This is a genomic window from Chryseobacterium sp. HNCC26DJ239 (assembly GCF_057180445.1).
Genome location: NZ_JBXUGJ010000007.1, coordinates 173,015 through 230,685, shown reverse-complemented (window position 1 = coordinate 230,685; position 57,671 = coordinate 173,015). Strand labels below are relative to the sequence as shown.

56 protein-coding genes and 4 tRNA genes (2 of these 60 running past the window's edge) are annotated in these 57,671 nt (G+C 33.6%); 10 read left to right on the top strand and 50 right to left on the bottom strand.

Annotated features, from left to right (window positions below; genetic code table 11):
• Positions 1 to 2,169, top strand: the 3' portion of a protein-coding gene (locus tag AC2A1D_RS16190) for an AsmA family protein (protein ID WP_484044613.1). 981 nt of this gene lie to the left of the window's left edge; only the last 2,169 of its 3,150 coding nucleotides appear in the window; its start codon lies beyond the left edge, outside the window; the stop codon is at positions 2,167 to 2,169.
• A gap of 36 nt (positions 2,170 to 2,205) precedes the next feature.
• Here the strand turns inward: AC2A1D_RS16190 and AC2A1D_RS16185 are convergent, their stop codons facing one another.
• Together AC2A1D_RS16185 and AC2A1D_RS16180 are read right to left on the bottom strand one after the other, a co-directional pair.
• Complete coding sequence (locus AC2A1D_RS16185; RefSeq protein ID WP_484044612.1) at positions 2,206 to 2,925, bottom strand: phytanoyl-CoA dioxygenase family protein; 720 nt, start codon at positions 2,923 to 2,925, stop codon at positions 2,206 to 2,208.
• A gap of 12 nt (positions 2,926 to 2,937) precedes the next feature.
• A complete protein-coding gene (locus AC2A1D_RS16180) occupies positions 2,938 to 3,495 on the bottom strand; it encodes an RNA polymerase sigma factor (protein ID WP_484044611.1) in 558 nt (185 codons plus the stop codon).
• A 209-nt stretch (positions 3,496 to 3,704) separates the two neighbouring features.
• On the opposite strand from AC2A1D_RS16180, the gene tyrS reads away from it, so the two are divergent.
• Positions 3,705 to 4,997 carry a tyrosine--tRNA ligase gene (gene tyrS / locus AC2A1D_RS16175; RefSeq protein WP_484044610.1) on the top strand — a complete coding sequence of 431 codons (1,293 nt, stop codon included), beginning with the start codon at positions 3,705 to 3,707 and terminating at the stop codon, positions 4,995 to 4,997.
• Between the two features lie 58 nt (positions 4,998 to 5,055).
• Here tyrS and AC2A1D_RS16170 read toward each other — a convergent pair whose 3' ends face one another.
• Positions 5,056 to 5,511 (bottom strand): hypothetical protein, encoded by a 456-nt coding sequence (locus AC2A1D_RS16170; RefSeq protein ID WP_484044609.1) that lies wholly within the window; start codon positions 5,509 to 5,511, stop codon positions 5,056 to 5,058.
• A 189-nt stretch (positions 5,512 to 5,700) separates the two neighbouring features.
• Here AC2A1D_RS16170 and AC2A1D_RS16165 point away from each other — a divergent pair, with 189 nt between their 5' ends.
• From AC2A1D_RS16165 to AC2A1D_RS16155, 3 genes are all read left to right on the top strand, one after another.
• Positions 5,701 to 6,339, top strand: a complete 639-nt coding sequence (locus AC2A1D_RS16165; protein WP_484044608.1) for an alpha/beta hydrolase — start codon at positions 5,701 to 5,703, stop codon at positions 6,337 to 6,339.
• A gap of 78 nt (positions 6,340 to 6,417) precedes the next feature.
• The gene (locus tag AC2A1D_RS16160; protein WP_484044607.1) at positions 6,418 to 7,740 is read left to right on the top strand and encodes a PDZ domain-containing protein; all 1,323 of its coding nucleotides are present in this window, start codon (positions 6,418 to 6,420) and stop codon (positions 7,738 to 7,740) included.
• 1 nt (position 7,741) lies between these two features.
• Entirely contained in the window at positions 7,742 to 8,284 is a 543-nt protein-coding gene (locus AC2A1D_RS16155; protein WP_484044606.1) for a hypothetical protein, read from the top strand.
• On the opposite strand, the gene AC2A1D_RS16150 is transcribed toward AC2A1D_RS16155, so the two are convergent.
• A complete protein-coding gene (locus AC2A1D_RS16150; protein WP_484044605.1) occupies positions 8,263 to 9,291 on the bottom strand; it encodes a L,D-transpeptidase in 1,029 nt (342 codons plus the stop codon). The genes AC2A1D_RS16155 and AC2A1D_RS16150 overlap by 22 nt on opposite strands.
• 820 nt (positions 9,292 to 10,111) lie before the next feature.
• Between AC2A1D_RS16150 and AC2A1D_RS16145 the strand changes: the two genes are divergently transcribed.
• Genes AC2A1D_RS16145 through AC2A1D_RS16130 form a run of 4 tightly spaced genes read left to right on the top strand, consistent with a single transcriptional unit; the run spans position 10,112 to position 11,728 of the window.
• Positions 10,112 to 10,867, top strand: a complete 756-nt coding sequence (locus AC2A1D_RS16145; RefSeq protein WP_484044604.1) for a hypothetical protein — start codon at positions 10,112 to 10,114, stop codon at positions 10,865 to 10,867.
• Positions 10,868 to 10,879: 12 nt separating this feature from the next.
• Positions 10,880 to 11,275 carry a DUF5675 family protein gene (locus AC2A1D_RS16140; protein ID WP_484044603.1) on the top strand — a complete coding sequence of 132 codons (396 nt, stop codon included), beginning with the start codon at positions 10,880 to 10,882 and terminating at the stop codon, positions 11,273 to 11,275.
• 3 nt (positions 11,276 to 11,278) lie between these two features.
• Complete coding sequence (locus AC2A1D_RS16135; RefSeq protein ID WP_484044602.1) at positions 11,279 to 11,491, top strand: hypothetical protein; 213 nt, start codon at positions 11,279 to 11,281, stop codon at positions 11,489 to 11,491.
• Positions 11,492 to 11,536: 45 nt separating this feature from the next.
• Positions 11,537 to 11,728: a hypothetical protein gene (locus AC2A1D_RS16130; protein WP_484044601.1), complete on the top strand. Its 192-nt coding sequence runs from the start codon at positions 11,537 to 11,539 to the stop codon at positions 11,726 to 11,728.
• Between the two features lie 71 nt (positions 11,729 to 11,799).
• On the opposite strand, the gene AC2A1D_RS16125 is transcribed toward AC2A1D_RS16130, so the two are convergent.
• Together AC2A1D_RS16125 and AC2A1D_RS16120 are read right to left on the bottom strand one after the other, a co-directional pair.
• Entirely contained in the window at positions 11,800 to 11,934 is a 135-nt protein-coding gene (locus AC2A1D_RS16125) for a hypothetical protein (RefSeq protein ID WP_484044600.1), read from the bottom strand.
• A gap of 124 nt (positions 11,935 to 12,058) precedes the next feature.
• Positions 12,059 to 12,484 (bottom strand): DUF6943 family protein, encoded by a 426-nt coding sequence (locus AC2A1D_RS16120; protein WP_484044599.1) that lies wholly within the window; start codon positions 12,482 to 12,484, stop codon positions 12,059 to 12,061.
• A 282-nt stretch (positions 12,485 to 12,766) separates the two neighbouring features.
• On the opposite strand from AC2A1D_RS16120, the gene AC2A1D_RS16115 reads away from it, so the two are divergent.
• Positions 12,767 to 13,411: a hypothetical protein gene (locus AC2A1D_RS16115; protein ID WP_484044598.1), complete on the top strand. Its 645-nt coding sequence runs from the start codon at positions 12,767 to 12,769 to the stop codon at positions 13,409 to 13,411.
• 452 nt (positions 13,412 to 13,863) lie between these two features.
• On the opposite strand, the gene AC2A1D_RS16110 is transcribed toward AC2A1D_RS16115, so the two are convergent.
• The 44 genes from AC2A1D_RS16110 to AC2A1D_RS15895 all read right to left on the bottom strand — a co-directional run.
• The gene (locus AC2A1D_RS16110) at positions 13,864 to 16,596 is read right to left on the bottom strand and encodes a hypothetical protein (RefSeq protein ID WP_484044597.1); all 2,733 of its coding nucleotides are present in this window, start codon (positions 16,594 to 16,596) and stop codon (positions 13,864 to 13,866) included.
• A gap of 2 nt (positions 16,597 to 16,598) precedes the next feature.
• On the bottom strand, positions 16,599 to 18,167 hold the full coding sequence (locus AC2A1D_RS16105) for an Eco57I restriction-modification methylase domain-containing protein (RefSeq protein ID WP_484044596.1): 1,569 nt from the start codon (positions 18,165 to 18,167) through the stop codon (positions 16,599 to 16,601).
• A complete protein-coding gene (locus tag AC2A1D_RS16100) occupies positions 18,167 to 18,811 on the bottom strand; it encodes an HNH endonuclease (protein ID WP_484044595.1) in 645 nt (214 codons plus the stop codon). Before AC2A1D_RS16100 ends, AC2A1D_RS16105 begins: the two co-directional genes overlap by 1 nt.
• The gene (locus AC2A1D_RS16095) at positions 18,792 to 19,469 is read right to left on the bottom strand and encodes a hypothetical protein (protein ID WP_484044594.1); all 678 of its coding nucleotides are present in this window, start codon (positions 19,467 to 19,469) and stop codon (positions 18,792 to 18,794) included. The genes AC2A1D_RS16100 and AC2A1D_RS16095 overlap by 20 nt, the downstream gene beginning before the upstream one ends.
• A 5-nt stretch (positions 19,470 to 19,474) precedes the next feature.
• The gene (locus tag AC2A1D_RS16090) at positions 19,475 to 21,652 is read right to left on the bottom strand and encodes an ATP-binding protein (RefSeq protein ID WP_484044593.1); all 2,178 of its coding nucleotides are present in this window, start codon (positions 21,650 to 21,652) and stop codon (positions 19,475 to 19,477) included.
• Positions 21,653 to 21,707: 55 nt separating this feature from the next.
• A complete protein-coding gene (locus tag AC2A1D_RS16085) occupies positions 21,708 to 22,349 on the bottom strand; it encodes a P-loop NTPase family protein (RefSeq protein WP_484044592.1) in 642 nt (213 codons plus the stop codon).
• Positions 22,312 to 23,199, bottom strand: coding sequence for a transcriptional regulator (locus tag AC2A1D_RS16080; RefSeq protein ID WP_484044591.1), 888 nt, complete (start codon positions 23,197 to 23,199; stop codon positions 22,312 to 22,314). Before AC2A1D_RS16080 ends, AC2A1D_RS16085 begins: the two co-directional genes overlap by 38 nt.
• A gap of 58 nt (positions 23,200 to 23,257) precedes the next feature.
• The gene (locus AC2A1D_RS16075) at positions 23,258 to 23,515 is read right to left on the bottom strand and encodes a helix-turn-helix domain-containing protein (RefSeq protein ID WP_050378347.1); all 258 of its coding nucleotides are present in this window, start codon (positions 23,513 to 23,515) and stop codon (positions 23,258 to 23,260) included.
• A gap of 112 nt (positions 23,516 to 23,627) precedes the next feature.
• The gene (locus tag AC2A1D_RS16070; protein WP_484044589.1) at positions 23,628 to 24,239 is read right to left on the bottom strand and encodes an RteC domain-containing protein; all 612 of its coding nucleotides are present in this window, start codon (positions 24,237 to 24,239) and stop codon (positions 23,628 to 23,630) included.
• A 423-nt stretch (positions 24,240 to 24,662) separates the two neighbouring features.
• A complete protein-coding gene (locus tag AC2A1D_RS16065) occupies positions 24,663 to 24,836 on the bottom strand; it encodes a hypothetical protein (RefSeq protein WP_484044588.1) in 174 nt (57 codons plus the stop codon).
• A complete protein-coding gene (locus AC2A1D_RS16060; RefSeq protein WP_484044587.1) occupies positions 24,829 to 25,260 on the bottom strand; it encodes a hypothetical protein in 432 nt (143 codons plus the stop codon). The genes AC2A1D_RS16065 and AC2A1D_RS16060 overlap by 8 nt, the downstream gene beginning before the upstream one ends.
• 6 nt (positions 25,261 to 25,266) lie before the next feature.
• Positions 25,267 to 25,692 carry a transposase gene (locus AC2A1D_RS16055; protein ID WP_484044586.1) on the bottom strand — a complete coding sequence of 142 codons (426 nt, stop codon included), beginning with the start codon at positions 25,690 to 25,692 and terminating at the stop codon, positions 25,267 to 25,269.
• Positions 25,693 to 25,786: 94 nt separating this feature from the next.
• Entirely contained in the window at positions 25,787 to 26,749 is a 963-nt protein-coding gene (locus tag AC2A1D_RS16050) for a hypothetical protein (protein WP_484044585.1), read from the bottom strand.
• Positions 26,750 to 26,806: 57 nt separating this feature from the next.
• Positions 26,807 to 27,424, bottom strand: coding sequence for a hypothetical protein (locus AC2A1D_RS16045; RefSeq protein WP_484044584.1), 618 nt, complete (start codon positions 27,422 to 27,424; stop codon positions 26,807 to 26,809).
• A 138-nt stretch (positions 27,425 to 27,562) separates the two neighbouring features.
• A complete protein-coding gene (locus tag AC2A1D_RS16040; RefSeq protein ID WP_484044583.1) occupies positions 27,563 to 29,137 on the bottom strand; it encodes a helix-turn-helix domain-containing protein in 1,575 nt (524 codons plus the stop codon).
• Positions 29,138 to 29,283: 146 nt separating this feature from the next.
• Positions 29,284 to 30,528 carry a site-specific integrase gene (locus AC2A1D_RS16035; RefSeq protein WP_484044582.1) on the bottom strand — a complete coding sequence of 415 codons (1,245 nt, stop codon included), beginning with the start codon at positions 30,526 to 30,528 and terminating at the stop codon, positions 29,284 to 29,286.
• Between the two features lie 363 nt (positions 30,529 to 30,891).
• Positions 30,892 to 30,965, bottom strand: a tRNA-Asp gene (locus tag AC2A1D_RS16030).
• 35 nt (positions 30,966 to 31,000) lie between these two features.
• A tRNA-Asp gene (locus AC2A1D_RS16025) sits at positions 31,001 to 31,074 on the bottom strand.
• Between the two features lie 36 nt (positions 31,075 to 31,110).
• A tRNA-Asp gene (locus AC2A1D_RS16020) sits at positions 31,111 to 31,184 on the bottom strand.
• A 35-nt stretch (positions 31,185 to 31,219) separates the two neighbouring features.
• Positions 31,220 to 31,293 (bottom strand) — tRNA-Asp (locus AC2A1D_RS16015).
• Positions 31,294 to 31,426: 133 nt separating this feature from the next.
• Positions 31,427 to 31,741: a thioredoxin gene (gene trxA, locus AC2A1D_RS16010; RefSeq protein WP_484044581.1), complete on the bottom strand. Its 315-nt coding sequence runs from the start codon at positions 31,739 to 31,741 to the stop codon at positions 31,427 to 31,429.
• A gap of 73 nt (positions 31,742 to 31,814) precedes the next feature.
• Complete coding sequence (locus AC2A1D_RS16005; RefSeq protein WP_484044580.1) at positions 31,815 to 32,993, bottom strand: cysteine desulfurase family protein; 1,179 nt, start codon at positions 32,991 to 32,993, stop codon at positions 31,815 to 31,817.
• A gap of 51 nt (positions 32,994 to 33,044) precedes the next feature.
• A complete protein-coding gene (locus tag AC2A1D_RS16000) occupies positions 33,045 to 33,632 on the bottom strand; it encodes an HAD family hydrolase (protein WP_484044579.1) in 588 nt (195 codons plus the stop codon).
• Positions 33,633 to 33,735: 103 nt separating this feature from the next.
• The gene (locus AC2A1D_RS15995; protein WP_484044578.1) at positions 33,736 to 34,461 is read right to left on the bottom strand and encodes an SDR family NAD(P)-dependent oxidoreductase; all 726 of its coding nucleotides are present in this window, start codon (positions 34,459 to 34,461) and stop codon (positions 33,736 to 33,738) included.
• Positions 34,458 to 35,780 carry an FAD-binding oxidoreductase gene (locus AC2A1D_RS15990; RefSeq protein ID WP_484044577.1) on the bottom strand — a complete coding sequence of 441 codons (1,323 nt, stop codon included), beginning with the start codon at positions 35,778 to 35,780 and terminating at the stop codon, positions 34,458 to 34,460. Before AC2A1D_RS15990 ends, AC2A1D_RS15995 begins: the two co-directional genes overlap by 4 nt.
• Positions 35,777 to 36,664 (bottom strand): decaprenyl-phosphate phosphoribosyltransferase, encoded by an 888-nt coding sequence (locus AC2A1D_RS15985; RefSeq protein WP_484044576.1) that lies wholly within the window; start codon positions 36,662 to 36,664, stop codon positions 35,777 to 35,779. The genes AC2A1D_RS15990 and AC2A1D_RS15985 overlap by 4 nt, the downstream gene beginning before the upstream one ends.
• An 85-nt stretch (positions 36,665 to 36,749) precedes the next feature.
• Positions 36,750 to 37,439: a YiaD family glycine zipper/OmpA-like lipoprotein gene (locus AC2A1D_RS15980; protein ID WP_484044575.1), complete on the bottom strand. Its 690-nt coding sequence runs from the start codon at positions 37,437 to 37,439 to the stop codon at positions 36,750 to 36,752.
• A gap of 33 nt (positions 37,440 to 37,472) precedes the next feature.
• Positions 37,473 to 37,955 carry a lipocalin-like domain-containing protein gene (locus AC2A1D_RS15975; protein ID WP_484044574.1) on the bottom strand — a complete coding sequence of 161 codons (483 nt, stop codon included), beginning with the start codon at positions 37,953 to 37,955 and terminating at the stop codon, positions 37,473 to 37,475.
• Between the two features lie 113 nt (positions 37,956 to 38,068).
• Positions 38,069 to 39,745 (bottom strand): S8 family serine peptidase, encoded by a 1,677-nt coding sequence (locus AC2A1D_RS15970; protein ID WP_484044573.1) that lies wholly within the window; start codon positions 39,743 to 39,745, stop codon positions 38,069 to 38,071.
• Positions 39,746 to 39,752: 7 nt separating this feature from the next.
• Positions 39,753 to 40,364 carry a WbqC family protein gene (locus AC2A1D_RS15965; RefSeq protein WP_484044572.1) on the bottom strand — a complete coding sequence of 204 codons (612 nt, stop codon included), beginning with the start codon at positions 40,362 to 40,364 and terminating at the stop codon, positions 39,753 to 39,755.
• 64 nt (positions 40,365 to 40,428) lie between these two features.
• Positions 40,429 to 42,075 carry a signal peptidase I gene (lepB, locus tag AC2A1D_RS15960; protein ID WP_484044571.1) on the bottom strand — a complete coding sequence of 549 codons (1,647 nt, stop codon included), beginning with the start codon at positions 42,073 to 42,075 and terminating at the stop codon, positions 40,429 to 40,431.
• Between the two features lie 87 nt (positions 42,076 to 42,162).
• On the bottom strand, positions 42,163 to 42,864 hold the full coding sequence (dapB, locus tag AC2A1D_RS15955; RefSeq protein ID WP_484044570.1) for a 4-hydroxy-tetrahydrodipicolinate reductase: 702 nt from the start codon (positions 42,862 to 42,864) through the stop codon (positions 42,163 to 42,165).
• Between the two features lie 88 nt (positions 42,865 to 42,952).
• Positions 42,953 to 43,591 carry a DUF5683 domain-containing protein gene (locus AC2A1D_RS15950; protein WP_484044569.1) on the bottom strand — a complete coding sequence of 213 codons (639 nt, stop codon included), beginning with the start codon at positions 43,589 to 43,591 and terminating at the stop codon, positions 42,953 to 42,955.
• Positions 43,592 to 44,482 carry a ParB/RepB/Spo0J family partition protein gene (locus AC2A1D_RS15945; protein WP_484044568.1) on the bottom strand — a complete coding sequence of 297 codons (891 nt, stop codon included), beginning with the start codon at positions 44,480 to 44,482 and terminating at the stop codon, positions 43,592 to 43,594.
• Positions 44,483 to 44,541: 59 nt separating this feature from the next.
• Positions 44,542 to 45,315 carry a ParA family protein gene (locus AC2A1D_RS15940; protein WP_484044567.1) on the bottom strand — a complete coding sequence of 258 codons (774 nt, stop codon included), beginning with the start codon at positions 45,313 to 45,315 and terminating at the stop codon, positions 44,542 to 44,544.
• 164 nt (positions 45,316 to 45,479) lie between these two features.
• The gene (locus AC2A1D_RS15935) at positions 45,480 to 46,328 is read right to left on the bottom strand and encodes an energy transducer TonB (protein ID WP_484044566.1); all 849 of its coding nucleotides are present in this window, start codon (positions 46,326 to 46,328) and stop codon (positions 45,480 to 45,482) included.
• A gap of 214 nt (positions 46,329 to 46,542) precedes the next feature.
• Entirely contained in the window at positions 46,543 to 48,390 is a 1,848-nt protein-coding gene (locus AC2A1D_RS15930) for a M1 family metallopeptidase (protein ID WP_484044565.1), read from the bottom strand.
• A 161-nt stretch (positions 48,391 to 48,551) separates the two neighbouring features.
• Entirely contained in the window at positions 48,552 to 50,018 is a 1,467-nt protein-coding gene (gene dacB, locus AC2A1D_RS15925; protein WP_484044564.1) for a D-alanyl-D-alanine carboxypeptidase/D-alanyl-D-alanine endopeptidase, read from the bottom strand.
• Positions 50,019 to 50,178: 160 nt separating this feature from the next.
• Positions 50,179 to 52,626 carry a replication restart helicase PriA gene (gene priA, locus AC2A1D_RS15920; protein ID WP_484044563.1) on the bottom strand — a complete coding sequence of 816 codons (2,448 nt, stop codon included), beginning with the start codon at positions 52,624 to 52,626 and terminating at the stop codon, positions 50,179 to 50,181.
• 177 nt (positions 52,627 to 52,803) lie between these two features.
• Entirely contained in the window at positions 52,804 to 53,421 is a 618-nt protein-coding gene (locus AC2A1D_RS15915; RefSeq protein ID WP_484044562.1) for a hypothetical protein, read from the bottom strand.
• Between the two features lie 15 nt (positions 53,422 to 53,436).
• On the bottom strand, positions 53,437 to 55,923 hold the full coding sequence (locus tag AC2A1D_RS15910; RefSeq protein WP_484044561.1) for a beta-mannosidase: 2,487 nt from the start codon (positions 55,921 to 55,923) through the stop codon (positions 53,437 to 53,439).
• A complete protein-coding gene (locus tag AC2A1D_RS15905) occupies positions 55,923 to 56,225 on the bottom strand; it encodes a GxxExxY protein (RefSeq protein WP_484044560.1) in 303 nt (100 codons plus the stop codon). The genes AC2A1D_RS15910 and AC2A1D_RS15905 overlap by 1 nt, the downstream gene beginning before the upstream one ends.
• Before the next feature lie 276 nt (positions 56,226 to 56,501).
• Complete coding sequence (locus tag AC2A1D_RS15900) at positions 56,502 to 57,164, bottom strand: copper homeostasis protein CutC (RefSeq protein WP_484044559.1); 663 nt, start codon at positions 57,162 to 57,164, stop codon at positions 56,502 to 56,504.
• 101 nt (positions 57,165 to 57,265) lie between these two features.
• Positions 57,266 to 57,671, bottom strand: partial view of an isoaspartyl peptidase/L-asparaginase family protein gene (locus tag AC2A1D_RS15895; protein WP_484044558.1) — the final stretch only. 590 nt of this gene lie beyond the right edge of the window; 406 of the gene's 996 nt are visible here — the last part of the coding sequence; its start codon lies beyond the right edge, outside the window — the gene reads right to left on this strand; its stop codon occupies positions 57,266 to 57,268.

Here is a 57,671-nt window from a genome sequence, read left to right as displayed (position 1 = left end):
AATAATGGTTCTTTTAATTATCAAAAATCTGCCACGCCAATTAACAGTTTGAATGTAATGTCGGTGATGGATATTCCTGGTTTGGACGGTAATAAATTGAAGCTAAAAGTTGATGAAATAGATTTCAGTTTATTAAACGGCTATACGAGAGCAAATTTTGTATTCGAAAACGGTTCTACCCTATTTTCTGAAGGAAAAATAGATTCAAACATCAATCTTGAAGCATTAAAAAATGCCACCGGTTACAAAAAAATTGATGCCAAAGGAAACCTTAAACTGAAAGGAAACTGGAAAGGTTTAATTTCGATGGATGCCAAAAATAATTTGCAAAAAGTTCCCCTTTTTGATGTAAAAGCAGATTTGAAAAATGGATATTTCAAAATGCAGGAAATGCCGGCTGCTTTAGAGCACATCAATTTGGATATGAATGTGAAAAACAGCGATGGAAACTTCAAAAACACCGCTATTTTGGTGCACGATATCGATGCAAAAGCGCTCGACAATTATGCGAAAGGGAAAATAGAGGTTAAAAATCTTCAGAACTACCTTATTGATGCAGATTTTACGGCGAAAATTCATCTTCAAGACATCTATAAAATTTATCCTTTAAAAGGAATTGTTTTACGAGGCGACCTTTTCGTAAAAACGAAAGCAAACGGAACATACGAACCCAAACTAAAGCGAGTTCCCGTGAGCAACAGTACGCTGAACCTCAAAAACGGTTACATTCAATTTGCCGATTATCCCGAACTGCCTTTAGAAAACATTAATGTAGAAACTCATGTAAAAAGCGGAAGAGGTTCTTTCAGCGATTTAAGCATCGATGTTTTGCCTATTTCTTTCACTTTGGCAGGGAAACCTTTTACGGTGAGAGCCAATTTAAAAAACCTCAACAATCTCAATTACAGGCTTCATTCTAAAGGTCAACTTAATTTGGGAGACATATACAAACTTTTCCCGATTGAAGGATTGTCGGTAAACGGCGTTGTGTACACAGATGTTGGTTTGAAAGGTCAAAACGGAGCCGCTTTGGAGAATATCCAGAACAGAGGTTTTGTGAAAATTCAAAATATTGCGATTGATTCTAAATATTTCCCGAGCCAATTTTTAATTAATGAAGGTTTGTTTAAACTGAAAGGAAGCCAACTTCAGTTTGAAAATGTAAACGCGAGTTACAAGAAAAATGTTTTTGTCTTCAACGGAAACGTTAGCAACTACATCAATTATATTTTAAAAGACCAAAATCTTACAGGAAGCATCAATTTCACTTCAAAAAAAGTAAATGTTGATGATTTTATGGCTTATAATTCGGGAGCGTCTTCTTCATCTTCTTCAGGAAATGAGGGCGTAATTTTACTTCCAAAAAATCTGGATATTACGATTAACGGAAATGCAAACGAAGTTTTATTTAAAGACATAAAACTGAATAATTTTAAAGGAAATCTTGCTTTAAAACAAGGAAATTTAGCCTTAAACGACACCGAATTTGGCATGATTGGTTCTACCTTCAACGCCAACGGAACTTACACCCCGATTAATGCGAAAAAAGCAAAATTCAGCATTGTAACGAAAGCAAAAAACTTCGATATACAAAGAGCATATAAAGAAATTGCATTGTTTAGAGAAATGGTTTCTGCCGCAGAAAATGCACACGGAAAAGTCTCCATGGATTATCATTTGGAAGGAGATTTGGGCGCAGATTTTTTCCCAAAACTAAAAACCATCAAAGGACACGGTGTTCTTACCTTGGAAGACATACAATTTAAAGGTTTTAAAGTCTTCAACTCAGTAGCTGAAAAAACTTCTACCGATGCTTTACACGACGCAAAAGTGACCAAAGTAGACGTAAAAACAAGCATTAAAGACAATGTAATTACCATTGAAAGAACGAAGTTTAAAATTGCAGGTTTCAGACCTAGAATTGAAGGGCAGGTTAGTTTGGATGGTTATATAAATGTTGGAATGCGTTTAGGTTTGCCGCCTTTCGGAATTATCGGAATTCCTATCAAAATTACCGGTCCTTCTGATACTTTTAAAGTAGAAACAGGTAAATACGAAAAAGAAGAACTGAACGAAACCGACGATGATTACAAAGATTATCAAAAAGCTCAGGAAGAAGAAGCCGCAAAAAAAGCTGCAGAAACACAAGCCGCAAAACCTCAACAATAAATACTAAAATATCCATCGCTTGATGGATATTTTTTTTTAGCTTAAACTTATTTTTTCAGACCAGTTTAATGGTTCGGGCAAATCCAAATTAGAAAATTCTATGTGAATTACCCTTCTTTTTTTTCCGTTGGTTGTACGATTAGAGCCATGTAAAAGCAATGGTTTCATCAACATCACACCGCCTTTTTCCACTTCGCAAATCACTTCAGTTTCTTCGTTCCAATCGATAGTTTCTGGTCTATAAATTCCTTTTGAATGTGATTTTGGAACCACTTTCAAAGCTCCATTCTGCGAATCGGTATCATCTAAATGAATTCTTATCGTGAAAATATTTTCTAAAATTGATAAAGGAGGTTGCACCGCAAATTGATTTTGCTTTGTTGTCCAAGGTCCAAAATTTTCAAGTTCTAATTTTTTATCTACAGAAATCGTTAAATCTTGATGGTACGCAACATACCAATTCGATTTTTCAGGTTTATCAAAGTAAATGCTTTTTACAACGAAATAGTTATCCCCAAAAATTTCTTTAATAACTGTTTTCAAATTTTCGTTAAAAACTAAATCATTTACCTCTGGAATTTCCTTTAAAAATTGACGAATTGCGAAAAGGTCTTCAGATTTTCTAAACGTATCTTTTGAAGTATCAATATTTTGAATGACTGAGCTGATGTTCTCAATTTCTTCATCCGAAAATACATTATTTATCATGCAAAAACCGTTTTCTAGAATCTCGGTTTTCTTATTTTCTATATTCATTTACTTGAAAAATTATTCTTCAAAACCATTATTTTTAAGCAATTCTGCCAAAACTTTTTTAGCACGCATCACTCTTACTTTGGTATTTGCTACAGAAATTCCAAGTTCTTCGGCAATTTCTTTAATACTTTTCTCCTCAAAAAATCTAAGCCGTAAAATATCCTGATAATTTTTGTCTAAAGATTCTATTGTTTTGATGATTTTTTTTTGTTCTTCATCAGAAATCATTAACTCTTCAGGTGATTTTGCGTATTGGTTTTTCACCTCGTCCAAATGTTCTGTAGGATCTTGATTTTCACGGGCTTTTTTTCGCCAAAAATCAATAATAGTATTTTGAGCAATCGTTAAAACCCAAGTTTTAAACTCAAAATGAGGATCATACATATCAATCTTTGAAAGTACTTTAGAGAAAACATTTACAGTAATTTCATCGGCATCATTTTCATCTCGAACCTTCTTCATCACGAATGAAAAAACATCCACCCAAAAAATATTAATGAGTTTGGTTTGCGCCTTTTGATCTTTCTCTTTGGCTTTCGAAATAAGTTGGAATAGCTGTTGGTCTATCATTAACAAACAAATATAAACGATTTTAAACAAAAAACAAGCGAGACATGAGGTATAAGATTCGAGTTAAAATTAATAAATTATGATCACGAAAGCTGAAACATAATGAACTCGGATCGTAAATCTCGAAACGCGAAAGTCTAACCTCCTTTCTCTCATCACAAATCAACTGAATTTCCTATCTTTGCCCATTAATTTTAAACTGAAAAATAATGAACTCTTTTATTGAAGAACTGAAATGGCGCGGTCTTTTTGCAGACATGATGCCGGGAACGGATGAACAACTTGATAAAGAACTGACTACAGCCTATATCGGGTTCGATCCTACCGCAGATTCTTTGCATATCGGAAGTTTAATTCAGATCAAAATTTTGGCTCATTTTCAGCAGCACGGTCACAAACCTATTGCTTTAGTTGGTGGTGCTACAGGAATGATTGGGGATCCTTCTGGAAAATCTGCTGAAAGAAATCTTTTGGACGAAGCTACTCTACTTCATTATGTAGACTGCTTGAAAAACCAACTTTCTAGATTCTTAGATTTCACAGGAACGGAGCCAAATAAAGCAGAATTGGTAAACAATTACGACTGGATGAAAAATATTTCTTTCCTGGATTTTGCAAAAAATGTAGGGAAAAATATTACGGTAAACTACATGATGGCAAAAGATTCTGTGAAGAAAAGATTTTCTGGCGAATCGGGAGCAGAAGGAATGAGTTTTACTGAATTCACTTACCAATTAATTCAAGGTTACGATTTTTTACATTTATACCAAAATAACGGTGTAAAACTTCAAATGGGAGGTTCTGACCAATGGGGAAATATCACTACAGGAACAGAATTAATCAGAAGAAAAGCACAAGGAGAAGCGTTTGCTTTAACGGTTCCTTTAATTACAAAAGCAGATGGTTCTAAATTTGGAAAATCTGAAGCTGGAGAAAATTATTGGCTAGACAAAAAGAAAACTTCACCTTATAAATTTTACCAATTCTGGTTGAACGCAACCGATGTTGACGCTGAAAGATTCATTAAATTTTATACTTTTTTACCTATAGAAGAAATTGAAACATTAATTGAAGACCATAAAACAGCTCCACACGAAAGAAAACTTCAGAAAAAATTGGCTGAAGAAGTAACGGTTTGGGTTCATGGTAGGGAAGAATACGAAAAAGCATTGAAAGCTTCTGAAATTCTTTTCGGGAGATCTACAGCAGAAGATTTGGTAAGTCTTGATGAAGAAACTTTCTTGGAAGTTTTTGATGGAGTACCTCAAACAGAAATTACAAAAGCTGAAGTTTTAGGATTAAACATTATAGATTTACTTTCAAACTCAGGATTTTTAAAATCTAAAAGTGAAGCAACAAGAGAATTAAAAGGAAATGCAATTTCTGTAAACAAGCAGAAAGTAAACGATCAATACTCTGCTTCTGAAACAGACTTAATTGATGGTAAATTTCTACTCCTTCAAAAAGGAAAGAAAAGCTACTTTATTGTAAAAGCAATATAAGATAAAACGAAAAAACCGCCAATCGGCGGTTTTTTTATTGATAAGCGAAAAGCTTTTATTATAATTCTAAGAAACTGAAATCTACAGAAACAGTTTTGTTACCAGATCCGATAACAGTATTGGTTGCTGCAACTTCACCATCTACATAGATATTAACTGTAAGTTTAGAATCTCCGTTCGGGCAAATTGCATTGGCATCAAGATTAAGCTGCGCTTGGCTTGAATTTACAAACATTTCCTGGCTAGACCAAGTTTCAACATCTGGCTTTACAGGATCAAACATAGTGTTCTGGCTAGTTCCAACTTGAGTAACAATCGTCTTAAGTTGTACTTTTGCTGTACTTCCAGCTGCACCACCTCTTACGCCTACAACTTCAAAACGAACCAAATGATCGGTAAAACCTTCATCATCGTCGTCGTTTTTACAAGATGTTGTTAAAGAAAATACTGATAAAACTAGTAAGAATAAAAAAGAAAACTTAAGTAAACTTTTAGATGTGTAAAAATGCTTCATTTCTCCAGATAAATTTTTAATGAGTCAAATATAAGTTTTTTATCAATATAAAAATAACTTTTATGAAAAATTTCCAAGAATGGCCATCAAAACATATCAATTTATCAAAACTAAATTTTATTTATCAAAACCACCACCTTTGCTTAGCCATTTGCTATTTAAAAATGAATTATTGTATATCTTTGCTTTATGAATTTAGACTATTTAGTAAGAGAGCCAGAGGAAATTACCTCTTCAACTCCCATTCTTTTTATGCTTCACGGCTACGGAAGTAATGAGCAAGATTTATTTAGTTTTAGAGAAGATCTTCCAAAAGACTGGATTTTGGTAAGCTTCAGAGCTCCAAAAACTACAGAATTTGAAGGATATTCTTGGTTTGATATTGATTTTCAAAATCCAGAAAATTTCATAGAAATTCCACAAGCAGAAGAAGCGGTTTCAATAATTCTTCAAAATATTTTGGCGATTATTAATAATTATGGCCTTACCGATGCGAAGGTTCATCTTTGTGGTTTTAGCCAAGGAGGTATTCTTTCTTATGCTTTAGCCCTGCAAAATCCAGAACTTTTCAATAAAGTTGCGATCATGAGTGCATACCCCGAAGAAAAACTTTTGAAAAATATCGTTCGTGAAAAGAAAAAGCTAGAAAATCTTAGATTTTTTATCTCTCATGGAACAGATGACGCCATTATTCCTTTGGATTGGAGCACCAAAGCTTCAGAATTATTATACGACTTGAGCTGCTATTTCAGCTTTAGAGAATATATGAACGGACATGGTGTAAACCAAAAAAATTATATCGATTTGATGGATTTTTTTTCTAAATAATTTCACCAAAAAAATTTATTGCACAATAACTAAAACATTTTCCGTGAAGGGAAGTGTTTTTTTTATTAAATTCAGTAAATGAAAGTTGTTTCCCTCTTTTTCGCTCTGTTCATAAGCATTTTTTCTAATGCTCAAAACGCTTTTGAGATACAAGATGGCAAAAAACTAAGCATTCCCTTTAAGCTTATTAATAATTTAATTTTCATTCAAATTGAAGTAAATGGCGTGGATCTCACGTTTTTTGTGGATAGCGGAGTGCACGAAACGACCATTTTCAGCCTAGAAGATAAAAATTTAACACTTAGTAATCTCGAAAAAATGACTTTCACTGGTTTAGGCTCAAGCGGAAGTATTGAAGGTTTCAAATCAGAAAATAATGTTGCCAAAATTGGTAAAAACTTCGTGAATAAGAGTTTTGCTTTTTATATCATTTCCGATCCGGAATTTAACATTTCCTCGCACATCGGTATTCCTGTGAATGGCATCATCGGTTATCATTTCTTTAAAGACCATCAAATTGTAATAGATTATGAAGCAAAAAAAATGATTGTGTACTCTGACTCGCAAAACTTTCAATCTAAAACAAAAAAATTTGAGCAGTTCCCGATCACTATTGAAAAATATAAGCCATACTTAGAAGCAGATGTAGAAATGACAAAGGAAAGAAAGCCCTCAAAACTGTTGCTCGATTTAGGAAATACAGATGCGATTTGGCTTTTTCCAAAACTGATAAAAGACTTTGTCTATAACCGTCCCAATATTGATGATTATCTGGGAAGAGGCTTCAATGGAGATGTTTACGGAAAAAGAAGTAGAATACACCATTTATACATCGGAAAATTTGCTTTTGAAAAACCTTTAACCGCAATGCCCGATGAATACTCTATACAACATCTTAATTTGGTACAAGATAGAAAAGGCTCCATTGGAAGCGAAATTTTACGACGGTTTACAGTGGCATTTGATTATAAAAATCAAAAAATTTACCTCAGAAAAAACCGAAATTTTGATGATCCATTTCATTTTAATATGAGTGGGCTAGATTTCAAACAAGATGGTTTGCAGTGGGAACAAGACTTAATGCCCGTTGAAACCAAGAAAAACCCCAACCAACAAGGAACAGAAGTTATCAACAATGCACTGCAATACAAATTTGTTTTAAAACCCATTTTTTCTATTGCGGGAGTAAGAAAAGATTCACCAGGCGCACTTGCAGGCTTGCAAAAAGATGACGTTCTTATTATGATTAATGGTAAAAAAACTTCAGATATGACACTTCAAAAAATTAATGATTTGATGAAATCTGAAGAAGGCAGAACGATAGAACTAGACATTCAAAGAAAGTTTAAAAAAATGACGATTCGTTTTGTATTAGAAGATCCAATCCCTTATCAAGAGTAATATGAAAACTGAAGAAAGCACATTAGACAAAATACGAAATAGGCCGAGATTTAAAATGTTTACGGCTTTATCTAAAGAAGAATATGCCGCTAATTTGAAAGAATATTTAGCTGCACATTCTACCGAATTTACAGGGAATATTAACAAAGAAGTAGCCACAATATGGGTAAAAACGCAGGAAGATGATTACTGGAAGCCACAATTGGCACTCAGAATTGAGATTGAGGATGAAAAAACCGCAGTTCGTGGTGTTTTTGGACCAAGTTCTGCGGTATGGACTTTCTTTATGTTTCTCTATTTTTTCTTTCCGGTTGCGTGGATGACTTTCTTTACCATGTTTTATGTAGAAAGGCAAATCGACAGCCACGAATATCCTTGGGCGCTTGAAGCATCATTTGCAATGCTTTTAATGATTGCTCTTACCTATGCTGCAGCAAGATATGGCCAATTTAAAGGAAAAGATGAAATGATAAAACTGCGAACTTTTGCAGAAGAATCTACACTACCTTTCGAAACCGAAAATCAATTATCTCCAGAAGTCTGAATTTTCTGAGCTTCTAAAGCTTTAGATTGGGCAATAGAATCGGCAACTTGTTCACGGTTGGTTTGTTCTTTCAACATTTTTTCAACTAAAGGACTGAGAAGTTTTTCCATTTCTTGCACAGAAATATTATTGGCATTTGGGTCGGTAAGTAATTTTCTCCAAGGCTTTTGTCCACCCCATTGGTAATCACCAAAAACCATTACGGGGGTTCCTTTTGCTTTTGTTGTAGCACCTCCAGGATTCAAAATCCAAGTATCTGCGTAAGAATACAGCCACATTGCGTCTTTTCTTAGCAAACGCAAACAAGAATGTGAAGCAGGATAACCCGGAAGATCATACTCATGCCACCCAATTCCGCCTAAATTATGAATATTGAAATTGTACGGCAACTTCCATTCACTTTTTACGGTAGAAGTTGCTAACTTTTTTTTCCAGTTGGCAAAAGTAAGACCTCTTGTGGTTTGTGCAGATTTCTTTCCCATACTTGTTGGGCCCCATTTCACTAGATTACCGTTAGAATATACTCCATAGGCTTGAATTGGATATGAAAAAATCACAAATTTCTTTACTTTACTCAATACATCCAACTGAATAGGAAATGGCGAGTAAGACATCAAGGTACTATCTATCTCGGCAGGAATTACCAAAGTATCTGCGTTTCTTCTGTTTTTAGCATCCAACCTGTTCAATGCTAAAATAGTGTATCGCTCTTGCGCTGTATATTTTTTCTCAAATTCTGAATATAAAGAATCTCTAAGCTTTTTATCTTTCGGGAAGACAATACCAGAATAGAAACCATTTTCTTGAATAACGGGAGCAACAGATTCTTTTACTGGTTCTACAACCACAGAATCTGGATCTTTAGCAACTTCTGCAATATCTTCAATAATCTGCTCTTGTTGTTTAGGTTCTGAAACGTCTTCAACTTTTTCTTTTGTACAAGAATATAAAACGGTACTAAGCGAAAGGAAATAAACTAAAAATTTAGAATTGAGTAATTTTTTCATACATAATGATTTCTGTACTAAAAATACAAAATTCAGACCTTAATTTTTAATTGATAAAAAAATTTAGAGAAAATATTTTAGAGTGCTTTAAATCAATGTTTTTAATAAAAAAATAGTAATTAAAAAATCTCATTAATTGTTTTCCAAGAATGAAAATACAATATCTAGAAAATAAAAAAACCTGCTTCCAAAGAAACAGGTTTTGCGATCCGGACGGGACTTATTAATTTTTGAAATAACCTTTATTTATGGTATTTAACAAAGGTTGCCATTTTAAAGACTCCTAATTTTCCCCCTCTTATTTTATTACTATTTGTAGCATCTTGTGAGTATTCAAATTTAATAAAATTCGCTTACTTATGCAACAAATAGTTAGGTTAATCTTTAATAATTTCCTTTACTTTTTCTTCATCAATGCCGGTGTAGATACAAAACTCTGAAACAGTTAGAAACTGGTGCTCTTTCTTATTTAATTCCTGCATAATTTTACAGATGAGGTTACGACTATAGCGTTCACTACGCCCAGTAATTCTCTGGACATCTTTCGGGTAAATACAAAGTCTCTGCATTCTCTCTTTCATACTCTATCCTTGCTTTTGGTTAGGAGTTGCTATACTGATTATGCGGTGACTCTGCAAATGTAAAATAATTCTTTTTCTTCCTCAAATGGAAACTTATTCCCTATTCGGCAAAAACGGTCTGTATCGGCACGCAAACTTGTTTTACTCTTTTTGATTGTCAAATTTTGTGGTGTGAATTCACTAAGGTTTAAAAGAATGAACCTCATCATTCTAAAATTAATTTTTTAAAATTTAAGAAAATGGCAAGACAAAGAAGTATTATAAAATTAGACGGAACGATTGGTGGGATTACCTTCTATAAGTCCAAAGACGGCTATTTAGCCAGAGAGAAAGGCGGAATCCCAGCAGAAAGAATTGCAAATGATCCTGCGTTTCAAAGAACCAGAGAAAACGGTGCGGAATTCGGGCGTGCAGGGAAAGCAGGAAAAGTGCTCCGAAATTCTATCCGACAGCTTTTGCAGAATGTGAATGACAGCAGAATGGTAAGCCGACTGACTAAAGAAATGGTAAAAGTCATTCAAATGGATGCTACCAATCCGAGAGGTCAAAGAAATGTAATTGACGGTGAAGCAGAGCTTTTAATCGGGTTTGATTTCAATGCTAATGGAAAATTAGGGAATACTATCTACGCCCCTTGGGTGAAAATATTGGACAGAACAACAGGCGAAGCAGGTGTTACTTTTGATCCTTTTGTTCCGGCAAATATGATAGCAGCACCAGGAGGAACAACTCATTTCAAATTAACAGCTGCCGCAATGGAAATCGATTTCGAAAACGAAAGTTATGTTGCTCCAACCGGTGAAACTGTAATCTTCCCCTGGGATAATACTTTAACGGCTGCTATCGACATTCCTTTACAGCTGACCGCAGACTCTACAAAACCACTGTTTTTGGCTTTAGGAGTGGAATTTTATCAGGAAGTAAATGGCGAAAAGTATTCATTGAAAAATGGGGCTTTCAATGCGTTGAAACTCATTGATGTGGTTGGATTGTAATCTGGTTTCAATATGAAATTGGTATTAAAAAGACAGTATTTTTCTTCAGGAACCAATGGGACTTTATCTTTTAACGGCAAAGAAATCTGTAAAACGATTGAATTGCCCTGGAAAGAAAACCAGAGAAGAATCTCCTGCATTCCTGAAGGAATTTACAAAGTCAGAAAGCGTTTCAGTCCAAAATTCAAATGGCATTTAGAAGTGATGAATGTTAAAAACAGGGATTTGATCTTGTTTCATACTGCTAATGATGCTCTGAAAGAACTAAATGGATGTATTGCTCCGGTTTCGGAACTAACTGGAGAAGGAAAAGGAATCCGTTCAAGGATTGCCTTTGAACGATTGAAAGAAGTCATTTTTCAGTACCTGGAAAAAGGGTTTGTGATTGAATTAATTATTAAAAAGTAATCAATGAAAAAAGTAATTGAAAGAATTCAGGAACCGACTCCGAAGTTCTTTAAAACGATAAGAAATATTGGTTTGGTGCTGACGGCTGTTAGTGGAGTTATTGCCACAGCTCCGGTTACTCTTCCTGCGATTGTTGTAACCGTTGCCGGATACCTCGCTGTTGCTGGCGGAATTGCTTCAGCAATTAGCCAGACGGCAATACATAGAGATGATTAATGCTCCTATTTATCAGTATCACTGTTAATTTTAAACTATTTTGTTATGAATTACGTGGATAACTCAACAAAAGTAAGTACGGCTTTTGGAACGATGTTAACTATATTTGTTAATATCCAAACCGAAGACCTCATCAAGACGGTTTTATTAGCTGCAGTTGGTGGAGTTTCAAGTTTTGTGGCAACATTATTAGTCAAATTTCTTATCAGAAACATAAAAAACAAGTTCCGGAAATAAAAGTTGTGGTGACTTTGGAACAAATGAGCCTCTCAAATTTTTGAGAGGCTTTTTAGGTTATTAATTGAAAATTACTTTTTACCTTCCTGTCTTTTCGGTGGTTTTAATGAAGGTGTATTGCCGGGAGTTTCTTTATTATCCCTTTGTCGTCTGTCTGGTTTTCCAGTTGAGTCTGCAATTCTTTTGGGTCCTGGTTTAAGAGCCATAATGTAAAATTTTAATGGTTATTTATTATATAAATTTACAAAATAGTATTTTAATATTGGATTATTTTATTGCAATTTATATCTAAAAAACAAAAAAGTACCTTCCGAATCGGAAGGCACTTTTTTAAAGGTTGTAATAGTATTTCTGTACTAGAACAGTACGGAGTTCTGCAAGTTGATTCAATTGTTTGGAATAATGCTGTTCGAGTTGATAGACCGCTTTGATGTCCTGCAGAATTTTTCCATTTTGTTCCATTTTTGAAAAGCTTGGAATAATCCAATTTTGAAGGACTTTTTTGAGTTCTGAAAGTCGAAGCATATCAATTATACTTCCGCAAAGATACGGATGGAAAAATCCGTTTTTCCAAAGAGTATAAAATATCCAGTACAGGTTTTCTTTTTCGGTTTCATTCCTGCAATACAGAATAAAACAGTTTGGACAGGGTTCAAAAAGTGGTTTTCCTGCGTTTCTTCCTCTTGACAATATGAAAATTGAATTTTCAGGCGTTCCTTTTTCAGGATTGTACGTGCGTACTGTGAAATTGAGCATAATTCGGGATTTAAATTGATGCTCCGCCGAAATATTTTTAAAAGAAAACCAAGAAAAAACCGAAAAAAAAGAAAAAAAGAAAGCCCTTTGACAGGAGGCGGGGAATTGTGTCAAGGTTTTTTGGAAAAAGTTTTTTTGTAAGTTCTTTACAAAAAAATCTTTTTGCAAAAACACGAAGTGCTTGACCTTTACACAATATGGCGGCTGGACTAGGAAGCCTCCTAACTTGCTTTGCTTTTTTTATTTTTTGTGTACTAGCTGTTTCACTAACTTTAAAAGAAAATGCCCAAGAAAAAAGAACGTCCAAAATTTATTCACAAGGCTTCAACCCAGGAGTATTTGCATTGTCTGCAGAATATGCCCAAATGGTCCGAAATGTTACTGTCTCAGGATAATGGAAAATCCTATAATGATTTTCTGAAATGGATTCTGGAAAAGGATTATTGTAAGTCAACTGACAATCTCAATATTACACAAATTTCTAAAATGAGTGGATATCCTTCTGTTAAGGTTTCAAAATGGTTACAGGAAATCTATGAGGGAATTCTTAATCTTAATGAGAATAATCCTGAATTATTTTATACTGAATCCGGGATTCAGCTGGAACTCCACATACGTTATTATGATAGTTATTGTTACTTCTCAATGAAACTGCCGGCAGTTCCAAGAGTTTATGAATCTTTTGAATTTTTTTTTGTTAAAGCAAAAATAGGATGGACAAGATTTTGGGTGAAAGATGTTGAATATACTGTTGATAATAATAAAAGCTCTATCAATGTTTTCTTGGAAGGTGGAATACTCAATCGATACAGGGAATTTGCAGTTGAAAAAGCTTTATTTGAAGGACAAATTTCTTTTAGAGATGAGTATGAAAAATTTGATTTTGAAATTGACGATTTAATTCTGGGAAGAAAACGTGATTTCTAACGGGTAAACAAGTCCGCACAAAAAGATGCTTCCCGAATAGGTCAATTATCACTAAATATTTTATGATAACTAATCGTGATAAGCGGCTGGAAAGATAGCTGTATGACGATAGGAATACTGCTATGCGCGTGAGTGGAAGTGGCTGAATAGGCGGAACATTTTTTTATTTTTTCTAAAATGTTTCACCTATGAAGCGACTGCAATGATTGGCAAAAGACCAAACGTCTGCATCTTTTTTGTGCATCCTATGAAAATGGGTGGGTGGGAAAAAGCGTTGGCAAGGCGATGGCGCAAAAGGGCTGTGCCCGTTGCAAGGAAAGCATTTAACATAATCCCAAATTATAGGCACTGAGGGCTTTGCCAGTAACGCAGCTTGCGGAGTGGAGGGCAACGTCTTGTTGCTGCTGTGAGTATAATTTTGATTATGTTACTTGCTGTGGAAAGGCGGAGAATTAGTCTTTTCTAAACATTAAAAAATTATTTAAAGGTGCTTGAAGTTGAGGAATTTTTTCAATCACTTCATTCATCCAAGACTGAAAATCTGAAATAGAATATTCATCAGGAATTACCAAGACCTTCATTCCTTTTTTAAATATCTCTATCAAATCTAATTTTTCTCCTTCTTTAATTCTTTCTATAACCGTAACCAATGGACGCTCATCGTTGACTGTACAAGCATTGACATATAAACCTAAAAATTCAATCGCTTCAAGGAACAAATCATTATACCAGAAAGAAAACAATAGACATCCATAAATAAAAGGTAGCTCGGCAATATCTTCTCTACTTGCAATGATATCATAATATTCTCCCAGAATATTTATCGCCAAACCAAATTGCTCTGATAAAACTAAGTGATAACCATAATCACACAATGTTCTCTCATATTTGTTTAAAAGGCCAAAATTATCTGCAAGAGAAACATTTATTCCAAACATTTCTGCTGCCGATGTATAATCTTTACCATCAGAATAAGTTTGTCCATAACCTAAGTACAGATTATACAAACCTTCAAAAGCATTCATACCATTTTTTTCAATTGCTTCTTTATAATAATCTATGCTTATATCAAATGACTCAAATGCTTTCTTATATTCATTCTTTTTCCTATACGCATCTCCTAAACAATGCCAAATTTGTGCTCGAACATAGGGGTCAAAGTCTGTTATATTATTATTTTTAATAATATCATTTATTATAAATATAGCGTCAATAGGTAGATTTTCTTTTGTAAGAAGTCTTGCCAATGCTACCCTGCTCTGTATAGAAGTAGTTAAATTTTGTGATGTACTTAAGGTTTCATAAATACTCTTTGCTGCTTCTCTATATTCATCAATTTCTTTAATATCTGAGAGATAAGAAAGTACACTCGCTTTTTCAAAAAGAAAATTTGAATAAAGAAATGAGTCTGAAGCAATAATTATCCCCTCATTATAAATTTTCAGAGCCTTTTCATATTCCTGCTGAATTCTATAAACTCTACCTAAAACATATAAGGGAACTGGCCAAGATCTAACAACATAATCAAAATCTAAAAGTTGATTTATCAATGATGCTGTTAAATTGAAATGACCTTCTCTCATCAATTTTGATATCAAATCATAAAACTCATTATTAGCAGAACTATATAATTTAGCTTTTAATAATAATTTGACTAAAGAAAAAAGTTCAATTACTGAAGCATTGTTTTTAGATTTTAAATAATCTATAACATTATAAATATATTCATTTGTAGTTTCTTCCCTATATATATGTGCTAATGTAGGCTTTAAAAAATCTGAAATAACAAATGAATTATTATTCAACTTCTCTATTATAAATTTCTCCTGCAAAGATTTTAAGGTTGAAATAAAAGAAATATCTGTGATATAATCTTCTATATCTAACTGAAAAGGTACATCTAATATTAAAGCATATTGTATAACTTTACTTTCTTCCTCGTTTATATCAGAAATGACTTTGGATAAAATATAGTTTTCAAATTCATTTTTGGTACCGGTTTTAAAATTTGAAAAAAATCTTTCTATAGATTGAAAATTAATTTCTGATGAAGCAATTTTCAGTAAATATGGATGCCCTCCTGATAATAAAAACAGTTTTCTTAAATCCTCTAAATTCATATCGTCATTCAAATACTGTTTTGACATTTTTTGAAATGCATCAATGGAAAGTCCTTTTAACGATAAATTTAAGGTAGGGTTTACCCATTTCTGATTGGATAGAAATAAGGTGCTAGTAATTACTATTTTAGAGGACTTTAAATACTGATTAAAAAGATTTATAATCTCTAAAAAAGAATCGTCTAATATATTTAGGGCATCAAAAACAATACAGATTTTATGTGCATTGAGAGAATAAATTAAAGTTCTATAAATAATCTTTTCATCACCATTCTGAAGACATTTTTCAAAAGAATAATCATTGAATTTCTGAATTAAAAATTTCGAAATTGTTATGAAGAAAATTTCCTTATTATTAATAGCCTCATAATCTATCCAAAGTGTTTCAAATTCCTTTACTTGGTTTATATAGTTAGCCGTGAAAGTGGACTTTCCTATTCCCGAGACACCTTGAATGATGAATGTATTATACTTTTCAAAATTAGATTCAATCTTAGATATTTCTTCTTCTCTACCAACAAAATTAATGGTAACCGGTGGATCATAAAATTCATTAATACGTAAATGGAATTCCGGATTAATTTTCTCATTCAATTTATTTATCAATTCGTTTTGTTTACTCTCAATTCTCTTTACTGTATTAAATGTTTCGGTAATATTATGAACAAGCTCATTGAATTTGTCCATAATAGTATCTATATGATTAGGGTTTACAATAATTTCTCTTTCTGAGAATTTTTTATGATGTCGAGATTTTAATTCTTTTAAAACAGGAACTGTATAAATATTAGTATCGTCTGTCTCTATATGATGTTTATGACATAAAAAAATTAAATTATCAAAAGATCTTCTCTCTTCATTTGTTTGATTTGGATTAAATCTTTCACCCTCTGGTAAAGCCGCTTCAATATGACAACATTCTGCAATCAATTGATTAGAATCATTAAATATTACCTCTGTACAAGAATCAAATCCACATTGATTACCTGATTTGGCCAACAACAATCTAATAGTTTCGGCCTTTGGTGTTAATCTTTTAGGAGTTTCGCCAGTGGTAAAATTCACAATTATTTTCGTGTTCTTTTATTAACCAGTTTCAGTCTAATTTTCTCGATATTTTCAATTTCTTCTGCATTTAAACCTAAGGTTCCATTTAGTATTTGAAAATTATATCTATTTAAAATGTCTTCTATTGAAGATTTATTTTCAAAGTTTTTAACAAATCTCTCAAAATCATTTTCAGGGATGTTTGTATATGGTAAGGGTAACTTTTTAAACTCACTAGGAATTAATTCTAAAACTCCACCTCCGTAATAGCGACCCTCCAATTCTGCAAATAATAATGTTAATGAATTGTAAAAGGAGAAAATAAAGCTATTTACATTGAAATCATTTCTCATTTCTATTTTATAAGCTGAATCTGTCACATAAACGTTTGCATTATTTTTTAATAATTTAGGGTAAAGATGTGCGCGTTTAAAAAAGAAAGCTTCCGGAACTGTAGATACATTGGGAACAACAAACCATTTATTTCTTATAGAACATTTATATCTTTTGTGAATATTGAGTTGCTCACCTATATTTAAGTAAGACTGTAAATCTTCTGTTATATCATCATTATTATTAATTAAAAGAAATTTATTCGGAAGCTTCTTTAATGTAAGATTTTCATAATCATCATTATCAAAAGTTACACTTCCATTAACAAATAAACCTCTTTGAATTATAGGATGAGTATATTGATGTAAATTATATCTGATTTCAGTTTCTTCATTAATAATAAAGAAATTATTTGCAGCTGTTACGATACCCGGCTTAGAATCAGCATAATAAACAATTGGATTTAATCTCTGTTTTAATTCTAGTAAAAAATCTAATTCATCTTCATTTAAAAAATGGTGAGACCATTTTGTGTCATTCTCAACTAAAAGTTCATTTCTCTGAAGAATAAAATCATTGTTTATTAATTGATCTTGGGATTCAATATTTGTAAAAAACTGACCTCTCTCATTATGGGATAAATATCCAATGAGTACAATAGTATCCTGGCCTTTACATTCGAACATTAAATCATTGAATGTAAAAATTTCAATTCTGTCAAATTTATTTATTAAATACTCACGAATTTCTTTCGCATACTTGACCTGTAATAACTCTGATGGAAGAACAAAAGCAATAATGCCATCTTTTTTTAACAGATTGCAAGATTTTAATATGAAAGAAGTCCAGATATTATTAACCGAATTTTCAGATAACCTTTCTTGAAGATGTATCTCTTTTATTTTTAATAAATCTTCTTCTTGTAATAATTTCTTTTTTATATAAGGGGGGTTTCCCAGAACGGCGGAAAATCTTTTTGCAGTTCTAAAATCTAGAAAATTTAAATTAAAAAAACCTTTTGTGCTCTTCCATTTTGTAGCCGCCTTTTTTAGCTCTTCATTATTAATATCTAATGCTGTTAATGAAATTTTTTTTTCAAAAAGACCTACCAATTCAGATATAAAAGAACCGTCCCCCACGCTAGGCTCTAATATTTCTAACTTCTCAGATTGTAAACTTTCGATTACTCTTCTAGTTATAAATTTGGCTAAGTATGGAGGTGTATAATAGGATCCTGTATATTTTTTATTATTCACTATCTTGTTATATCAGCGCGGGTATAAGGCATTGTAGAGTCTTTTTTTCTATAAGTTTCTTCAAGTTTATTTAAAAGTAATTCATATTTTCTCAGATAATCAACACAATTCTGAATATTATCTGTTGCAGAAATCTTTTGAAAAAGTGTCTCTTTTATTTTTTTTACCCGTTCAATTTCTAATTTATATTTATCGTCCGCAAAATTAACCTTTCTATAAACAACTAACTGTCTTCTATTCAAAAATAGTTTGTTTACTAAATATTTTGCAGTGAAGTTTTTACCTTCTACGTAAAATGTAGTAGTATTAATTTGAAATATTTCCCCATAATCTACTAAAGATGGATTAGGATAAAATGCAATGTCGTAATCTGTATTAGGTTCATTTGGCCAATCTTCAGATTTAAATGTATTGCAGATAGAGCAAGCATAGAAAAGATTTTTATAATCATTTGTCAGATCTACAAATTTCTTTTTTGGTCTATAATGCTCAACGTGAAAATTTCTGATACCTCCAAAATGAGGTTCGCCAATAAAACAATACACACACTGATGGTAACCTTCTACAGATAAATTAGGCTTCCAATCAGAATACATACCCGAAGTTGGAGCAATTGAGACCTCTTTAGGAATTCTTTTCCACATCGCTTTTATCTTTTAAGAAGTTTTCAATTTCATCACTAAGCTTTGCTAAATCTGAAATGTTTTTCTCATAATCCTGTAACCAAGATTCTTTATGTGGATAACCATAATCACTAAAGGGAATATTCAAACTTTCCTGAACAATCCTCAATTCCTTTAAATTATCTTCTGTTGCAGTTCCCTTAGCAATTAGTTCTGATAGCTCAGAAAGTTTAAGTAATTGTGTGCTGTGATCATCCAAGAAACGCTGGCCAGCTCTAACAAATCGTTCTACATATTCTTCCGCTTTTGAGTAAAAAGCTTCTCTTGCAATAATTTCATCAAATTGGCTAAACTGATTTTCCAATTCATCATCTTCGTGATAACTAGTTATAGAATAAATGGGGAAATTTTTTAGATATTGCCTTAAAAATTTAACTAAATCACTTCCATTGTAATTTACACTTTGTTGGCCGGTGCCAGATTCGTGAAGTCTTTCATCTAAAATCAAAACTCCAATATCTGTTTCATTTATAAAATTTAAATATTCTGTTTTATCAAGAAAAGGATCTTGGCTAATAATAGTCCAATCAAGCTGTTTCTTTTTTAGTACAAAACGAATTTTATTTTCAAGAGTTCCTCTGATATCTACGCGATCATCTATTATGCAAATTCCTGCCATATTTATTATTTTAATGGAATCCAAAAATTAAAATCTACCATTCTTGTTTCTAAATTGTTATTTACCTCACAATTCCCCTTCAGAGAATCTATTGTTGATTTCACTATAAAAAGTCCTAAGCCTGTTCCTATTTCTTTTCCTGTTGAATCTTTTTTCAGAGTATTAAGTGGTTTCCAAATCCAATCTAATAAACTTTCGTCTATAGGTGGTCCAGAATTGGAAATTTTAATAAAAAATCCATCAATATTACTTCTTGATTCTTCTTTGAGAGTAATAGAAATTATTCTATTATCAGCAGTATTTTGTAAACAAGCTGTGTAAGCATTTGTTAAAACATTAAGTAATATAGACTCGATGTCCATAGGGAATACTTTTGCTTTAATTTCAGCAATATCTTTATTAATAACAATACCAACCGCTTCAAAAACTTTTTTAAGATCCTTGGTAATTCTTTCAATTATATTATTAATTGGCTTTGTTTCTTTTTTACGTTTTTCCGTTTGTACACGAGTAAGAGCAAAAGCTCCCCAACTTGAAACTTGTTCACCATAGTTTATGGCTTTTGAAAGTTCAGATTTAACAGTTTCCATTTCATCAGGAAATTCTAAATAGTCTCTTGCAACTATAGCAGCACTATTAAATTCTGTAATTGCGGTTTGAGTTTCGTGTGCAAATACAGCAGATGCAATTCCCAAAGTTGCCAAACCAGAGAGCACTCTGTTATGACTTAATACTTCTACAAGAGTTTCAGAAGTTTCTTGTGATAAATCAATAAACTTTTCAATATTACCAAATGCTTCTTTAATCTCATCAGGAACATTCTCACTACTTTTTATTGTATCTACATCTTTTTTTATTATATCTAATTCGCTCTTGAATTGATCTGATTTCTCTGATGGTGTTCTTGCTGGCGCTTTACCTTTTTGCTCTTTATAAATTTTATGTCTTCTGTTTTCTAAAAGAGACAAAGCACCTAAAGTTAATGCTCTCAAATCATAAAATGCATCATTTTCTACCAAACCTTCTCTCGAAGCACTATCAGTCAATGATGAGTTCTCATCTCTTCCAATAAAGATAGCGCCCACAAGTTGATTAGCTAAAACACGATAATCTTCTCTATCTACTCCAGCAGGATTTCTTGAATGCCTCTCAGCAATACCTAACCAATCGCCTCCATATTGAACATTTGAATAACCATATGGTTTTACACTAATATTATCTCTGTAAATCTTTACACCTACATTTTTATTCACATACTCCCTCAATTCAGTAAGAGTAAAATCGGTACCTTCAGCCAGTGCTTTAGTTCTTGGATAAAGTAATAATTTAATTTTAACAGGTCCACATAACAATTTATCTGTAAAAGCATAATTAAATGGATCGATAACTTTTTGCATTAAATTTTGCCAACTAATAACATCGACAAATTCAGCTTCACTGAATCTGTCTTTAATCGAATATATTAAGTCATAAGATTTCCCGTCATAATCTAATTCAATTTCAATTTCCGGCCTTACTTCATCAGGTGGCTTAATTTTTCCATTAAATTCTAAAGCTACATCATTTGTCAGGTATATTTCAAAGTCTTCGACCTCTGCAAAAGGCGATGTCAAAATAGATAGCTCATTATACAAATTCTCAATATTTTCCTGTGTCCAATTCTCTCTCAACTTATAAATGAGCATTTCCGTACCTGTTTCCTGTTTCTTATAAACTGGCAATGTAATAGTTGGATTATTCAAGACATCAATAGGAATTTCGGAGATTTCTAAACCATCTTGATTAAAGCTCTCCCAATCAATTCTTAAACCATAAATATCTGTATCATTAGTTTTAGTTTTGATTTCGAGTATTTCACCTAATCTATCTGCTGATAATCGTCCTATACCTTTTTCTCCTGTCTTCCTTCTGTTTTTTTTACTCGATGACTTTTCAGTTTTTTTATGAGAAAATCCAATTCTTAGCCATTTTGTATCAATATCATCCTCTGTCATACCATCACCATCATCGACAACTCTTATAAATCCTTCTTCAGTGCTATTATGAATTTCAACTTCCACAACATTAGCATCGGCATCATATGAATTTTTAACTAATTCAATTAAGGCCGTAGTATGATTTTTAATACTTTCTCTTCCTAAATGAATAAGTGCACGAGCATCTATAGTGAATTTTTTTTGCATTATTAGTTAGATTTGTTGATATCAAATTTAATGTTTTTATAGATAATTACTACATTTATTTTCTCTTATCCTCCGAGTTTTCCTCATATCCAAACAAATTAAACATTTCACGCATTCTTGAACGGAGGCGGTTGCCGTATTGGGATTCGATTTCTGTGGCGGAGAGATTGGTCGTGAGGTGGGTAATGATTCCTTTTTCTACAAAAAGATCATAGCGTGTCAAAAGGATTTCTGCCATTACGTTGCAATCGTTGCCGAAATATTTGGAGGTGGTTTCTGTGCCAAGATCGTCGAAGCAATAAGATTTTGGGGTTCTGATGTCGTGACTAAGGTTTCCATTGGAATATTTTTCTAAAATCTCATAACCGGACTGCATAAATTCCGAAACAATATGACGCGTTGAAACAATACCATATTTTGCTACGGGTAAATTGCAATGTCGCAAAATTTTGAATAATGTTGTTTTTCCGCAGCCAATTGGTCCAGACAACAAAATTCCTTTATTGAGGTCAAAGTTCATTTCTTTTGCTACTAAATCATCTTTTAGCATCCACGCTAAAAGAGCGAACACAATTCCTTTTTCGGATTCTGAAATAATATATTCTTTGCCGATAAATTTTGATGCTTTTCTTCGGAACCAGGGAATGACTTTTGTGTAATCATAACGGCTCTCGATAACTTTTCTCGGTAGTTGCATTTAGGTTGGTATTTTTTGTTGTGGTGAGATTTTTCGTTGAGTTCTGAATAGCAGATTGCTTCGCTTCGCTTGCAATGACATTAAATTTTTTGGAATTCAACAACCAATTTCTTGCGGCTGCCTGCCAGTTTTTCATTTTAGATTTTCCGCCGACTAACCAGCCGTTGCTTTCGTAATGATTAAAGAATTTTTCAGCCTCTTCCTGTGATGCTTCTTTTTCTGCGAAATACATTTTGATTTCAGAGATGTGAGGTGGGCAAAATTTGGTTGTTAGTTGATGGTTGTCAGTTGATTGGGATTCCTCATTTTGGTGTACTATTTTCGGAATGGCAATGTGAGAACCTGAGATTGCTTCGTCATTTCGCTTTGCTTCATTTCTCGCAATAACAGTTTCGGGTGGGTTTACAATAGTTTTATTGTTTGATATGTTTGTATTGTTTATAGAAGGTATTAATGCTTGTCTATTACCTGTTTCGATTTTGATACGAGAGTTGTTCATTTCTTGTTTAATGGTTGTACGTTTTTTAGTATTCCTTTTGTTCAGATTCTGAACTTCTGAATTTTCAAAATTGTAAAGGTTTACCAGACTTCCTTTATATGGATTAAAGGATGGAATGTATTCGATATAGCCAAAGTTTTGAAGTTCTTTGATGCATTTGTGATACGTTCCTAAGGCTGAGATTTTGCTTAACCTCATCATTTCGTTTCGGGAAATGCTTATTGGATTCTGAAAATGGTTGATATTCCAGAACTGAAATAATGCTAAATACAAACTGATATGTGTTGGGTTCAGGCGTTCGTCCTGCTGGATTTTGTCGTAGAAACCTGTGAGGTGGCGAATGTAATTCATTTTAGTTGATGGTTTTAGGTTGATCGGTGATGGGGATTCCTTGTTCCTTGGAATGACATTATTTTTCGTTGAAAAGTTTTTCAATGTCCTGATAGTTGTAGTAGATTGTTCCGCCAACTTTGGAATATCGTAATGTTCCATTTATACGGAGGTTTTGCAGAGTTCCTGAGGAAATTTTCAGAAGTGCTTTGACTTCTGAAGAGCGAAGCCACAACTTTTGTTCAGTAGTTTTGATATGGAACAAACTTTTAATTTCTTCCAGCAATTCGGTTTTGAATTCCTGAAGATCTTCTTTGGTGATGATGCTGACTGCCATAATTTTAGTTTTAAGATTATGGCTTCAAAATTGTATGTTTTGTGGGAAACTTTTTCAGAAGGGTTACCGAAGTTCTGTGAGATTTTTATTAAAAAAATGTAAAACCTATTATTTATGGGAGTTCATCAGCATCATCCATTTTTCGTATCAGAACTTCTTTCAAAAAATCCAAAAATTTTGTTCTTGCATTTTTCCTTTCCCGCAACTCGAGGAAACTTCTGTGATATTGCCCAAGATCTACATTAAACATTTTCTCAAATAAATCTACCGTTGCATTAAGCTCTAATTGTCCGTGGTTAAGCACTCCTGAGGCATTTAAGGCATAAAGTAATTCTATGAGTGATACTTTGGTTCCTGTCCAATATACTGCAGATTTTGGCAGAACTTCTGACTGACTTCTGTTTTCTTTTCTGTCCAGGTTAAAAAGCTGGTCTTCTAAGTACACCTGAATGAGGTCGTTTGCCAGAATTTTTGCCACTTTGAAGTCGTGGGAAGTACAAAAGTCCAAATCTGCTTCGAAATAGAAACTATCTAAACTCTGTTTAATATCAAACGTTCCGCGGAGAAAATATTTGTAATCCAGATAAGTGCTACCTGTTCGGTAGTATTTGTAGAAATCGAGATTATTATCAAAAAAGCGTTTGAGTTTTGTCAACTCATTGTTGTAATACTTTTTTACAATACGTACGCCTCCATAAGGCTTTTTAGTCTCAATCTTATACACGGAATTGTAATAGATTCTTTTGGAGGTGAATTGTGGTTTGACCTCTTTAAAAAAAGAGATTTCTTCCTGCTGCGATTTGAAATTATATTTTGAAATGAACTTTTTTTACTTTGTTTATAGATTCTATGCAAATCTCTATAGCTTTCTCGCTTTTGAGGACCATATCGTCTGTTTCCAAGTCTATGAAACGAAGCTGTTCGTTAAGATTTTGTAATAAGGTGTTTGTACGATTTATCATTATAATTTTTCATAAGAAAAGGAGGCAAAAGCCTCCTTCAATCAAACCAAAAATGTCTTCTTCCATTTAGAGACCGTATTTCTACTCAGCTTAAAATGCCTTGCCAACTGACTATTATTGAATTTGTGTTTTTGCTGATAATCTAAGATCTGTAAAATATCTGTCTTGCTATAGGAGCGGTATTTTTAATTGCTTTCTTCTGGGAGTTTGTTAGTAGTACCTTCAAAAATCATTTGATTTAGTTTGAGAATGTCAATGGCTGTTAGATGGGGTTTATTTAAAATTCCTAAACACTTTCTTGTCTTTTCCGGGTATTTTTGAGATAGAATGTCTTTGAAAATGTTTTTGTAATCAGGCATTTTTGTCAATGATTTTAAGTTTTGTATTGAGTTGCTTTTGGGTAGATGTAGAAATATACCCCAATTTGTAGTATTGTTTTTTTGTTCCTTTTTTGCCTCTAATCGTAAGAATTAATGTCTTGCTAAAAATGTTGCCTACAGTTACATAACTACAGATTTTTGCTAATGGGAGTTCTAATGATGGAATTTTTGGGTTTCCCCATAACGGATGCCAGCTTTTGATGGAAATTAGGTATTGGTTTACTTCTATTTTTAGATTTCGGACTTTGTATAATTTTGCTAGGAGATAAACCGTAAGTATTGCAAAGACTGAAATAAGCCACTTGTATTTTACACTGATGGTAATGAGAATGAAAAGTGAAAGTGTACTCCCTAAAACCAAACCTGCTATGAGATATAGGGTTTTGTAATGTTCAATCTTCATTTGACTTTATTTGTACTTGCTAATCCATTTATAAAGTGTTGTTTTCGGGATTTTGTATTCTTCAATGACTTGTTTTATTGTTTTTTGTTTGGTTTCAATTTGTTCTAAAATAAAATCGATGATTTCTTTGGTATAAATGTTTTTTCTAAACTGAGGAAAAGTGATTTTTTTGTTGGCTTTTTTTACTGTTTTTGTTTCGGCAGAAGGAGGTGCATACAAAATGAGATGTTGGGTATAGATTCTAAAAAAATCATATTCTAAGATTTTGCTCCATTTGAGAAGGACATCGGTGGGAAGATTTTCTGAATTGTACATTTTTGCAATTTCTTTTTCTGTACATTTCATAAAATTACAGAGGCGGGATATTTCTATCCCGCTTTCTGCAACTATTTTTTCAATCATTTGTCCTATGTGGATGTCTTTGAAAATCATAAATTTTAGAATATTTATGGATTGTTTTTTTAACGAAAAACCTCACAGGTTTTTAAACCCGTGAGGTTTGAGTATATAAAGAATTTGTGTTTTTCTAATTGGTAAGAGTAATATACGAGGCCATAATTCTGTTTTCACCCCAGTTAGATGCGCCTACATTTCTGAAAAAGAAATCTGGATGGCCGGCAGCAGTTGCTGTTTTAGCATTATAAGGGTTTGCACACAGATAATATGTTTTAGGAGCATTAGTATTATTTCTTATTAGAAATGTCCCGTTTGCTACTGCATATCTTGTTGGAGAAGCTATTCTGGGGCCGTCATAGTTGGTGGATACATATTGCGGTCCGGATGAAATTACAGTTCCATTAGTAAAATCTAGAGTTATAAAATCAGCAGTAAGAGCACTTAGCGGATGAGAAGGCCTGTTAGGATCAAGAGGTGTATTGGCATTAACAGCTCCTATAGGAGTAGCTCCCCACGAGGCATCATCGGTAAAGGAGAACCTGAACCACATCCACTCGTCAGCAGTTAGAAAATCACTACCATTCACATAGCCACCCAGTAATTGGTTAATGTCCACTTTCCAAATACCCGGCGCCAATGTGATGTAACTCCCTGTACTATACCAATCGTTTGCAGTTTTGCCTACAAAAGGAATGTTAACGAAATTATTTGCGATATGCGTTCCTAACTTATACGTTATATTCCCTGCCGGCTTCCAGGTTCCGACACCGGCAGCATCTGTAGTTAATACATATCCCGTTGCTTGGTTTCCATCTGCTAATTTGAAGCCTGTAACAGGAGTTGTGGCAGTTCCTCCTGTTTGAATTTCTAATTTTTGTGTTGGTACAGTTGTTCCAATTCCCACGTATCCACTTGCAAGAACTGTAAAATCATTCAGCTGTTGTGCCGCTGTATGTCCAGTTCCCGTAGTAGGATTGTCTTTTCCTCCATCTATATTAAAAATACCCTGAGGATTTTCTGTGTTGATTCCGACTTGGGCGAAAGCCATAACGTTTACCATTAATGCCGCGAGCAATAAATTATGTTTTTTCATTTTTTTATTTTTTGTTATTTATGTTTATTAACTGTAATTATAATTATGATTTGTTTTTTAGTTAAAGTAAAAAGATGGAGGCGGTCTAACCTTGTGGGCTGTTGACTGCACTATCAAATTTTCGTTTTCAGAAAAAAGCGTTTTATGATTTTTAGACAAAAGAGCTGATGAAATTTCGATTTCAAATTTTGTTATAATCCCATCCTTTTTTGCAGAAAAATTCGGAGCTGAGGAAACAACCGAATTTGCGTTTCCGTTTGAAAAAGAAAAACTGTTTTGATTGTTTAAAGGCTTGTAAACGAGCGATTGCTGTTTCTGTGTTTCTTCTCGCCCGCTTACAGTCTTCTTTGTGTTTATAGAATCGTATGTTTTTCTCTTTGCAAGAAGAGGGCTTGTCTTGTTGGTTTTGTAGTAGCTGATCTTAGTGACAACCGAAGACTGGTTTTTGAGACCGGAAGTAAGAGTACCCTCAATGATATAAATACCCGCTTTTTCATTTCGAGAATTTTGAGATACCTTTAAAATGTTGCCAGAATCAAAAACCCTGATATCTTTGGAAATATAGATTTGCGACAAGAACAAATGAGGGATGAAAAGTAATGCAATAACTATACTTAAAAAATGGGAAGTTCCATTTACTCTGAAGTAGTCATCATATTCATATTTACTTTTCACTCAGTTATTTTTTGACTGAGCAAAAGTATTTTTCAGGCTGTGCTTATCCTAACAACAGCCTGTCAGTATCTCGGATAGTAGAAAAATTTATTTTGCTACAATTTGATATTCAATAATATACATATATCCTTTTGTTTTTTATAATCCATTTTTATTTTGCCTGTTTAACTGCGAAATGAACTCCGAAGGCGAAATATTGAGTACATTTTTGAAAATATAAGTAAAACGGCTGTGAGAAGTAAATCCTGATATTTTAGCCAGATAGCTGATTTTATAATTTAAATACTCGGGTTTTTCAATCAGTTTATTTACAATAAATTTTATACGCAACTCATTAAGATAATCACTGAATGTGTGTCCTTTGTATTTTTGTAAAACGTAATTGATATATTTTGCATTGGATTCCAAAACTGAAGCAAATTTTCCCATCGTAAATTTTTCGTCTGTGAATAGCTCTGTTTTTTCAAAATCTTCAATTTTTTGTAAAAGTTCTTTTTCTTTTTCCTCAGACATTATGGTTTTGAAATCGGACTGCACTGTATGATTTTTGTTTCCGTCCAGACTTTCATTTTCAGTAAAAATACCATTGTTTTTGTGTGCCTCTTTTTCTTGCCTAATATTACTGATAATTTGTTCAAAACGTTTTTTTAATCGGTTTTGTTTAGTTCTATGATAAAATACAATAGTAGACAGGAATATTATTGCTACTATGACTATGTACAGTGCATATTTTCTTGTTTTTTCTTGTTCTTTATTTAAAAGTAAATTTTGTTCGTAAGCAATGACCTTTTCAGCATGCTTCTTTAGTTCATTTTTCTTTAATAGATATGCCTCTAAATATGCTTTTTTGGATGTGTTGTCAAGAAAACCATATTTTATCTGCTCCTCCATACAACGTAAACGAAGCGTTTCCAATTTCCTAGATTCCGCAGTTTGGTAGGCAAGTTCAAACCAATACTTGGCTTTTTTCATTTCATTTTCCTCCGCAGAAACAATTCCTTTGTCTATATAATATTGAGGAAGAAGATTATTTTTCTCTTCAGTATAGTGACTAAATATTTCTTCGTATTTAAGTAAATACATTTTTGCCTTAGCCAGATTGTTATCACACTTTAGTGCAATGTAGGCAAGTTGAGAATAGATTATTGCAAGATTGATTTTGTACCGTTCTTCCTTTTTGTTTTCAAAATAATCTACCAAGCTTTTTTTTACAGGTAGGGCTTCACACCATTTCAAATTTTCTTCAAGAAGAGAGCTCTGTTGGTCTATAAGCTGCATTGTAGCATCAGGAATATTGAGTTTTTTGATAAGCTTTTCAGCAATTGCAAAACGTTCCTCCGACTGCTTTACGAGCATTAATTTATTATAAGTTGCAGCCAAAAACATATTTGCCATTATTCTATCACCATCATTATTGGTAAGGATTGTAAGGGAATCCACTTTTTTGAACATAAAAACAGCATCACTGTAATTAGCTTGTTTAAGAAGAACATCTGCCAAACAATAATAGGCGTTTGAAAGCTCATCTGTATTTTTTGCAAATTTTTTTATTTGCATTTCAACTTTATAAATTTCGCGATCTTCTATAAAATGATTTTCATAAATTACCTCTTTTATCGTTTTGTTTATATGTCGTACAGGAACGTGTGAATCTTTTATTTGTGAAAAACTATTGTTCGAAATAAATATTAAAAAAAATAATGCTCTCATCATACTTTTTTACTTTTAATTAGATTTTACAAAAAACAACTATTGCAATATATGATTCAAATAATATAATGTCCGAATATCGGATAATGATACTTTATCTTAATTCATAATGGGATAATTTAACATATCAAAGATAGGTAGTATAGCATCTAAAGCCGTTTTCTTTCTTTATAAATTTCTTCTGGAAATAACTTTTGCTTTAAATTCATCATATCGTCACTAATTTTCTTATCAAGTACTTTTGCATAATGCTGTGTAGTTCTGATACTTTTGTGACCTAACATTTTGCTGACGCTTTCAATAGGAACTCCGTTGGAGAGTGTCACAGTAGTAGCAAACGTATGTCTTGCAATGTGAAAAGTGAGTTCTTTCTTAATTTCACATAAGTCTGCAATTTCTTTGAGGTAGGCATTCATTTTCTGATTGCTGAGAACGGGAAGCAGTTTTCCCGAAATAGCACACATAGGATGTTTTTCATATTTCTTAATGATATATTCCGCAATCGGGAGTAATGGTATATGGGAAATTATTTTAGTTTTCTGACGAGCGGTAAAAATCCATTTATTGCCGTCGATTCCGATTCCGATATTGTCTTTTGTAAGATTCCAAGCATCAATGAACGAAAGCCCTGTATAACAACTAAAAAGGAAGACATCTCTAACCAAAGCAATTCGCTCTATCTTCAATTCCTTATTCTGCAAACGTGATAATTCTTCTTCATCCAAAAATCCTCTGTTAACCTCAACGAATTTGGAACTGTAACCTAAAAATGGGTCGTGAAGCATCCATTTATTTGCCAAACATATTCTGATAATTTTACCAAAATTTTTCACATATTTAACCGCAGAGTTGTTGGCACAGGATTTTTCTGTTCTCAGAAAAAACTCAAAGTCATAAATGAATGTGTGGTCTATTTCTGTAATCTCGATATCCGAAATATTAAACTTCCATTTTAGGAATTCTTTAGTATGGCTCAGACAGGTTTTATATCTCGTTAAAGTTCCTTTCGCATATTCTTTTCCCAGCAATGCCTCCATTCTGTTATTATGCTCCTGGAAAATAGGAATGAGCATTCGCTTTCTTTCATCAATTCCCAAAAGTATATTTTTTATAGCTTCACCATTAACATCTTTTCCGGAATGGATGAGGTCTTTCTGAATTTCGTAGATTCTGGATTTGAGTATGTCCAAATAGGTATTAAGCGTTCTGGATTCTTCAGAATTGCCTTTCATTTTGTTTTGTTCGGAACTCCATTTATGAGTTTCAACAAATCTTTTGATGCTAAATTCTGTTCTCTTACTGTCAACAGTTACACGCAAATAAATTGGTGATTTTCCTTGGGATGTTGTTTTTGCTCTCTTGATATAAAAGAGAATTGAAAGCTTTGTGTTCATAGTGGTGACTTATAGGTTAAAAATAATTGTGTTGTTTTATACCTACAAGATGTTCAATTCGTAAACGCCCTATTGAATGGCTTTAAGAGAGATTTGGTGTCACATTTTTTTGAAAATTCGGTGTCCTTTTTCTTTAGGGACACCTCTTTTTTGAATTTGATTTTTCTTCATTAAAAAAATGTTGCAAAATCCAGACTAAAACTCTCAAAAAATAGGTGTCCTTTTTTTTCAAAAATTTTAGAGACCCCGAATTTGACCCCTTATTTTTGAAAATTTTTACCGAAATCTGCAATTTGAGCAAAAAGAAAAACCCTTTAAATCACAAGATTTAAAGGGTTTTGTAATAATTTGCATTTCTGCTTGCGATCCGGACGGGACTCGAACCCGCGACCTCCGCCGTGACAGGGCGGCATTCTAACCAGCTGAACTACCGGATCAATTTTCTTTTAAAGTTAAAATTGTAAAAACTTTGCGATCCGGACGGGACTCGAACCCGCGACCTCCGCCGTGACAGGGCGGCATTCTAACCAGCTGAACTACCGGATCAATTTTCTTTTAAAGTTAAAATTGTAAAAACTTTAGCGATCCGGACGGGACTCGAACCCGCGACCTCCGCCGTGACAGGGCGGCATTCTAACCAGCTGAACTACCGGATCAATTTTCTTTTAAAGTTAAAATTGTAAAAACTTTGCGATCCGGACGGGACTCGAACCCGCGACCTCCGCCGTGACAGGGCGGCATTCTAACCAGCTGAACTACCGGATCTCTTACCATAACTAAGGCGACTACCTTTCGTTATTGTGGTTGCAAAAATACAACATTTTGACAAACCTGCAAATATTTATTAAAAAAAATGCTTTCCAATATGGAAAGCATTCATTTTCAATTCTATTATTTTTTATAAGTGCGCGCTTAATTTCTCAGCGATTACCTCTTTTGGAGCTACACCTACTAATTTATCTACCACCTCACCGTTTTTGAAAATAAGAACTGTAGGAATATTTCTAATACCATATTGCATAGAAATATCTTGGTTATTGTCTACATCTACTTTTCCAACGATTGCTTTTCCTTCAAAATCTGCAGCTACTTCTTCAATAATTGGTCCAAGAGTTCTACATGGTCCACACCATACTGCCCAAAAATCTACCAATACTGGTTTGTCTGATTTTATTACTTCTTGAAAAGAGCTGTCTGTAATTTCTAATGCCATTTTGTTTCTTTTATTTTAATTAATATATTTTTCTTGATTGCGAGGTCAAAATTACCTCTTTTCTGTGATAAGCTTATCTATGCTCAAAATTTGTTTTTTCTATAACAAAAAAATCTGCAGAAATTTCGGTAAGCGCAGTCACAAATGTATCGATATCTTCTTTAGTCGTCATGTGGCTGAAAGAAATACGCAATGGAGTACATTGATCCATTTCATCTTCAGAAAGTACCATCATCATTACCATTGAAGGTTTTGATGCTCCAGAAGAACATGCACTTCCCTGAGAAATTGCAATCCCCTTCATGTCTAATTGTAGCCCAATTAAAGGGTTTTTATATGGCAATAAAGCACTTAATACAGTATAAAGACTATTTTCTTTTTCTGCACTTCTTCCGTTGAATTTAATCCCCGGAATTGCTGCTGTTAATTTTTCTGCGGCATAATCTTTAATCATTTGCATGTGCGATGCAAATTCTTCCATTTTATTTAAAGAAATCTCTAAAGCTTTGCCTAAACCAACGATTCCTGCAACATTTTCTGTACCTGCACGAAGGCTTCTTTCTTGAGGACCTCCTGTAATAATTCCCTTCAAACCGCTAGATTTTCTAATAAAAGCAAAACCAACACCTTTTGGCCCGTGGAATTTATGAGCACTGCAAGAAGCAAAATCTACTTTAATATCTTCAAAATCCAAAGGCATGTGCGCCATCGTTTGTACCGTATCTGAATGGAAAAGCGCATTGTTTTCTTTGCAAAGTTCCGCTACTTTTTTGATATCTGTAAGGTTTCCGATTTCGTTATTGGCATGCATTAAACTTACCAAAGTTTTCTTATCTGAAGATTTCAGAAGTTCTTCTAGTTTTGCTAAATCGATATCTCCTTTTTGGTTTGGACGAATATAGTTTACCTCTACTCCTTTTCTTGCTTTCATATCAAGAATACTTTCAGAAACACATTTGTGCTCCAAAGGTGAGCTGATAATTCTCTGAACTCCCAAGTGTTCCACCGCAGATTTAATAATCATGTTGTTGGATTCGGTTCCGCAAGAGGTAAAAATAATTTCAGCAGGAGTTACGTTCAGGTAATCTGCAATTTGCCTTCTTACGTTCTCGATTAAAATTTTGGCTTCTTGCCCAAAACTGTGTGTAGAAGATGGGTTTCCGAAGTTTATTTTCATCGTACTTACCATCGCATCGATTACTTCTTCTGTAAGCGGCGTTGTTGCAGCATTATCTAAGTATATTTTATTCATTTGAAAACAAAAAAATTGGGTTATATGGATGTGAAAAATCTAGCCTCAAAATTAATGAAAAAATTGGTAATGTCCTTCATTTGCCCAATTCAGCATTGGGCGATCACCTGAAGTGTCTCCGAAGGCAATAATCTTATCATATTTTTCGTCGGCAATTTCTTTTTTTATACGCTCCAGCTTTTCTTTACCATTGCAGTTTTTTCCGATGAAATTACCGGTAAAAACCCCGTCTTTAAACTCTGCCTTTGTGGAAATTAGCTCCATTTTGAAGGCTTCAGCAAAGGGTTGAGTCCAAATATCTAAGGAAGCCGTTACTAAAAGACTTTCCGTATTATTTTGGTCTATATTTTTAATAAAATCCATTGCGTTTTGTCGTACAATTTTTGGATAATTGGCTTCAAAAAATTTTCTGGATTTTTCTTTTATTTTAGTTTCATTTTGCCCTTTCAGAATAGAGCCAATGAAACTTTTCTTTACCTTTTCTGCATCTGCAAGCTTTAGTTTAAGCAAAACAAACAGCGGAATATGCCGAATAAACTGTACTCTGAATTTGGCAGGATTATAAAATTTCAGATACAAAAACATTGTATCTTTATAAGTAAGCGTACCATCAAAATCGAAGCAATACAGTTTTTTCATAAACATTAGGAAGTATGATATTCAACTTAATAACTCTACAGTTTTAAAACCTTGTCAAAGCAAATTTACTCTGTTATAAAGCTTTGACAAAGCAACTCTAAAATTACAATTTCAATTTTTTAAAAATAAACTCAGGAATATTTCTAATGATAAACATAATAACGCTCCAAATCGGCAAAACGTATATGGAATTCTTTTGTTTTTTATATCCTGAATAGATACAATCTGCGGCTTGTTTAGGAGTTGCTGTTAAAGCAGGGTTCAAAGGCAGTCCTTCCGTCATTTTTGTATCCATAAAACCAGGTTTCACTGTCATTACGTGTACTTTTTTATCGAAAAGATAATTTCTCAGTCCGCTAAGATAAGCTGTAAAAGCCGCTTTTGCGCTTCCGTAGATAAAATTACTTTGTCTCCCTCTTTCGCCAGCAACAGACGACAATCCGATGATGGTTCCGGCTCTTTTACTTTCAAATTTTTGAGCGAAAAAATTAATCAACGGAACTAGTTTCGAATAGTTGATTTCGATAATTCTTTCTGTGTTTTTATTATCGTACAATGCTTCTTCCGAACCTTCTCCTAAATATCCTGTCGCACAAAATAGTACGTTAGACTGAATTTTGTCTAATGTTGCGTAATTTATTTCTTTCGTTAAATCTATCTCAATAACTTCCGATTGTTGCAGAAACTTCACATCAATATGCTTTGCAAATCGTTCTGTGGCTTCTTTGCTGGAAGTTAACAAATATATTTTTTCAAACTTTTCACCTTCCTGAAGTGCTTTTTCTACAAAAGCTTGCGCCACTTCCGAGGTACTTCCAAGAACGATCATAAGCTGTTATTATTTAAAATTCTTTTGTGCTGAAGCGACACAAATTTTGGATTTTCTACGTTTTTCAGATAATTCGTCAGCGATGAGCGACTCATACTGTCTTTGGTTAAATAAATTTTCCCGTTATATTCTTCGACTATTGAATCTAACTGATCTACCAATTTTTTCAATTTTTTATTCACTTTAAAATCTAAAGCCAAGCTATATCCTTCAAACGGAAAAGAATTGTAGGCATCCGGATTTTCTTTGCCGTAAAGCTTTAAAACGGCTAAAAAAGAACCGTTTCCAGATTTGGCAATCGTCTCCAAAATTCTTTGCATTCCTTCCCTTCCTTTATCTTTAGGAATCATCATTTGATACTGAATAAAACCACTTTTTCCGTAGATTTTATTCCAGTCGTTCACAAAATCTAAAGGATAAAAAAACGTTTCGTAATCGATGAAGTTCTTCACCTCTTTTTTTGTCTGCTTTTTATAATACAAAAAATTGAAAATCTTCACAGTAAGAGCGTTCAAAACAAAACCAGGAAAATAGAAAGGAACTTTTGGCGAAAATTTCTTTTTTAATCTAAGCGGAGTATTTCTTAATTTTTCAGGAAGCTGATGTTGAAAAGCATGCTCACCTCTCATTAAAATACTTCTACCAATATTTTCACCTTTCTGCAGGCAGTCTATCCATGCAACGGTGTATGTCCAACTTTCGCTTTCTTCAAAAAGTTTAAAGATTTCGTCTAAATTTTCAGCTTTAATGCTCTCTTGTCGAATGTATGCAGATTCTATATTTTTCAGTTTAAATTTTACGGAAAGAATAATTCCCGTAAGTCCCATTCCACCGATGGTTGCCCAAAATTTATCTGAATTTTCTTCTCTAGAACACATAATGATGTCGCCTTTTTCGTTCATCAATTTAAAATCGATCACATATTCAGAAAAACAACCTTCTGCATGATGATTTTTGCCATGAACATCACTTGCAACAGCACCTCCTACCGTAATAAATTTTGTACCAGGCGTTACATATAAAAAATATCCTTGCGGCACGCAAGCTTCTAGAACTTCTGAGAGCAAAACGCCCGACTCGCATTCAATAACTCCGTTTAAACGATCGAAGCTGATGAATTTATTGAGTTTTTTTGTAGAAAATATACTTTCTCCCAAAGATGAATCTCCATAAGATCTACCGTTTCCACGAGCAATAACTTCATTATGACTAAGGATAAATTCTTTGATTTTGGAGTATTTATCTTCCGACCGCATTTCTTTCTCAACCACCGGAAAATTTCCCCAATTGGTTACTTTCTTCACAAAATTTGGTTTCATTCTTTAAAATAAATTTGGATTAAAAATGCGATCACCCACAAAAATAAAGTTACCTGGATATATCGGTCCCTGTATACGATTTTGGTAGGAGATTCGGTTCTATTGTACACCAAAGTTTGTTGAAGATACCTCAAAAATGCGAAAACTACAAATATTACAGTATAAAAAACTCTCGGATGAAATCTTTGCTGAACTTCTGGCGAGAGTGTAAACATTAAATAGCAAATAATAGCCAAAGTAACCGAAATAGACAATGCAATATCCGCAAACTGTACATTATAACCATCTAAAGCTCGTCTTGTTTTTCCAGAAACTTGTGCATTAATCAATTCCCCACGTCTTTTTCCAATCGCCAATACCAAAGCAAGATCAAAAGTAAGAAGAACTGCCCATTGCGAAATACTGATCCCTGTAATAGAACCCCCTGCTAAAACCCTCAAAACAAAACCTGTCGCGATAATAAAAATATCAATAATGGGAACATGTTTTAACTTAAACGTATACGCTAAATTCATCACGAAATAAGTCATAATAATGAGTGCAAACTTCCAGATTGGCTCATGAAAATACCACTGAGCCGCAAATCCAAAACAAAAATTAATTACTAATAATGTAACTAAAATACCAATGGCCTTGCTTTTAGAAATTGCACCACTTGCAAGCGGTCTTCTGCGTTTTTCGGGGTGTTTTCTATCGGCTTCAATATCGTTATAATCGTTTAGAATATAAACTACACTCGCCATTAAAGAAAACACAATGAATGCAACAATGCTTTTTATAAGAAGGTCTATATGGGTAATTTTACCCGCAAAGAAAAGAGGAACAAATACAAATAGGTTTTTGACCCATTGCTCTACACGAAGTAGTTTTAAATATTGTTTCATTTATGTTATATAAGCTGCAAAAATAATGAATTTGCACAAAAAAACCGCTATGATAGCGGTTCTTAAATTTTAATAAATCAATAATTTACTGACCTTGCGAAGCATCGTTGATCATTTTCTCGTTTGCAGTAATAGCAAACTCTACTCTACGGTTTTGAGCTCTACCTGCATCCGTATCATTGGTTGCAACCGGCATAGACTCTCCTTCTCCCAAAGCGAAAAGTCTAGATGAAGCAATACCTTTACCTGCCAAATATGCTTTTACTGAATTTGCACGTCTTTCTGATAGTTTTTGATTATACTCGTCTGAGCCTTTACTATCTGTATGTCCGTAAATATTGATGTTTGTATCTGGATTGTTAATTAAAACCTGGCTCAATTTATCTAAGTTCGTTTTCGCTACAGAAGTAAGATCTGAAGAATCGAAAGCAAAAGTTACGATACTTTCATTCAATGTGATTTTGATACCGTCTCCTACTCTTTCAACTTCTGCACCTGGCAAAGTTTCTTTAATTTCTTTGGCTTGTTTATCCATTTTGTTCCCGATTACGTTACCAGCAACACCACCAATTACCCCTCCTAAAACAGCTCCTAATGCAGCGTTTTTACCTTTACCAACATTGTTTCCTAAAATACCACCAATTACAGCTCCAGAAGCTGCTCCTACAGCCGTACCTCTTTGTTGGTGATTAGAATTTTGTACAGCCTCACAACTTGTAAGCAACAAAGCTGATGATAAAAAAATACCTGCGATATATGTTTTTGAAATTTTCATTGTTTAAATATTAAGGTTAATTAAAAAAATAGATTAGTTTACACGTTGAAAATTATAAACCACTCTAATAGTTTGCCCATCAAACGGAACATTTTGCTCTAGAGAAAAAGAATCTGCAGAGTTTCCGATGTAATTAAGAACATATCCCATTGTATTCTGCTTCGCTTTTGTACCGTCTGCAATTTTTTTGAAAGAGAATACATTGTTTTTAATATCAAATTTTATAGGCTGTGTAACAGTAGGACAATTACCGCCTCCGCTTAACATATAAGATCCTGTATAATTATTCGGAATTAAGTTCCATTGACTTCCCACAAAACATTGTGCATCTGCACCTTCATCAAATGGTTTTATTTTATATTGCTTGTCGTAATCCACGCTTACGATTTGCCAAGTACCTTTTAGCTTCAGAACCTCGGCTCTTGTTTGTTGTGCCTCACCTGCTTTTTTGGTAGATGAGCAAGAAAGGTTTAATAAAGAAACTCCTATCAAACCTGTAAGAACTAACTTTTTCATAATCTCTGTTTAATTATTTAATAGTTATAAATATACAAAAAATTGTGCCAAGATTTTTTCAGCACAAAAAAAGCCCGCTAAGTAGCGGACTTTAAATAATTTATATTTTGAAATTATTTTTTTGAAGTTTTCTTTGCCTTTGTAGCTTTCGAAGCTTTACCGGCATTTCCTTTGTAAAAATTAGTAAATGCATATTCTGCTGCTTTCTTCAAATCGATAACACCTCCTGCCTGAGAATAATCTGCAAAACCGTTCGTTGTATTTGGGTTGCTAGATTTTACCAAAGACTCAATAACTTGTGCCGGAGTAAGATTTGGCATATAAGCCAAAAGTACCGCTGCAGCACCTGCTACAACCGGAGAAGCCATTGAAGTTCCTTGTAAATATTGATATTCGTTCTTAGGAGTTGTAGAATAAATTTCTTGTCCCGGAGCAAAAACGTTTACCATTTTTTTGTTGTAGTTAGAGAAGCTTGCTCTCAACGCTGCATTATCGTTTGTACTTGCACCTACTACCAAAACATTATTTACGAAAGGTTTTTCGTCTGAAATATTTTTAAAGTTTGTAGGATATGCTAAATGCTCAGCAACATCTTCGTTTTCGTTTCCTGCTGCTTTTACCAAAAGTACCCCTTTGCTTTCAGCGTATTTGAATGCATCCCACACTACATTTTTACCTGGAGAAACCGGTTTCCCGAAAGACATGTTTAATACTTTCGCACCATTATCAACAGCATATCTAATTGCGTTTGCAACGTCTTTATCTCTTTCGTCTCCGTTTGGAACAGTTCTTACAGACATAATTTTTGCTACTCTAGAAGCTACACCATACTGCACTTCTTTCCCTTGAGGAAGACCTGCAATAATACCTGCAACGTGAGTTCCATGTGTTGCCTCTGGACCTTCGTAATGATTGTTTCCGTATTTTCTTTCAGAATAATCATCATAGTTATCACCTACAACTTCTTTTCTTGGATCGAAATTGATGTCGTATTGCTGAGCCATTGGTCTGAAATGATCTAAAGCCTCTTTCATCTGAGCTTTCATTGTTTTTTCAAAATCTGTAGCAGATTTTCCAGCAAATTCAGGGTTATTTGCAATTTGTCCCATCACTTGCAATGCCATAGCTTCTTTTTGATCTGCAGCTTTCAAACCTTTAAGCGTTTCCGCATTGAAAGTTTTCCCGTTTAGCAATTTTACCATCGTAGGAATAGCTTCATCGATCATCGTGTACATCTGTAAACCTTGTTTTCCTTCAAGGCTGTTTTTGCTAAATTTTTCTTTAGACTTCATGTACATTGCAAATTCTTCTGGCATTTTTGCCTGATTTGCTTTGTTTTTTGTAGAATCTTCTCCTTCAAAAATAGGTTTGTACTTCGCTACAACACGAGTTACCTCCATGTTATCTACATCGGTATCTGCTTTTGCACCACCAATAAAGTTCCAACCGTGTACATCGTCGATATAACCATTGTTGTCATCATCTTTACCGTTGTTTGGAACTTCGTTCGGATTAGACCAAATATTCTTTACCAAACCTGGGTGATCTACCTGAACACCGCTATCTAAAACACCTACAACAACAGTTTTAGGCTTTAACCCTTTAGACTCTAAAAATTTATACGCGTTTTCAGTATTTACACCATATACTTTTGTTGTGGCAAAATCTTTATGATACCAAGTCATTAAATCTTTGTCTTCACTTGGATCTACTGTTTTGGTAGAAGCTTCCTGTGCATAAGACATTGTGAAACCTGTAAGAAAAACAGCTGCTAAAAATATCTTTTTCATTTTAGAATTATAGTTTTACATTTTTAATATAAGTAAGCGTTTCTGGCCCTTTGTTACAAAGAAGATCAATTATGGATAAATCTTTAATAAAACCAAGCTTGTCTGAAAACGTTTGATAATACTCTTCTGCGTGATATTCTGACTCGGTTTTAGCGGAAAATCTCTCTCTAAAATTGATACTTTCAGGGTTTTTGACGTATTCAGTATTCAAAGAATATGCCTTTTCTGTTTTCAGAATTTGCTGAATTACTTCAATACTTTTTAAATTAAAATCTAATAAAAATTTTTCTTTTTTCTCAAAAATCTTCATCAATTTGTCTTCATAATACTCAAAATACGGCGAACTTTGATACGCTGTTTTGATAGATTTCCAATGTAAATTTTGCCAGTTTTCTCGGTAAGAAATTTCAACACTCTTGTATTCACGAGCGCCGTTATGATTAATTGGAATAATCAACGAAAGTTTTCCGTTGGCTCCAAAAACATTACATCTATTTCTGTACGTTTGTTTTGGAAAGTTTTCAAACTGCTCAAAAAGAATTTCATTTTCATCATTTAAAAATTCCGAAAACCACGAAATGGGTGGTAAATAAAATACCGGTAATAATATATTCTGCATCTCTTATATTGCAAAAATGAAGTACTTTTTCAAATACTTCATTTTTTATTGATTTAAATTTTAATTATTCTTCAGATTTATCTTTTCCTTTAATCAACTTCATAAATTGTTCCCAACCAAAGAAAAGAATAAGGATTATCGCAGCAATCCACCAATACGAGGTTTTGTTTGCTTCTCCTGTGTTGGTTGCTTTAAACATTCTATCCCAACGAACCCTCCATCCGTCTGCTTGGTATGAAGAACTAGAATCATCGAATGCTCCTTCAATACTCATCCAAGTAAACATTGGTTTTCCTACGATATTTTCTTCAGGAACGAAACCAAAAAATCTCGCATCTAAAGAAGCATCTCTATTATCTCCCACCATCATATAGTAATCTTGCTTGATGGTGTAATCTTTTGCTGGTTGATTATTGATAAAAATTTGTCCGTTTCTTTCTGCAACACTGTTGTGCTCGTATTCAGAAATAATCCAACGATACATTGGTAACGTCTCTTTATTAATGGCTACAACATCTCCTTTTTTAGGAATTCTTACCGGTCCATACCAATCTTGATTCCAAGCTTTGTTTACTGGGAAAATAGATTGTGTAGTATCAATTTTAGTTTTAGCTTCATCTTTATAAGCGATTGCCGCTTCACCTTTTGGCATAATATCTTCCTTCATCTCGATAACCTGAGGAAGTTTTTTAATTTCAGCAGCAATTTTATCTGTTAAACCTTGGAAAGCATAAATAAATCCACTTCCGTTCGGAATCTCTTGAACTGGAAGAAATCCATAAATTTTATACAATCCAGGAATATCTAACTGACTTCCTGTTGTAACAATAAATCTGTGCTGTCTTTCTTGATCTCCTAAAACAGTTTCCGGTTTATTATTTACAAACAACTTTCCGCCACGCATTTCGAAAGTATCTCCGGCAACGGCAACACATCTTTTTACGTAAGGATCTTTTCTATCAATCGCTGTATGTACAGAATCTTGCGGATAGTTGAAAACTACAATATCATTTTTTTGAGGTTTGTTGAATTGTAAGATTCTTTCGTAAGGTAATTTTACTCCATCAACATATGATTTTCCATCATTTTTAGGATTTCCGTCTTTTTGAAAATCATAAACCGTTCCTTGAAGGAAAGGAATCGCTACAGGACGCATTGGCATTCTGTACCCATAACTCCATTTATTTACGAAAAGGAAATCTCCCACCAATAAAGTTCGCTCCATTGAACCTGTAGGAATTCCAAAAGGCTGCGTTACAAAAACGTGAATAATCGTTGCAAAAACCACCGCAAAAGTAACAGAACCAATAAATGAATCTTTCTTTTTCAGTTGCTTTTCTTCGTCTGTAAGGAAAAGTTCGTTGGCTGCTTCGTCTTCAATTTCTACATCTTTACCGTAGTTTACCGTCGCCATATAAATAAACGGAAGAACTACCGTAAGAACTTGATTTTGAACCAAACCTTTGCCAAATTTTTTCATTAAATAAATATGAAAAACAGACATCATAATGGGTCCCACAATCGGAAGATAAGACAAAATTGCCCACCATTTCGGATGCTTCGTTTCTTTTAAAACAATAAAATAATTGTAAAACGGGATAAATGCAAATGCAGGATTGTATCCCATCTTTTTAAACAGCTTCCAAGTGGAAAGTCCCATCAATACAGATAAAATGAGAACGTAAACTGTATAGGTTAAAAAGTAATTCATAAACTTTGCTATTCTATATGATTAATGAGCAATGTGTAAATAATAATTGCTGTTATTAGTGTCTCTGATCCTGAAAATGTTACAAGACTAGAGTCCTAAAACATCATTCATCGTAAAAATACCTTTTTTATCTTTAATAAATTCTGCGGCAACCACTGCTCCTAAAGCAAAACCATTTCTGTTGAAAGCAGTGTGCTTTATTTCAATTTCGTCTACTTCACTTCTGTAATAAACGCTGTGAGTTCCTGGAACTTCGTCTTCACGAATTGCAAAAATACCCAGCTGATTTCCTTGAGTTTCTTCTAACTTCCACGCATCAAATTTCGGGTTGTTTTTGAAAATTCCTTCTGCGATAGAAATTGCCGTTCCGCTTGGTGCATCTTTTTTGTGAATGTGATGAATTTCTTCTAATTGAACATTGTATTCATCCACATTTTTCATCAAATCTGCCAATTTTTCGTTTAAAGCAAAGAAAAGATTTACCCCTAAACTAAAATTGGAACCATATAAAAATGCAGTTCCGTTATCTAAAGCAATCCGATCTATTTCTGCTCTTTTTTCAAGCCATCCTGTTGTTCCGCAGATTACAGGAATATTATTTTCAAGACAAGCTTTAATATTGCTGTAAGCTGCTTCTGGTATAGAAAACTCGATAACCACATCTGGATTATTCAAGTTTTCAGCAGTTGGAGTTTCTTTTAGACGGGCAACGATTTCATGCCCTCTTTTCTGAGCAATCTCTTCGATAATTTTCCCCATTTTTCCATATCCAACCAATGCTATTTTCATAAGTATCTATTAATTTATTAAAAAATCCGTTTTAAAATTCATCCCATAAATTTATGGTTATAATTTTAGACGGATATTCATTTTTGATTTAAAATCTAAAGTTTAAAGCTAAACCTGTTTTTGGAGGTTGCATATTATTCGTATCATAAATTACAGCCGGTGCAAAAGACAAGTCCGGATCTTTTCTTCCTTCATAAAGATGTGCATCTACAACAGCATCCACAATATTTAAGATATAAATTAATCCTGTGATTGCAATGGCATAATCACGTTGTCTTTTGGCAGTATCTTGCGCATTTCCTAGTGCAACTTTATCTAAATATGGTTTGGAATCGACAAATTCGTTTGGAGTTCCGTTTAGTTTTGCGATGTAATATCCTCTGTATCTTTCATATTGATTTTGGTTCCAAAGTGCAATTCCAACACCAGTTCCTACAGCCCCCCAAACCACAGGAATTTTCCAGTATTTTTTGTTGTAAAACTGCCCTAATCCTGGTAAAACAGCAGAATATAAACCTGCTTTTGTAGGATTCAATTTAGTCACCTTTACTTTTGCTGGCGCATTTACTTTTTCAATTTCTGCAACAACATTAGCTTCCTTACGCGGTTTTGCAGCAGGAATACTGTCTTTTGCATAATGATCTAAATGCAAAGAATCTGTAGGTTTTACCTGCGAAAATGCAAAACCAAAAATGAGTAGAAAAAAGGCGATGAATATTTTTTTCATTTACTTAATGTGAGATAAAATATATTCAAGCTCGTCTTCATTTTTGAAATCGAGAACTATTTTACCTTTTTTACCGTTTCCAGTTGTTTTGATCTCTACTTTTACATCCAGAATATCTGAAATGGTTTTCTGAGCTCTTTTGTAATTATTTGAAAGTTCTGCTTTTGCTCTTTTAGCAGCAGGAGATTTAGGATTTTTGATGGCAGCTGCAGCTTGCTCCGCTTGTCTTACATTAAGTTTCTCCTTAATGATTAATTCAAACAAAATTTGCTGATGCTCTTCAGTTTCCAAGCTTATGATGGCACGACCATGACCTGCAGAAATCTCACCACTTCTAATCGCGTTCTGAATATCCGGACTTAGTCTCAACAATCTGATGGAATTCGTAATCGTACTTCTGTCTTTTCCTACTCTTTGGCTTAAGTTTTCTTGTGTAAGACCAATTTCTTCCATCAATCTTTCGTAGGTTAAGGCAATTTCAATCGCATCAAGGTCTTCTCTCTGAATGTTTTCTACCAAAGCCATTTCAAGAAGTTCCTGGTCGTTTACCAAACGAATATACGCAGGAATAGAGTTCAATCCCGCTATTTTAGTCGCACGATAACGTCTTTCCCCAGAAATAATTTCAAACTTTTCACCATCTTTTCTTAAAGTAATAGGCTGAATAACACCTAAATTTTTGATAGATGAAGCAAGTTCGTTTAATGCTTTTTCGTCAAAATAAGTTCTTGGCTGGGTAGGATTTGGATAAATATCTTCAAGGGCTACCTCTACAATATTTCCTACGAATTTATCTGCACCTTCGTCTGTTGCAGAGTTAATCGTTGCTTTGGATTCCGCACTCAAAATAGCGCCCAATCCTCTACCCATTGCTCTTTTTTTGTCCTTCATTCTTTATAAATGATTATTGATTGATGATAATTGATTAACTATTAAATACAAAAATCATTTTAATTTTTTACTAATTTTTCGTTTTTCAGCAAAACCTCTTCCGCCAATTGAATGTATTGAATTGCCCCTTTACTTTCGGCATCGTAATTTAAGATACTTTCTCCAAAACTTGGCGCTTCACTTAATCTTACGTTTCTGCTGATGATGGTTTCGAAAACCATTTCCGGGAAGTGCGCATTTACCTCTTCTACTACCTGATTTGAAAGTCTTAAACGGCTGTCATACATCGTTAATAACAAACCTTCGATATCCAAATCTTTGTTATGAATTTTCTGAACGTTCTTAATGGTATTGAGAAGCTTTCCAAGACCTTCCAATGCAAAATACTCGCACTGAATTGGGATAATTACAGAATCTGCTGCAGTAAGCGCATTTACAGTAATTAGACCTAAACTAGGTGCACAATCGATGATGATGTAATCATAATCTGCTCTTACACTGTCTAGAGCCTTTTTCATCATATATTCTCTGTTGTCTTTATCAACAAGTTCAATTTCTGCTGCAACAAGATCAATATGAGAAGGTACGATGTCTAAGTTGGGAGTAGCCGTTTGTTTGATACAACTTCTTGTATCTACGCTATGTTCCAATAAATTGTAGGTAGAATACTGCACATCATCAACACCTAATCCTGAAGTTGCATTTGCTTGAGGATCAGCATCAATAATTAAAATTTTCTTTTCCAAAACACCTAGTGCAGCAGCAAGATTTACTGCTGTAGTTGTTTTTCCTACGCCCCCTTTCTGATTGGCGATACCAATGATTTTTGCCATTATTAGAACTTTAAGCTTCAAAAATACACTTTTTTCTTTTCTTTGTGCGAACAGCTAAAAACAAAATTGAGTTAAAGTATTGTTAATAAAAGCTTTAGATTAAAAAAAAATTATCCACAAAAAAAAATCTTTGTGGATAAGTTCTAAAATCTTAATAATGAGCCTTATTGATCGAATTTCATTTTAATTGGAAATTTAAAATAACTTCTTACAATATTGCCACTTTTATCTTTCCCAGGAGACCATTTTCCTTTGATACTCATAATAGTACGAATCGCTTCTTTATTAAATTCTGCATTTTGTCCGTCTGCTTTAATTCCAGAGATGCTCCCGTCTCTTTCTACGATGAAAGTTATTGTAGTAGCAATTAAAGATTCATTTTCAAAATTTGAAGTATCAAATTTGTCGATTACTTTGTTTCTGAAAGAATTAATACCTCCAACGAAATCTGCTGCAACACTTAGATTTCCACCATCAACAACTTCATTATTTGGTTTTGTAACAGGTAAATCCGTAGTTTTACTTCCTGTATCTGTACTTGTAGGCAAATTAATTACTGGCTGATTATCCTGAACAATAACTTTCCCATCCAAATTATCTTTTACACCGGCAAGAGCATCGTCAGGAATTTTTGTAGCCAATTTAGAATCGTCTGCATTTCTCGTTGGTGTCAACTCACGACCATCAAATGTTTTAATATCTTGTACAACAGGAGCAGCTGGTTTCACTATTGGTTTTACAGGTTCTGGTTTAAGCGGTTCGTCGATATCTGGTCCATCAACATTTTCAACTTCAATTACCAAACCTCCAGTTTCTGTAATTTCAGCAGCTTTTGGGGATACAAGCATCGCAGTTAGAAAAACACCTGCAATAACGGCTAAACTTAAAAATAATGATTTTGCTAAAATCCTGTTAGATTCTGTTCTTAAATCGTAAGCGCCATAAGCTTTGTTGCGGTGCTCAAAAAGAATTTCGTTAAAACGTAATTCTGGGTCAAAAAATAATTGTTTCATGATGACAATGCATTAAAGGTTTAAAATAATTAATTCTCAGAGTATTCTCTCTTAATTAAAAAACCTATCAAAATTTCTGCCAATTATTTAACATTTTTACAAACTTATATGCAAAATATTGATAAAACAAAATTTAAACCGCCGAAAACAATATAGTTTTCAATATTTTAAGCTCAGAAATAAAAAAAATCTGCGAATTACAGATTTTCATTATTTATTTTTTTACAAACTTTAAATTTTTACCGCTTATTTGCAAAACATACATTCCGGGAACTAAACTAGAAATATTAATTACATTTCCGGGTTTATAAGTATCTTTTTTTACTAACCTTCCGTCGGCTGAAAGAATCGTAAAATCTGCAGATTTTTTTATTCCTTTCAAAAAGATTTCATTTTTTGCAGGATTTGGATAAAGTGCAAATTGAGCAACATCAATTTCATCTACTTTTAAGTTTGTATCTTGGGCAACTGTAGAATTTTTCTCAATGATTTGATACTCATAATTAAACTGAACACTTGCCACTGTGAAATTTACTGTTTCAAAAAAGTATTGATTGTTGTATGAATTATCCAAGGAGAAATAAGCAACTTCTCCCAATGTACCGTTAACTTTAATAGGAAGCGGCATTTCGAAGAAACTTACCGATGCATTACTTTGTGTTTGTGAAGCTTTAAAAGCAACCACATTCCCTGTTTGTTTCCATCGAATATCATACGTTGGATAGCCTTGACCGTAAATCCAATCATTAAAAAACTCTGTAAAATCTTTATTCGTAGATGTGAAAACCGAGTTTTTAAAATCTGCAGTTCGCACGTAATTATATGCTAAAGCAGGTCTTGCATGATAGTCTTTCAAGGCATTATAAAAAGCGGTTTCACCTAAAATCCATTTCATCATTCTTAGCACATATCCTCCTTTTGAGTAAGACAATCTTCCGTTAAAAATATTCCCTACACTTCCCAAATTAGCATCTGCAACATACACACTTCCACCAGGAAGAGTCGTTATATAGTCTATTTCTGAAGAAAGATAAGTCATAAACTGTGCATTCGTCATCAACAATTTTTCGTACGCCAAGTGTTGTCCAAAAGTCGCAAAACCCTCGTTTAGCCAAATATCATTCCATGCGCCGCAAGTTACTTTATCGCCAAACCACTGGTGTGCAAGTTCATGAGCAATTAAACCCTGCTCCCAACTTCCCATCGAAGACATGGTTTGATGTTCCATTCCACCGCCGTACATAAACTGCATATGACCGTACTTTTCGTTTCTGAAAGGATAAGCTCCGAAATAGTTTTCAAAAGTATTCATAATCTGCTTCGTCCAATTAATATTCGCCATACTTCCTGCATCTGCAGCTGTTGATGGATAAACATAGTTAATAAATGGAAATGGAGGAACTCCAATCGTATCGGTCAATTTCGTGAAATTGGTAATAGCAACTGCAACAAGATACGCTGCAATAGGATATTGTGTGCGCCAAAAAGTGGTTTTCAGATTTCCGGCAAGAGCGGTTTCAGACATTAAAAGACCGTTTGAAGCCACGTTATATTGGGAAGGCGCAGTGATTTTAATATCAAATCTCTCAATTTTATCGTTTAAACTTTGCTTAGTAGGAAACCAATCTTGCGCACCGTAAGGCTCACTTAAAGTTGCCAAAACATAAGCTCCGCCTTGCATAGATGTAGTGAAAGCTCCAAGAGCCGTAGAAGGTGCTCCAGAATAACTAATCGTAAGGGAATCTAAAACATTTGCCGAAAGTGGAGTTTGAAAATCAATTTTCACTTCTTTAGTTCCTAATTGTTGGAAATTCAAGCTTGACCCATGATACTGAACTGAGGAAACGGTGAGAGAATTATTCAAATCAAAATAAATACTACTCATCGCCTGATTGGGCTTAAAATGCGAAGTTACAGAACCTGAAACCGCATAAATTGCGGGGTCAAGCGAAAGCTCCATTCGTTGGTATTGCAAATCGTAATTCAACGTGTTTGGATTGGTATTTCCGATGTTCATTTTTGAAGTAAAAGCACTTATTTCTTTGTTTCTCAGTGCTTTCATATCAATATTTTTATTTTGAGCGGAAAGTTGAGCGCAGAAAAAAGAAAGAAATAAGAAAAAATATATTTTTTTCATGAATTCATTATTAATATGACATCAAAGATAAAAAAAACCTCCTAATCATCGATTAAAAGGTTTTGTGCAGTATTAAAATTTTAATTTTACAAATCTAAAGTCGGCTGAATAATCTGCTCCATTCTTTTCTTCACCATATCTACCGAACCCGCGTAATTATTTACCAGCAAAGAGAATACTAAAGTCTTTCCAGAATTGGTTTTAATGTATCCTGCTAAAGTTTTCACTTTATTTAAAGTTCCTGTTTTGGCAAAAACCTGTCCATTTCCGTTTTCAAGGAACATCTTTTTCAATGTTCCGGATTGTCCACCAATTGGAAGTGAATTGAAATAAGTTTGATAATATTTAGTGCCCATTAAAGACGTAAGATATTTCACTTGAGAAATAGGTGTTACTTTATTGTTTCTTGAAAGACCACTTCCGTCCATATAATTTAAACCTTCAAAGTCAAAAGCAACATCTTTTAAATGTTCAGTAACAACTTCTCTACCTGAATCCGGGGTTTGATTTCCTTTTTTGAAATAGCCAACTGTTTTTAATAAAGCTTCCGCTAAAGAATTATCACTTCTTTGGTTGGTGTAGTACACAATATCCGCCAAAGTTGGAGATTTGTACACATTAATTGTTTTTCTGCTTTCTGGTTGCCCATCAACAGTTTTTGTTTGAACTTTTCCAGTTACAGCGATACCACTTTTCACCAAAGTTGCTCTAAAAGAATTTGCCAAAAAAGCGGGTGCATCTGGAAGTTTCGTTGTTAAAACACCATCACCTTCATACTTTTCTGCATACACCATTTGATTTGTATATGGCGAAACGTAGAAGTATTTTTTCACACTTTCTGTAGGCATTGCTCTTTTAACAATCAATCTTTCGTTTGCAGGATTAATCTCTTTGGTTGCACCTACAGGAAGATAGTAATTGTTATTTTCTAGCCAAACAACATTTTCCGGAAGTCTCGAAATGTTACCTTTGAAAAGCGCTGTCTGAATAATAATATCACCATTTACCTTTTTGATGCCTTCCGTAGAAAGTGCCTCTTTGAAAGTATCAATAATTTCTCTATACGACGAAGCTCCTGCTTTATTCGTTCCTAAAGAAGGGTCTCCACTTCCTACAATGTAAAGATTTCCGGTAAGTACGCCATTTTCGTCTACTGCCCCAGAATATTCTAATTGAGTATTCCAACGGTAGTTTTCACCTAAAAGATTAAGTGCTGTTTCCGTTGTTAACAATTTCGTTGTAGAAGCCGGAACCAAAGGTGTATTTTCATTATAAGAAGAAATTACTTTTTTGGTTTTCGGGTCATAGATTACAAAGCCCCAAGTTGCATTTTTCAGCACAGGGTCCGTCATCATCGTGTTTACGTTAATATCTACAAGCTCTTTTGGCGACAGAACTGCTTTCTCTACCACTTCTACCGGCGAAGGGAGGCTAAAAGTTTTCTGACTGTCTGTGTTTGGAGTGTAAAGAACCGTAGAAACGGTAGATTGAGCGAGGAATAAACCAGAAGCCAATACCGTAATACCTGAAATATATTTTCTGAAATTTACCATCTAATTATACTTTTGTCTGTAATTTGGATTGCAGAACGATCAGTAAGTTAAAGTTACAAAATTCTGCTCAAACATGTATCAAACGGTCAAAAGTAGAAAATATTGTTAGAAATCAGCACATTAGGTTATTATAAAAGCCTTTAAAGTTTGTTAAAAGTTGTTAAAAATCGATTACAAGCTGCTTTTTGACGCTTTGATAGGCTGTAATTTCATCAAATTCTTCAATACTTTGCAAAACCAGTTTTTTAAACGAATTATATTTATTGCCTCTCGGAAGTTTTATTAAAATCTGAAACTGAAACATATTATTGATTTTGAAAATCGGAGATTTTTCAGGACCTAAAACACATTCTTCCGGCAAATATTTTCTTAAAACAGAGCCCATAAACTGCGCAGCACGAGTAATTTTATCTTCTTTTCGGTGGCTCAAATGCAACATAATCATCTTCGTGTAAGGCGGATAAAGAAATTTCTTTCGTTCCTTTAAAAAATAATCGTACGTTTTTGCGGGGTCATTCATTTTAATTAATTGAAAAACAGAATGGTCCGGATTATACGTTTGAATTAAAACTTTCCCGTTTCCAGAAGCACGACCTGCTCTTCCCGAAACCTGCATAATTAATTGATATGCACGTTCTTCCGCTCTAAAATCCTGAACATACATCATAGAATCAGCTTTCGGAATTGCTACCAATTCGATGTGGTCAAAATCAAGACCTTTAGAAATCATCTGCGTTCCTACGATAATGTCGGTTTCCTGCTCTTCAATTTTTTCGTACAATTTTTCGTAAGCAAACTTTTTTCGCATCGAATCCACATCCATTCTATCTACTTCATTATCAGGAAATAATTTAGAAACCTCTTCATGAATTTGCTCAACACCAACTCCTCTTTCGTTCAGATTTTCAGAATAACATTTTGGGCAAGCTTTTGGTTTCGAAGCTCTTTGTCCGCAATAATGGCATTTCATTTCGTTGGCAGATTTGTGATAAGTCATCACCACATCACAATTGGAGCAATAATTTACGTAGCCACAGCTTTCACATTCAATTACATTTGCATAACCGCGTCTGTTGTGAAGAATAATGCTTTGATTTTCATCATCAATAGTTCTTTTCAATTCTTCTAACATTCTGAAAGAAAAACTACCGTTCACCAGCTTTGAATCTTGAGCTTCTTTAAAATTAATCAATTCAAAAACAGGAAGCGCTACTTCGCCAAATCTCTGCTCAAGAAAAACGTATCGTAAACGGTCTTTTTGCCCCAAATAATAACTTTCAACAGAAGGCGTTGCAGAACCCAAAATAACATGAGCTTCGTAAAAATTCCCTAAAACCAAAGACACATCTCTTGCGTTAAAATATGGAGAAACCTCTCTTTGTCGGTACGCAGAATCATGCTCTTCGTCTACAATAATTAACCCTAAATTTTCGTAAGGAAGAAAAAGCGAGTTTCTTGTTCCGATTAAAATTCGGATTTCGTTTCGGCTCACTCTTCGCCAAACTTCTACACGCTCAAAATCCGTAAGTTTTTGATGGTAAAACCCAAGCTGATTTCCGTATTTTTTTTCTAAACGCTGCGTAATTTGTTTGGTTAATGCAATTTCCGGAAGGAGAAATAAAACATTTTTTCCTTCGGCAATGCATTCTTCAATTTTTTCTAAATAAATGTGCGTTTTCCCCGAAGAAGTTACGCCATGAAGCAATACGTTTTTCCCTTCTTCAAAGGCCAGATCTATCTCTTCTTTTGCTTTTTTCTGAATGTCTGAAAGCTCTTCCAGTTCTTCAATTTCACCAGTGTAAGATTCGATTCTATCTTTTTGAATGTAATATTCTTCCACAAAACCTTTATCTTCCAATGCTTTGAAATGCGAAGAAGAAAAATAACCATCTTCAAAAAGGTCAGATTTTTTTAGCGGAACATCAGGATTTTCTGTTTGCTTCTCTAAAATATAAAGGAAAAGTTCTTTTTGTTTTTTAGCTCTTGTGAGCGTGAGCAAAATTTCGGTAAGACTTTCGTTTTTCATGACGGCGTCATTCATTTTAACGTAAGCAACTTCTTTTGCTTTGTATTTTTCGGCTACTTTTTCGTCAATTTCAATGTATTGAAGGTCTATCAAAGAATTGATGGTTTTAATAATATCTTTTTTGGGTATAAACGCTTCAATATCCGAAAGATTGATGAGCTGTCTTACTTCCAAAGCCTGAACAAGATACATTTCGTTTACGTCCAGAATTTCAAAATCGATAACCGAATTGGGTTTTAATTTTAAATACGTTTCACTTTCCAATTTTAAAGAAGAAGGAAACGCAAAACGATAAATTTCTCCCAAACCGCATAAATAATACTCGGAAAGCCAGTTCCAAAAATTAATTTGCTCTTGCGGAACTATAGGTTTATCATCCAAAATACTGATTACGTCTTTGGCAACGAAATTTTCCGGAGCAATGTCGTGAAGCTCGAAAACAATCCCAGTATAGATTTTTTTGCCACCAAAAGGAACGAGAACCCGCATCCCGCATTGGATTTGTTTGATTAACTCATCGGGAACTTTGTAGGTAAAAGTTCCTTTTAAATTTAGCGGAAGAACAATTTGAGCGTAATACAAGAGAAATATTTAAAGTGTAAAATTAATTTTTTCTGAAGAGAATTACAATATTTTGTGAGGTTGAGATTGAGGTTGAGGTTGAGGTTGAGCCAAACCTAACGGGTTTTGAAACCCGTTAGGTTTTATTGGATAGAACAAAATCGATAATATTTTTTGCGCAAAATTGTAGTTCATTTTTCATAAAATCTTTGCTTTCCACTTTTTTAATTTTTCCTGTAAATAAATGATTAATTTTAGCATTAATGCAATGAAAATTATGATGCACATTGATGGCAAACTGAAAACCCTCAACAATAAATTCTGCTCAACTAACTTCTTTTTGATTCCAGAAACTTTCCAAATTGAAGGATAATAAACCGAAGTATTTACATACTTTATTTTTTCTTTAGAAATGAATATTGTTGGAGTTTTATCATTTTCTAAATGGTAAACATTTTTAATATTGTAGGTGGAATACCTGTCATAAGCAGGATAAACTATCAAATCATGATAAAGTGTAGATTTAAATAGAATATTATCATTATCATCAATTAGCATTCTAAAAGGCTTCCCTTTTCCTTCTTTAAAATGAAAAGATTCCATGAAAGAACCATTTCTATCATACTTTTGCACAATTGAAAGAAAACTATCTCCAATGTAAACATTTTCTTCACTATCAACTACAAAACCTGAATAATCATTAATTGGTAGCTCTACTTTTATCTTAAAATTTGTCCAAGAAATAAATATACTTCCTGCAAATACGACAACAAAAAAACTTAATAATAAATTTGATACAATCTTCAATTTTTTCATAATCTATGGTAAAATTTAATCATTCATCGTATCAAACAAACTCATCGCATCGATTTTTTGCAAAGGTTTTGTAAGCTGTATTCTCTTAGAACTTTTCGGAAGTAAATCAAAAAAATTGTCGCTAAAATGCGTATCGCCCATCAAATAAACGTCTTTTGCTAAAACATCGCTAGAAACTTCAATCTCGGTCTCAGAAATTTTCTTGATTTTGATGTTGGGTTTTGGAAGTTTTAAATCTTTTGGTTTCGCAAAAAAATGGAGGTTTTCGGCAATCATTTTTTTAGTTGAATCTTTTAAAATCAACTTTAAAAAGACTTCATTTTTACTAGAATATTTAATTAAATTTTTAATCTCAATATGTTCAAACAAAAGTATTTCAGCTAATGTTTTTCCGTCTTTTACGGTGGTTAAATCATTCAAAACTTTACCGTTAAAATCCAAAACTTGAATTTCGAGTTTTACATCTTTATATTTTTCAAAACCGTCATTAATTGCGTTAAAATTTAAAAAATCATCTTTTTCTTCCGTTAAAATAACCTGATTTTCAAAACTTCTTTTTATTTGATAATGCAACGCCTTCCAATTTCCCAAATAATCAATCGACGACCACGAAACCACTGGCCAACAATCGTTGAGTTGCCAATACAAAGTTCCCATGTTATAAGGTTTTGAACGACGGTGCGCTTCAATGGCAATCTGCATTCCACGCGCTTGAAGAAGCTGAGAAACGTAGTTATATTTCACAAAATCATTGGGAATTTTATAATCTCTTTCCATATATTTTTGGATGATTTCCCAACCTCTTGCGTGTTTTTCGTGCGCTTTTATTGTTTCGTTTTGCAAACTCAATTCTGGAGTTCCGGAAAACATAGATTTTGTAGTTTCTAAACTTGGCATTCCCTGAAAACCGTATTCAGAGGCAAATCTTGGAACTTTTTCGTTGTAAATTTCAAAAGGTTGTTCGCCCCACCAAACGCCCCAATAATGAGAATCGCCTTCAGTTAAACTCTCTTTATGTCCCCATCCAATCGATGGCGAACTTTCCCAATACAATTGTTTGTCGCTCGTCGCATATTTTTTAATTGAATTCGGGATTACCTCATGGAAAATTTTCTTGTAATCTTTCCAAACCTGCAAAGAATCTTCTTTTGAATATTTAAATTGTTTTTGATAACCCCAATTTACAATTGCTTCATCAACTTCGTTATTTCCGCACCACAAAGCCAATGAAGGGTGATTTTGAAGTCTTTCAATCTGGTCTTTTACCTCAGCTTCTACATTTTTTTGGAAATTTTCGTCTGTCGGATAAAAACTTCCCGCAAACATAAAATCTTGCCACACCAAAATTCCGTTTTCGTCACAAGCTTTGTAAAATTCTTCGTCTTCATAAATTCCGCCGCCCCAAATACGAATCATATTCATGTTTGCATCTTTACAAGCTTTTATCAACTGCTGGTATTTTTCTTTGGTCATTCTCGGTGAAAAACTGTCTCCCGGAATCCAATTGGTACCTTTCGCATACATAGGTTTTCCGTTTACTTTAAAATAAAACGACTTTCCTTTTTCGTCTTTTTCCTGAATTAATTCGACGGTTCTCAACCCAATTATTTCAGATCTTTCGGAAATGATTTTTGAATCTTTTTGCAATGAAATTTTCAATGAATACAAATCCTGATTTCCCCAACCATTCGGCTGCCAAAATTTTGGATTTTGAATTTGATACGGAACTACAATATCGTTTACTCCCGATTTTAAAGAAATATTTTGTGACTTTTCATTTACCAAAAGACGATAACTTCCTTCTTTTTTAGCGAAAATTTTAGCATGAATATTTAAATCTGCCTTTTGTGTTGTTACATCTTTCTGTTCAATTTTCGCATGTTCAAGCAAAGCTTGATTCCAGAAATTTAGCGTAACATTTTTCCAAATTCCTGACGTAACCAATCTCGGTCCCCAATCCCAACCAAATTGATATTGCGCTTTTCTCACAAAACTTCTTGGAGATTCGGGCATCGTAAAAGGAACTTTTTTCGCCAATTCTTTTCCAATATTTACCGCAGATTTGAATTTAACTTCTAAAATATTTTCGCCAACTTTTAAATTATTTTTGACAGGAATTGTCCATTTTCTGAACATATTATCTGTAGACTGCAACAATTTTCCATTTAAATAAATTTCAGAAAATGTATCTAAACCATTAAAAACCAAATCTATGTTTTGGTTTTCTAATTCTTTGGAAGAAATTTTAAAAGTTGCCTGATAATCCCAGTCTTCGTTTTCAACCCATTGAACTTTTTTTTCGTTTTCGTCTTTATACGGGTCGGGAATTATTTTATGATTCATCAAATCCAAATGTACCGTTCCCGGAACTGAAGCCGTAAACCAATTATTTTCTTTAGAATTTTTAAAAACCCATTTTTCGGAGGATAAATTTCGCTCAGAAAATTGTGCAAAAATGATGTTTTGAACGAGACAAAAAAGAAAAAAAAGCGTTTTTTTCATTATAATTTATTTACAATTCGATGAATTTCATCTTTAATTAAAGGAGTGTTGAAATTAATTAGAAGCCCGAGTTTTAAGTTTGTAAGTTTTAAATATGTTGTGAGTTGTGAATAAAAGACTGCATGCAATTCTAAGACAGATTTTATCTCAACAATTACCTTTTCATTAACAATCAAATCAACCTTGTATGCATTTTCAATTTTCATTTCTTTGTAAAGAACCGGAAGATAAATTTGTTGTTTTATTTCCAAACCTATTTTCTTCAATTCGTAAACCAAAGCTTGTTCATAAGCACTTTCCATTAATCACGCTCAAAGATTTCTATGAACCTCTAAAGCTGCGCCAATTATTTTATATGATAATTCATTTTCTGTCAATTGTTGTGTTTTATTATTTTGAACGCAAAGTTTATTAAAGAAGACATCAAACATTATAAGTGAGCAAAGATTAATCAATAAATTGATTTGATTAAGCTTCCGTTTTTCCACGCTTAATCAACAACTTTGTCGTAAACTTTGCTAGCTTAAATAATTAGATTCTAAATAAAATCTTTGCGTTAATTTAGCTTACACTAAATTTCAGACATTAAATTTTAGGTTTTTAATCTCTTCTGCATTGGCAAAGGTTTCGTAAGACAGCACCGCCGAAGAATGAAAATATTGACCTTTCGTAAAGGTTTTTAATTCTGAAATATTATTCGAACGAACACCACCGCCAATCAAGGTTTTAATCTGGTCGCCGTAGTTTTCAACCAGTTTTGCAAGATTTTCTTTACCTGCAACCGCAGAGTTTTCTCCACCTGAAGTAAGGATTTCTTTGAAGCCAATTTCAATGATTTTCTCGGTTGATTCAAAAATATTTTTTGTGCGGTCTATCGCTCGATGAAAGACGCAAGGTTTCCCATTCGCCAAATCGACCAAAAGTTTATTTTTTTCAATATCTACTTCTTGGTTTTCGTCTAAAATTCCGAAAACAAAACCATCTGCATTCGCTTTAGAAAAGGCAATAATATCTTTTTGCATTTGTTGGAATTCTGCATCTGTATACAAGAAATTCCCACCCACCGGACGAATCATCACATGGATAGGTTTTGAATATTTTTCTTTTAAATATCTTAATTCTTCAAGGTCGGGCGTAATTCCGCCGGTATTGATGTCTGCACAAAATTCTATTCTATCAGCAACAGAATTTAAAGCAATTTCAGCGGAAGTAATATCGAAAGTAGCGATTTCTAGGAACATAGTTTTTTTTTAGATTTGAGATTCAAGATTCAAGATTCAAGATTCAAGATTTAGCAAAAATACTTTTTACTTGGCTCTTTTTACTTTTTAAATGGTTCTTGCTATTTTAAAGCAAATTCAGGCTTTTCCAAGCGATTTCCTTTTTGGTCGTAAACGGCAAAATTAAATCCATCCTGAATACAATATGAACCATATTCTCCCTTTTTATTAATTGCAATAAAACCAACTTGAATATCTCTCAGGTTTTTTCCTCTTTTTTTAGTAATCTGTACAATTCTTTCCACAGCTTCTTTACAAGCTTGTTGCGGTTTTCTTCCCTGTCGCATCAATTCAACCACCAAATGAGTTCCCACCGTTCTAATAACTTCTTCACCATGACCTGTTGCTGTTGCTGCTCCAACTTCGTTGTCTACAAACAAACCTGCACCAATAATCGGAGAATCTCCTACCCTTCCGTGCATTTTAAAAGCCATCCCGCTGGTTGTACAAGCTCCAGAAAGATTTCCT

What these genes read in the sequence shown, in the direction of transcription:
- AC2A1D_RS16185 (WP_484044612.1), bottom strand. Translation starts at nt 2,925, where the DNA reads ATGAATATAGAAAATAAGAAAACCGAGATTCTAGAAAACGGTTTTTGC.
- AC2A1D_RS16180 (WP_484044611.1), bottom strand. Translation starts at nt 3,495, where the DNA reads ATGATAGACCAACAGCTATTCCAACTTATTTCGAAAGCCAAAGAGAAA.
- tyrS (WP_484044610.1), top strand. Translation starts at nt 3,705, where the DNA reads ATGAACTCTTTTATTGAAGAACTGAAATGGCGCGGTCTTTTTGCAGAC.
- AC2A1D_RS16170 (WP_484044609.1), bottom strand. Translation starts at nt 5,511, where the DNA reads ATGAAGCATTTTTACACATCTAAAAGTTTACTTAAGTTTTCTTTTTTA.
- AC2A1D_RS16165 (WP_484044608.1), top strand. Translation starts at nt 5,701, where the DNA reads ATGAATTTAGACTATTTAGTAAGAGAGCCAGAGGAAATTACCTCTTCA.
- AC2A1D_RS16160 (WP_484044607.1), top strand. Translation starts at nt 6,418, where the DNA reads ATGAAAGTTGTTTCCCTCTTTTTCGCTCTGTTCATAAGCATTTTTTCT.
- AC2A1D_RS16155 (WP_484044606.1), top strand. Translation starts at nt 7,742, where the DNA reads ATGAAAACTGAAGAAAGCACATTAGACAAAATACGAAATAGGCCGAGA.
- AC2A1D_RS16150 (WP_484044605.1), bottom strand. Translation starts at nt 9,291, where the DNA reads ATGAAAAAATTACTCAATTCTAAATTTTTAGTTTATTTCCTTTCGCTT.
- AC2A1D_RS16145 (WP_484044604.1), top strand. Translation starts at nt 10,112, where the DNA reads ATGGCAAGACAAAGAAGTATTATAAAATTAGACGGAACGATTGGTGGG.
- AC2A1D_RS16140 (WP_484044603.1), top strand. Translation starts at nt 10,880, where the DNA reads ATGAAATTGGTATTAAAAAGACAGTATTTTTCTTCAGGAACCAATGGG.
- AC2A1D_RS16135 (WP_484044602.1), top strand. Translation starts at nt 11,279, where the DNA reads ATGAAAAAAGTAATTGAAAGAATTCAGGAACCGACTCCGAAGTTCTTT.
- AC2A1D_RS16130 (WP_484044601.1), top strand. Translation starts at nt 11,537, where the DNA reads ATGAATTACGTGGATAACTCAACAAAAGTAAGTACGGCTTTTGGAACG.
- AC2A1D_RS16125 (WP_484044600.1), bottom strand. Translation starts at nt 11,934, where the DNA reads ATGGCTCTTAAACCAGGACCCAAAAGAATTGCAGACTCAACTGGAAAA.
- AC2A1D_RS16120 (WP_484044599.1), bottom strand. Translation starts at nt 12,484, where the DNA reads ATGCTCAATTTCACAGTACGCACGTACAATCCTGAAAAAGGAACGCCT.
- AC2A1D_RS16115 (WP_484044598.1), top strand. Translation starts at nt 12,767, where the DNA reads ATGCCCAAGAAAAAAGAACGTCCAAAATTTATTCACAAGGCTTCAACC.
- AC2A1D_RS16100 (WP_484044595.1), bottom strand. Translation starts at nt 18,811, where the DNA reads ATGTGGAAAAGAATTCCTAAAGAGGTCTCAATTGCTCCAACTTCGGGT.
- AC2A1D_RS16095 (WP_484044594.1), bottom strand. Translation starts at nt 19,469, where the DNA reads ATGGCAGGAATTTGCATAATAGATGATCGCGTAGATATCAGAGGAACT.
- AC2A1D_RS16090 (WP_484044593.1), bottom strand. Translation starts at nt 21,652, where the DNA reads ATGCAAAAAAAATTCACTATAGATGCTCGTGCACTTATTCATTTAGGA.
- AC2A1D_RS16085 (WP_484044592.1), bottom strand. Translation starts at nt 22,349, where the DNA reads ATGCAACTACCGAGAAAAGTTATCGAGAGCCGTTATGATTACACAAAA.
- AC2A1D_RS16080 (WP_484044591.1), bottom strand. Translation starts at nt 23,199, where the DNA reads ATGAATTACATTCGCCACCTCACAGGTTTCTACGACAAAATCCAGCAG.
- AC2A1D_RS16075 (WP_050378347.1), bottom strand. Translation starts at nt 23,515, where the DNA reads ATGGCAGTCAGCATCATCACCAAAGAAGATCTTCAGGAATTCAAAACC.
- AC2A1D_RS16065 (WP_484044588.1), bottom strand. Translation starts at nt 24,836, where the DNA reads ATGCCTGATTACAAAAACATTTTCAAAGACATTCTATCTCAAAAATAC.
- AC2A1D_RS16060 (WP_484044587.1), bottom strand. Translation starts at nt 25,260, where the DNA reads ATGAAGATTGAACATTACAAAACCCTATATCTCATAGCAGGTTTGGTT.
- AC2A1D_RS16055 (WP_484044586.1), bottom strand. Translation starts at nt 25,692, where the DNA reads ATGATTTTCAAAGACATCCACATAGGACAAATGATTGAAAAAATAGTT.
- AC2A1D_RS16050 (WP_484044585.1), bottom strand. Translation starts at nt 26,749, where the DNA reads ATGAAAAAACATAATTTATTGCTCGCGGCATTAATGGTAAACGTTATG.
- AC2A1D_RS16040 (WP_484044583.1), bottom strand. Translation starts at nt 29,137, where the DNA reads ATGATGAGAGCATTATTTTTTTTAATATTTATTTCGAACAATAGTTTT.
- AC2A1D_RS16035 (WP_484044582.1), bottom strand. Translation starts at nt 30,528, where the DNA reads ATGAACACAAAGCTTTCAATTCTCTTTTATATCAAGAGAGCAAAAACA.
- trxA (WP_484044581.1), bottom strand. Translation starts at nt 31,741, where the DNA reads ATGGCATTAGAAATTACAGACAGCTCTTTTCAAGAAGTAATAAAATCA.
- AC2A1D_RS16005 (WP_484044580.1), bottom strand. Translation starts at nt 32,993, where the DNA reads ATGAATAAAATATACTTAGATAATGCTGCAACAACGCCGCTTACAGAA.
- AC2A1D_RS16000 (WP_484044579.1), bottom strand. Translation starts at nt 33,632, where the DNA reads ATGAAAAAACTGTATTGCTTCGATTTTGATGGTACGCTTACTTATAAA.
- AC2A1D_RS15995 (WP_484044578.1), bottom strand. Translation starts at nt 34,461, where the DNA reads ATGATCGTTCTTGGAAGTACCTCGGAAGTGGCGCAAGCTTTTGTAGAA.
- AC2A1D_RS15990 (WP_484044577.1), bottom strand. Translation starts at nt 35,780, where the DNA reads ATGAAACCAAATTTTGTGAAGAAAGTAACCAATTGGGGAAATTTTCCG.
- AC2A1D_RS15985 (WP_484044576.1), bottom strand. Translation starts at nt 36,664, where the DNA reads ATGAAACAATATTTAAAACTACTTCGTGTAGAGCAATGGGTCAAAAAC.
- AC2A1D_RS15980 (WP_484044575.1), bottom strand. Translation starts at nt 37,439, where the DNA reads ATGAAAATTTCAAAAACATATATCGCAGGTATTTTTTTATCATCAGCT.
- AC2A1D_RS15975 (WP_484044574.1), bottom strand. Translation starts at nt 37,955, where the DNA reads ATGAAAAAGTTAGTTCTTACAGGTTTGATAGGAGTTTCTTTATTAAAC.
- AC2A1D_RS15970 (WP_484044573.1), bottom strand. Translation starts at nt 39,745, where the DNA reads ATGAAAAAGATATTTTTAGCAGCTGTTTTTCTTACAGGTTTCACAATG.
- AC2A1D_RS15965 (WP_484044572.1), bottom strand. Translation starts at nt 40,364, where the DNA reads ATGCAGAATATATTATTACCGGTATTTTATTTACCACCCATTTCGTGG.
- lepB (WP_484044571.1), bottom strand. Translation starts at nt 42,075, where the DNA reads ATGAATTACTTTTTAACCTATACAGTTTACGTTCTCATTTTATCTGTA.
- dapB (WP_484044570.1), bottom strand. Translation starts at nt 42,864, where the DNA reads ATGAAAATAGCATTGGTTGGATATGGAAAAATGGGGAAAATTATCGAA.
- AC2A1D_RS15950 (WP_484044569.1), bottom strand. Translation starts at nt 43,591, where the DNA reads ATGAAAAAAATATTCATCGCCTTTTTTCTACTCATTTTTGGTTTTGCA.
- AC2A1D_RS15945 (WP_484044568.1), bottom strand. Translation starts at nt 44,482, where the DNA reads ATGAAGGACAAAAAAAGAGCAATGGGTAGAGGATTGGGCGCTATTTTG.
- AC2A1D_RS15940 (WP_484044567.1), bottom strand. Translation starts at nt 45,315, where the DNA reads ATGGCAAAAATCATTGGTATCGCCAATCAGAAAGGGGGCGTAGGAAAA.
- AC2A1D_RS15935 (WP_484044566.1), bottom strand. Translation starts at nt 46,328, where the DNA reads ATGAAACAATTATTTTTTGACCCAGAATTACGTTTTAACGAAATTCTT.
- AC2A1D_RS15930 (WP_484044565.1), bottom strand. Translation starts at nt 48,390, where the DNA reads ATGAAAGCACTGAGAAACAAAGAAATAAGTGCTTTTACTTCAAAAATG.
- dacB (WP_484044564.1), bottom strand. Translation starts at nt 50,018, where the DNA reads ATGGTAAATTTCAGAAAATATATTTCAGGTATTACGGTATTGGCTTCT.
- AC2A1D_RS15915 (WP_484044562.1), bottom strand. Translation starts at nt 53,421, where the DNA reads ATGAAAAAATTGAAGATTGTATCAAATTTATTATTAAGTTTTTTTGTT.
- AC2A1D_RS15910 (WP_484044561.1), bottom strand. Translation starts at nt 55,923, where the DNA reads ATGAAAAAAACGCTTTTTTTTCTTTTTTGTCTCGTTCAAAACATCATT.
- AC2A1D_RS15905 (WP_484044560.1), bottom strand. Translation starts at nt 56,225, where the DNA reads ATGGAAAGTGCTTATGAACAAGCTTTGGTTTACGAATTGAAGAAAATA.
- AC2A1D_RS15900 (WP_484044559.1), bottom strand. Translation starts at nt 57,164, where the DNA reads ATGTTCCTAGAAATCGCTACTTTCGATATTACTTCCGCTGAAATTGCT.